Genomic DNA, 57100 nt, shown 5'->3' on the forward strand with positions numbered 1-57100 from the left:
GACATTCGGCCGTCACGCGGCGGCGGACGTCAGATGTACATCGCGGGATCGATGTAGCACGCCGGGTCGACGAGTTCCTCGTGCGACTTGCGGGGCCGGATCGTCGCCGGGATGCCGACGGCGATCGAGTCGGCGGGGACGTCGCGCGTGACGACCGCGTTCGCGCCGATCGCGACGTCGTCGCCGATCACCACCGGCCCGAGGACCTTCGCCCCCGCGCCGATGGTGACCCGATTGCCGATGGTCGGGTGCCGCTTGGTCCGTGCCAGCGACCGCCCGCCGAGCGTGACGCCGTGATAGATCATCACGTCGTCGCCGATCTCGGCGGTCTCCCCGATCACCACGCCCATGCCGTGGTCGACGAAGAATCGCCGGCCGATCGTCGCGCCGGGGTGGATCTCGATGCCCGTGAGGAAGCGGGTGAACTGCGCCAGGACGCGAGCCGGTCCCCGCAGCGCCGGTCGCGCCCACATCCGGTGTGCCAGCCTGTGCGACCAGATCGCGTGCAGGCCCGAGTACACGAGGGCGTTCTCCATGTCACCACGCGAGGCCGGATCGTGGCCCCGGGCCGCCTGCAGGTCTTCCCGGAGGGTGCGCAGAACACTCACGATTCGTTCAGTCCCGGATGTGCTCGAACAGCGGAGTGGAGATGTACCGCTCGCCGAAGTCGCAGACCACGGCGACGATGAGCTTGCCGGCGTTCTCCGGGCGCTTCGCCAGTTCCAGCGCCGCCCACACGATCGCGCCGGACGAGATGCCGCCGAGGATGCCCTCCTGCGTACCGAGATCCCGGCCCACGCGCACGGCGTCGTCGAACGAGACGTCGACGATCTCGTCGTAGACCGCGCGATCGAGTACGTCGGGCACGAAGTTCGCGCCGATGCCCTGGATCTTGTGCGGGCCCGGCTGCCCGCCGGTGAGGATCGGCGAATCGATGGGCTCGACGCCGACGATCTTCACCTCCGGCTTGTATTCCTTGAGCCTGCGGCCCGCACCGGTGATGGTGCCGCCGGTGCCGATGCCGGCGACGAAGATGTCGACCTCCCCGCCGGTGTCCTTCCAGATCTCCTCACCGGTGGTGTTGTAGTGGATCTCCGGGTTCGCCGGGTTCGCGAACTGGCGGGCGAGGATCGCGTTCTCGGTCTTCGCGACGATCTCCTCCGCCTTCGACACCGCCCCGGCCATGCCCTCGGAGCCGGGGGTCAGGACGATCTCGGCGCCGAACGCACGCAGCATCACCCGCCGCTCGGTGGACATCGTCTCGGGCATCGTCAGGATGACCTTGTAGCCGCGCGCGGCACCGACCATCGCCAGCGCGATGCCGGTGTTGCCGCTGGTGCCCTCGACGATCGTCCCCCCGGGCCGCAGCTCGCCGGACTTCTCGGCCGCGTCGATGATCGCCACGCCGATCCGGTCCTTGACGCTGTTGGCCGGGTTGTAGAACTCGAGTTTGACCGCGACCTGGGCGTCGAGCCCCTCGGTCAGCCGGTTCAGCCGCACGATCGGGGTTCGCCCGACCAGCTCGGTGACATTGTTGTAGATACCGCTCATGGGCCCGATCCTCCTCCCGGTCGCAGTGCCGACCGGATTGGTTCCGTCGTCACCTATTGCATCATTCCGCCGGATGTCCGATTCACGTGGGGAGCCGCACGGCGTGCCACGGCGAACCCGTCGCCGCGGAACGGACCGAATGTCACATGGCTTCGATCGAATCGAACCCATGTGACATTCGGTCCGTGGGCCGGGCGAACGATGTCGGAAACGTCCAATACTGCGGACGGTGACGACGCGAGACTGGTCGCATGACGCATTCCGTGAAACCGATTCCCACCGGCTACACCGCCCTCACCCCGTTCCTCGTCGTGGACGGTGCGGCCCGCGCCGTCGAGTTCTACCGCACCGTGTTCGGTGCCGAGGTCGTCGATCGCACCGACGGGCCCGACGGCACGATCGCGCACGCCGAACTGGACTTCGGCAGCGGCCGGCTCCAGCTGAGCGACCCCGCGCCGGCCATGGGCCTGCGCGCCCCGGACGGGACGAACGTCGTCGACCACTCCTACGTGCTGTACTGCACCGACGTCGACACGACGTTCACCCGCGCCGTCGAGCAAGGGGCGCAGGTCTTCGAGGAACCGTCGACATTCGTCACCGGCGACCGGTTCGGGACGATCCTCGACCCGTTCGGGCACCGGTGGGCGATCATGACGCGGGTCGAGGACGTCGCGCCCGAGGAGGCACGACGTCGCATCGACGAATGGCTCACGAGCCGGTCGTCCTGAGCAACCGGCACCCTGAAACGCCGAATGTCACATCGGATCGATCCAAGCGATCCGATGTGACATTCGGTCGAGTATTCGGTCGGTCAGGCGTCAGCCGAGGCGCTGCTTCAGGGCCTCGAACTCGTCACGGATGCCGGAGGGCACCTTCTCACCGAGGAATTCGAAGTACTCCTCGATCAGGGGCAGCTCTTCCTTCCACTCCGCCACGTCGACCTTCAGGGCCTCGTCGACGTCGTCGCGGTCGACGTCGAGGCCCTCGAGATCGAGGTCCGCGGCCGACGGCACGAAGCCGATCGGCGTGGACTGGGCGCCGGCCCGGTGCTCGATGCGGTCGACGATCCACTTGAGCACACGGGAGTTCTCCCCGAAGCCCGGCCACAGGAAACGGCCGTCGTCACCGCGACGGAACCAGTTCACGTAGAAGATCTTCGGCAGCTTGTCCGAGTCGGCGGACTTGCCGATGTTGATCCAGTGGTTCAGGTAGTCGCCGGCGTTGTAGCCGATGAACGGCAGCATCGCCATGGGGTCACGACGGACGGTGCCGACCTTGCCCTCCGCGGCGGCGGTCTGCTCGGACGACAGCGTCGCACCGAGGAAGGTGCCGTGCTGCCAGTCGAGGGACTCGCTCACCAGCGGCACGGTCGTCTTGCGGCGACCGCCGAACAGGATCGCGGAGATCGGCACGCCCTGCGGATCGTCCCACTCGGGGGCGAGGATCGGGCACTGCGACATCGGGGTGCAGTACCGCGAGTTCGGGTGCGCGGCCGGGGTGCCGGACTCGGGCGTCCAGTCGTTGCCCTTCCAGTCCGTGAGGTGCTGCGGATCGCCCTCGAGCCCCTCCCACCACACGTCGCCGTCGTCGGTCAGCGCGACGTTGGTGTACAGCGTGTTGCCGGCCTCCATCGTCTTCATGGCGTTGGGGTTGGAGCCGTGGTTGGTGCCGGGCGCGACGCCGAAGAAGCCGTACTCCGGGTTGACCGCGTACAGCCGGCCGTCCTCACCGAAGCGCATCCAGGCGATGTCGTCGCCGAGGGTCTCGGCGCGCCAGCCCGGGATGGTCGGCTGGATCATCGCGAGGTTGGTCTTGCCGCAGGCGCTGGGGAACGCGGCCGCGATGTAGTAGGCCTTGTCCTCCGGCGAGATCAGCTTGAGGATCAGCATGTGCTCGGCGAGCCAGCCCTCGTCGTGCGCCATGGCCGACGCGATCCGCAGCGAGTAGCACTTCTTGCCGAGGAGGGCGTTGCCGCCGTAGCCGGAGCCGTAGCTCCAGATCTCGCGGTCCTCCGGGAAGTGGGTGATGTACTTGGTGTCGTTGCACGGCCACGGCACGTCCTTCTGGCCGGGCTCGAGCGGCGCACCCACGGAGTGCAGGGCCTTGACGAACGGCTTGTCGGTGCCCAGCTTCTCCAGAGCCGCGGCACCCATGCGGGTCATGATCCGCATGGAGACGACGACGTACTCCGAGTCGGTGATCTCGACGCCGAGCTTCGGGTCGTCCGCGCCGAGCGGGCCCATGCAGAACGGCACCACATACAGGGTGCGTCCGCGCATGCTGCCGCGGTACAGCTCGGTCATGGTGGCCCGCATCTCGGCCGGATCCATCCAGTTGTTGGTCGGTCCGGCATCGACCTCGTTGCGCGAGCAGATGAAGGTGCGCGACTCGACGCGCGCGACGTCCGACGGGTCGGAGTTACCCAGGAAGGAATTGGGCTTCTTCTCGTCGTTGAGGCGGGTGAAGGTCCCCGCCTCGACCAGCTGGGTGGTCAGCCGGTCCCATTCCTCGTCGGACCCGTCGGCCCAGACGACCCGGTCCGGCTGAGTGAGTTCGGCGACCTCCTGGACCCATGCGAGCAGCTCGGCATGCTGGGTCGGGGGTGTGCCGTCGGTGCCGTTCAGACCGGGAATGGTCACTGAGGTCATCAAACTCTCCTGGGGTGCGCCGGAACCGGATCCCTCCCCCGACCTGCGACGAACCGTCCCAGGGACCAGCGGCGGACCCGGACTCCCCCTCTCGGCAGGGGTACCACCCGCTTCCTCCGTGGCCGAACGGACGAGGCGGGCGCCGGATGTCCTATTCATAGAGGTTAACGCCGGACTTCGGGGTGATGGCAATCGGGGCCGGTCGGAAATGTCACAGAAACGATTCAGAGGGGCGACAGCGTACCCGCATCACACCCTCCCGGCACAGGCGATTTGCCTCACTTTCCCCCGTCCAGGTGACCTTCGTCAATCCGGGTCCAGGACTCTGCCCCGTCGACGTCGCGCCGGAACTGCCACACGCCGAACCGTCCGTCGTCGCCGAGTTCGGTGACCCGGTCGAACCAGCCGTCGGCGTCGGTGTCCGAGGCGACGACGAGAGCCTCCGCGGTGGTGAACGTGACGGTCTCGGGCAACCCGTCGCCGTCGACGTCCACGGCCGGGGGCAGCGCACCCGGACCGGCCGGGTCGAGCAGCGCCGGGGCCAGTCCCGGGACGAACGCCGGACGTCCCGGGGCGGGTGGGTCGGGTTCCCCGTCGTCGATACCGATCGAACCGTCCACCATCGTGCGCTCCTCACTCCCGCGTCACACCGTCGGACGCCGTCATCGCGTTGGACGCGCCCGCCCGGCCTCCGGTTCCCGCCCGGGCGAGTACCGCGAGATCGCGCTCGCAGGCCACCAGCTTCCCGGCCCGGTCCTCGGCGCGACGTCGCAGTTCGTCGTCGACGGCGGCGATGCGCTCCCGGGCGGCGGCGATCCGGGCGGCGCGCCCGGCGGCGACGGCGGCCCCGAGCCGCGCCTCGGCGTCGACGATCCGCTCGAGCGCGACTGCCTCGAGCTCGGCCCGCACGTCGACGAGTTCCTCGAGCGCCCACCGGCGCATCCGGTCCCGTTCGGCGAGCCGGCGCCGGATCCGCACCAGCCACCACGCCGCCGCCGCGCCGAGCAGCAGGCTCAGCGGTACCGTCGCCAGCTCGAGCCCGGGCACCAGGGACAGCGGGGACACCGCGACCCGCCCCAGCCCGGCCGCCGCCGAAGCACCGATCACCACGGTGAGGCGGTCCTCCACGGAACGTCGCGGGGACGGCGGCGCGAGACGCGGGGGCGCCACCGGCGGTCCGTCCGGTCGCTGTTCGGCCGGACCGATGCGGGCCAGCCGCGCGGTGACGACCGCATCCACCCGGACGTACAGGTCGCGCACCGCGTCGCCGAGCAGGTCCGGCACGCGCGCCGGGTCCACCGACTCGAGGGCGTCGCGGACCTCGGCGGACGCCGCCCGGACGGCCGCCGAGACGGCCTGTGCGGTGTCGAGGCGGGCCCGTTGCAGTTCGGCGCGGAGACCGCCGTCGTCGGCGGGAGTGGACGCGCGCGGGCTCCACCGCGCCCGTTCGGCGCGCAGCGCCGCGGTGTCGTCGCCGGCGCGCAACTCGGCGGCCGCGCGGGCCACGAGGTGGCGGGTCTCCGCGACGACGGCGGTGCGCAGGGCCCGGTCCGTGTGCGGGCCCGCGACGAGTGCCGCTGTCAGGGCCTCGTGCAGGTCCACGATCCCGGATTCGAGCCGCAGCACCGCGCCCGCGTCGCCGCCGACGACGCGGGCGCGGGCGGCGAGCGACGTCCCGACGGGCAGCAGGGTCACCGGACCGAGCCAGGGCGCGTGCCGCTGCAGCAGCGCGACGTCCCGTTCGTGCACCTCCCGCCAGTCGGGGTGCGCGTCGATGCCGGTGAGGGCGCACACCACGCGGCCGGCGCCCCGTCCGGCGGACTCGAGGACGGCGAGTTCGGTCCGGCCGAGGTAGGCCGAGGCCTCGAACACCGTCAGCACGACGGTCGCGCGGCCGTCACGGACGTACTCCGGGGCCGCGTCGAGCGCGGAGAGTTCGTCGACGAGCGCTGCGCAACCGCAGCCGTCCACCCCGGCGACCCGGACCCGCGGCGGGCCCGACGGTGCCTGCAGCCGCGCCCATCCGTCCGGGTTCCAGCGGCGCACGACGTCGCCGACGTCGGCCGGGCCCATCACGCCGTCCCGAGGAGATCGTCGAGGGCGGCCTCGATGACGTCGCGGGCCTGCGGGCCGGCCGCGATGCCGGCCAGGTCGCGGGCGAGCGCGGCGGCACGGCGGCGGCGCGCGGATCCGAGCCGGTCGGCCACCGCCGCCGGCGCCGACCCGGGCGCGAGGACCGGCCGTCGCACCTGCGCGGCGGCACGGGCGAACGCGGCGTCGTCGTCGTCGAGTCCCTCGGTCCGATCGAGCACGACGACGAGGCGCTCGTCGTGGCCCGGGACCGGTGCCGCCGGATCCGCGGAGCGGGCGAGGGCCGCCAGATCGGCGGGGTGTGCCCGCGCGGCGAGGACGAGGAGGACGACGTCCGCGTCGAGGACCGGTTCGGGCCGGTCCGGCGAGTCGAGTTCCGCGGCTTCGACGTGCGCGGCTTCGACGTGCGCGGCTTCGACGTGCGCGGCTTCGACGTGCGCGGCTTCGACGTGCGCGACCGTCGCGACCGCCGACTCGACGGCGGTGCGGAGGGTGGGACGGACCGCACCGCCGCGGCCGGCGATCTGCACCCGCAGCGGGGCGTCGTGCCGCTCGAGGGCGCACTGGGCCTGTCGGCCGGCTCCGGCGTCGAACCGGCCGATGTCCTCGACGATCTGCCGCCACCGAGCGTGCGCGGCCCCCGCATCCCCCACCATGACCACCCCCGTGTGTCGCCGCCGATTCTGGCAGAGGAGGCCGCCGACGGCAGCGGCCCGGGGCGGGGCACCCCGAGAAAACCCGGGACACCCCGAGAAAACCCAGGGCACCCTGAGAAAACACTGTGGTCACATCAGTCCCTCCTGCCACACACTCCGTCGATACGCGACAATGGTCGGGTGAACGACGCCGATCTGGACACGACCGAGACGCTGGAGCAGGGCCCGACCCGAGGAAACCGTCTGTACCCGCGGGTGACGAGTTTCCGCTCGCGGCGGGGTGCGCTGACGCTTCCGCAACAGGAGTCGTGGGACCGCTGCTGGCCCGAGCTGGGCCGCGACGTCGGCGACGACCGGCTCGACGTCGACGCCTGGTTCGGCCGTTCGGCTCCGGTCGTGCTGGAGATCGGCTCCGGCACCGGCACCGCCGCGGTGACGATGGCCCGCGCCGAACCGCACGTGAACCTCATCGCCGTCGAGGTCTACAAGCCCGGTATCGCGCAGACCCTGCAGCAGATCGAGCGCACCTACGACACCGACACGCCGATCCGGAACCTGCGGATCCTGCGCGGCGACGCCGTCGAGGTGCTCGAGCACATGGTGGCGCCCGAGTCGCTGACCGGAGTGCGGGTGTTCTTCCCCGACCCGTGGCCCAAGGCCCGTCACCACAAGCGCCGGCTCCTGCAGCCGCCGACGTTCGCCCTGATCGCGAGCCGGCTGCAGCCGGGTGGCGTGCTGCACGTGGCGACCGACCACGCCGAGTACGCCGAAGCCATCGCCGAGGCGGGCAACGCCGAGCCGTTGCTGACGAGCCTCGACTGGGACTCCCCCATCAGCCACGAACGCCCCGTCACGAAGTTCGAGGACAAGGCGCAGCGGGTGGGCAGCAGCATCACGGAGCTCGTGTGGGGGAAGATCAGGGCATGAGCGTCCACGAAGAACTGTCCGACGTGTCCGCGGCTCCCACGGCGGACGGCACCGAGCGGCGCGAGCGGGTGCTGCTCGTGTGGGACGCCCCGAACCTGGACATGGGTCTCGGTGCCATTCTGGGTGGCCGGCCCACCGCCGCGTACCGGCCGCGGTTCGACGCGCTCGGACGGTGGCTGCTCAGCCGCACGGCCGAACTCTCCCGCACCACGACGGCCACCCTCGAACCCGAGGCGACGGTGTTCACGAACATCGCGCCGGGCAGCGCCGACGTGGTGCGCCCGTGGGTCGAGGCGTTGCGCAACGTGGGTTTCGCGGTGTTCGCCAAGCCGAAGATCGACGAGGACAGCGACGTAGACTCCGACATGTTGCGGCACATCGCGCTGCGACGCAGTGAGGGTCTGGCGGGGGTGATGGTCGCCTCCGCCGACGGACAGGCGTTCCGGGAACCGCTCGAGGAGATCGCCGCCACCGGCGTGGCGGTGCAGGTCCTCGGTTTCCGCGAGCACGCCAGCTGGGCGGTCACGTCCGAGGTGCTCGACTTCCTCGATCTCGAGGACATCCCGGGGGTGTTCCGCGAGCCGCTGCCACGCGTGAGCCTGGACTCGCTGCCCGACGAGGGCGCCTGGTTGCAGCCGTTCCGACCGCTGTCCGCCCTGCTCGTGGGCCGCAAGAGCGTGGCCGAATAGGAGAGTTTCGTGTTCGACCGCTGGGGAGAGCTCGTCCACCGCGCGCGCTTCACCGTCATCGCGGTGATGGTCGCCGGTCTGCTCGGGCTCGCCGGGTACGGCGCGGGCCTGAGCGATCATCTCAGCCAGAGCGGCTGGGACGATCCCGGCTCGGAGTCCGTCGCCGCGGCGAAGCTGGCCGACGGAACCTTCGGCCGGGACACGAACGGCGACGTCCTCGCGTTGTACACGGCGCCGGAGGGCCGGACGGTCGACGATCCGGAGTTCGCGGCGAAGGTCAAGGACAGCCTGAACTCGCTGGTCGAGGACCACTCCGAGCAGATCCTGAAGATCAACGGCGCGTACTGGCCGACCAACGGGGCGCCCGCGGTGCCCGCCCTCGCGGACGAGTCCCGGCAGCACGCGGTGGCGTCGATCGCCATCGCCGGTGACAACGACACCGAGCTGACCAACAACTTCCGCGACGTGAAGGACGAGTTCCTCATCGACGGGGTCGACGTGCAGCTCGCCGGCCTGCAACCGATCTCCGGCGCCCTCAACGACACGATGGCGCAGGACATCAAGCGCATGGAACTGCTCGCCATTCCGGCGGTCGGCATCCTGCTGTTCTTCGTCTTCGGCGGCGTGATCGCGGCCGCGATGCCGCTGATCACCGGCGGACTGACGGTCGTCGCCGCCAACGGCATCGTGCGGCTCATCACGAACTTCACCGAGGTGAACTCGTTCGTCGCCCCGGTGGTGTCCCTGATCGGCCTGGGTCTGGCGATCGACTACGGCCTGTTCATGGTGTCCCGGTTCCGGGAGGAACTCGCCGAGGGTTACGCCACGCCCGCCGCGATCCGGCGCACGGTGATGACGGCGGGACGCACCGTGGTGTTCTCCGCCACGATGGTCGTCACCAGCCTCGGCGGCCTGCTGCTGTTCCCGCAGGGATTCCTCAAGTCCGTCGCCTACGGCGCGATCGCGACGGTGTCCCTCGCGGCGATCACCTCGATCACACTGCTGCCCGCCATGCTGGCCATCCTCGGCAGGAACATCGACAAGTGGGGCTGGTCCCGGTTCGGGCAGATCCAGTCCAACGAACAGATCGAGAACAGCATCTGGGGACGCATCACCCGCTGGGTGATGCGCAACCCGCTCAAGGTCACGATTCCCACCGTGATCGGCCTGCTGCTGCTCATCGTGCCGCTGACCGGCATCAAGTTCGGCGGCATCAACGAGACCTACCTGCCGCCCGACCATCCGACACGGCTCGCCCAGGAGCAGTTCGACGACCTGTTCCCCGGCCAGCGCGCCGAGCCGGTACGCATCGTCGTCCGCGGGGCCGAGGGGGGCGACCTCAACCAGATCATCCAGACGGCCAGCTCGGCCCCCGGCCTGGTGGAGAAGTTCACCATCGAGGGCCCCGCCCGGGACGGCGTCCGCGTCGTCAAGGCCGGCCTCGAGGACCGCAACAACTCCGCGGAGACCATCGACTACCTGCATGCGGCGCAGTGGCCCGACGGCGTGGAGGTACTCGTCGGCGGGACACCGGCGATCGAGCAGGATTCGATCGCCGCCCTGATGAACACGCTGCCGCTGATGGTGACGGTGGTCGTGGTGCTCACGACCCTGCTGATGTTCCTGGCCTTCGGGTCGCTGGTGCTGCCGATCAAGGCGGCGCTGATGAGCGCCCTGGGTCTGGGCTCGACCCTGGGCATCCTCACGTGGATCTTCATCGACGGCCACGGGGCCGGCCCACTGAACTTCACCCCCGGCCCCATCATGTCGCCGGTGCTCGTGCTCATCATCGCGATCATCTACGGCCTGTCCACCGACTACGAGGTGTTCCTGCTCTCCCGCATGGTCGAAGCCCGCTCGCAGGGGGCGAGCACCACCGAGTCCATCCGGATCGGCACGGCCCACACCGGCCGCATCATCACGGCCGCAGCGCTGATCCTGATCGTCGTGACCGGTGCCTTCGGCTTCTCCGAACTGGTGATGATGAAGTACATCGCCTACGGCATGATCGCGGCCCTGATCATCGACGCCACCGTCATCCGCATGCTGCTCGTTCCGGCGACGATGAAACTGCTCGGCGACGACTGCTGGTGGGCGCCGGCGTGGATGAAACGCATCCAGGCCAAGATCGGGCTCGCCGAACCGATCCTCGACAACGAGCTCATGCCGCAGGACGTGCCGGAGCTGATCACCGTCGGCATGTTCGGCCCGGCCACCGTCGCAGCCACCGGATCGCATCGACTGCCGACCGTCGCCGGCGTCGCCCTGGACGATCCGATGACGCAGCCGCTGCCGAAGATCGCCGCACCCCGCTCGGCCGCCGAACAGCGACGCGTGCGCGACCTGCAGCCGCCCGTCCGCCGGTCGGCGCCGCCGCGCCCCTCACGCCCGGTGGAGCCCCCGGCACGGGCACCGGAGGATCGGGACCGGCCGCCCCGCCGCCCGACCGGTGCCGCCCCGGCCTCGCCGGCACGGCCGCAGCAACCGGCGGCCCAGAATCCGTCGGGCCGGATCCCGGCACCGACGCCACCCCGGCCGGCTCCCGCCCAGGACAGTCCCCGTCCGCTCGCTCAGGACAGTCCCCGTCCGCCCGCCCAGGACAGTCCCCGTCCGCCGGCACCCGAACCGCGGCCACCGCGCGCCGAGCCGACGCAGGCGCCGCAACCGCTGCCGCAACGTCCCCTGCCCCAGCGGCCCCGCCCGCAGCAGGCCCCGGATCCGCAGGCGCCGTCCCCGGCCCCGAGCGGCGAGCCGGGCGGCGTTTCCCCCGCGGGGCGGCCCGCCACGCCCCCGTTGCCCCGTCGGCAACGCGGCGACGTGCCACCCCCGGTGACGCAGACCTACGTGCGTCCACAACCGCCGCAACCGCGCTCTTCCGGCGCACCCGTCCGGGACCCGCAGGCGATCGAGAACTGGCTCTCACAGCTACGCCGGGCGAATCCGCGGACGGCGGATCAGCCGGTCACCGGCGATCGGACGCAGACGACACCGCCGGCGGAGACCGGCGCCCCCACCGACGACGCCCCGGCCCAGCGGGCGCAGGCCGACGAGCAGCACGCGCAGGGCGGCCGGCACGGCGGAGCCGAGAACAGCCAGTCGATCAGCGTGAGCGAACTGATCGCGCGGCAGCGCCGCGACTGACCCGCCGCGACTGACCCGCCGCGACTGACCGGCCGCGACTGACCCGCACGGATCAGTCCGCGTCGTGCCCCGACTCCGACGAGCCGGCTTCCCGGCCGGCGAACGCCTTGGCGTAGCGGGTGCCGACCGCGAGCAGTAGCAGGCCCACGACGATGAAGGCGACGACCCGCCACACCCCTTCGAGGGCGGCGAGGTCGAAGAGGAAGAGCTTGGCGAGGGCGGCACCGGTCAGCGACAGCCCGGCGGCCAGCGCGGCATGCGCATACTCGGTGCGGGCGAGACCGAACGCCAGCATCGCGGTCGCCGCGATCATCCAGCAGATGGTCGCGGCGGCGTGCCCGGCGACGAACCCCGCATCCGCGCCGCCCAGGAGGACGCCGGCCGTGACGAGGGCGGTGGTCACCGCGTACAGCACCACGAGCGCCGCGCCGCTCCACACCCAGGGCACGCCCCGGTCCCGGACGAGATGCAGTCGTGTCGCCGTCCACGCGAACAGCAGCGTGACCGCGGCGAGCAGGACCGACGTGACCAGCGTGGTCACGTCGAGGCGGTCCACCGCCTGCATCCGGTCGGTGAGATTCTCGATTTCGGCCCCGTCGTAGAACATCGCGCCGCCGAGCACCCAGAAGCCGAGGCCGGCGACGAACAGCAGACGTGAGCGCATCGATGCGGCCGCGCCTGCATAACCGGCGGCGACGGCGAGCAGGACGGTGGCGGCCGCGTCGGGGCTCGCACCGGTGAGGCATGCGTGCAGCAGCGCGAACGCCGCCACCGCGGCGGACGCCACCCGAAGCGGGCGCGACCGGGGGCCGGCGAGCGCGAACAGCGCGAGGTACCCGGCGGCGGCCGTGGCTTCGAGTGCGACGGCGGGCCACCGGTCCAGCCTTGTTCCGACCGTGAGCAGCGGCAGTGCCGCGACCGCCAGGCACACCGCGGCGACGACGTCGCCCGGGTCCCGGCGCAGCAGCAGCACCGCGGTGCCGGCGACGAAGACGGCCACCGCCACCGGGAATCCGACCAGCCAGGCCTGCTCGCCGCGGTCGGCTAATTCGCCCCCGCCGATCGTCGCCTGCAGGACCGCGACGATCGGCACGACCCGCGCGAGATGCAGCAGCGCCCAGTTGCGCTGCCACTGGGCCGGGAAGCTCGCGACGAGCAACACCAGCAGGAAGCCGAGCAGCGGCAGCGGGTCGCCCTCCGACAGGACCGGGGCGAGCAGTGCGGCACCGAGCACGAGCAGCACGGCCAGGATCCGGTCCGACCAGCGCACCGCGAGCGCGACGCCCGCGCCGGCGACGACGAGCGCGGCGGCCAGACCGACGACCGCCGGCACCCACCGGTAGTACGCGGTCGCGGCGAAGACCACCAGGTAGCCGCCCGCGAAACCGGTCGCGGCCAGGGCGGCCCCGCCGACGCGTCCGCCCTCGCGGCGGTGCACCCGGATCCCGGCAGCCACGAGCGCGGCCGACAGCACCGCACCGGAGACGACGCGGGGCACGGGACCGAAGATCCCGGCCTGTGCGGCGAGCACGAGCAGCATCACGACGCCGATGAGGGTGACCGCCACCCCGGCGACGGCGAGCAGGCGGCTGATCACGCCGTCGCGCTGCCACCACGGTTCCCGCGCCGGTGCCGACGGTTTCGGTGGGGCCACCGGCGGGACCGGCCGTCGGGGTGGCGGCGGGGTCCGCGTCATGGACGGCGCCGGCGGCGGGGCCGGCACCGGGCTCGGGGTCGGGGCCGGTACGGGCGCCGGTACGACAGCGAGGCGGTCGAGCTGGGCCCGTAGGTGTGCGACGTGCGCGCCGACGGCGTGCAGGTGCTGTTCGAGCGCGTAGCACTCGCCGGACAGCTGGGCGACGAGCCGCGGATCGAGACCGGGCGGAGTCGGCGTACTCATGCCTACATGGTCCGCGGCCCGGCGTCCGTGGGCATGAGTATCACTACCGCACATGCGGCTCGGGTACTGCTGCCTAGCCCAGCAGTTTGCGCAAGGTCGTCCCCAGCGGGTGCTTGACGTTGACGGAACCGAGGCGGACGGTCCCGTCGACGATCAGGTGCAGCGGACCGAACGGGGGTCCGTTGCGCACCTTCGACTGGGCACTCGCGGCGACCGTGTCGAGACCGTTGATGTCGGCCGTGGCCTCGGCGGGGACGATCAGGGTGAGGGAGCTGAGGTAGTCGTCGACCTGGATCCGCACGACCTGGGTGCGCATGACGGCCTCGGTGAAGTCGAGGGTCACCGAGGACATCAGGGTGTCGAGCCGCAGCACCGGTGGCACCTCCCACCGGCCCTTGCGGCTGAGGGTGGACATCCGGCCACGGATGGTGGGTACCTGCATGTGCGGGGACGGCGCGGGATACACCGGGCCGGACACGGGTGGGGCGGAATGCCCCGGGCCGGGCACGGGTGGCGCCGGGACGGGACCGGGCTGGGCGGGGTGCGGCAGGTATTCGGGCCGCACCTGCACGCCGGGCAGGTCGACGAGCACGGCGTTCAGTTCTCCGCGGGTCTTCGCGGCCAGCGCGGTGTCCATCCGCTCGGTGAACTCCCCCAGCGACAGCATCCCCTGCCCCACCGCCCGTTGCAGCAACGTTCCGACGTGTTCGCGCTCGGCGTCCGAAACACGCAGATCCCTCGACTCCATGATCGACAGGGTAGGCGCTGCCGCGCTTGCCGGACGATCATGAAGCGAGGAATCGTCGGGCTCAGACCGCCGAGGCGGGCCACCGCGCCGCGGACGCGAAGACCCCGGCGGGGTCGTAGGCCGCGCGGATCCCGGCGAGCCGCGCACGCTGGGCCGGGGTCCACGCCCTCGCCACCCGAGCGGCAGGGACACCGTCCGCCGCGCCGGCGAAGTTCGTCGATGCGCCCCCGGTTCCCCACGGCGCGAGTGCCTCGACGACGGACTCGAGGGCACCGGGCACCGCGTCGGCGACGGGCGGCGCCAGCACACCGACCGTGAACAGATTGAACGCGGCGTCGCGACCCCCGACCGCGTTGGTGGTCTCCGGCGGAGCGCTCAGGGCGCCACCCATCGCGCGGAGCTCGGCGAACGCGATCGGCAGCCCGCCGGCGGGACCGGCGACCGCGAGCAGGGCGTCGAGGGCGGCGTCCGGGAGTTCCCGCAACAACACGGAACGTTCCGCGGCGGGCATCGGATCGGTGGGGTCGGCATGGATCGAGCCCAGCGCCGGGTACACGATCTCGGCGACGGTGTCGAGGATCGGGGTGGCCGCCGCCCGCATCGGGGCGAGCACTTCCACCCCGTCCTCGTGGTCGTCGACGTGCGCGAACCGCACGTGCACGGCGGTGCGGCCGCGCAGCGGCTCGGGCAGGACGGGCAGGGGCGGGAAGTTGACGATCGCCAGCGAGCTGGACACGGACATCGGCGCCGCGGAGATCCAGTCCCGCCAGCGGCGCAGCACGGCCGGTGCGTCGGCGATGTCGTAGAAGAGGCCGCCGCCGTCGAGGGTCTGGATGGGGAGCAGCTCGAAGGTCATCTGGGTGACGATCCCGAACGCCGCGCCGCCGCCGAGCAGCGCCCAGAACAGGTCGGGTTCCTCGTCGGGGGTGACCCGCCGCAGCTGTCCGTCGGCGGTGACGACCTCCATCCGCAGCACCCGGTCGGCCGCGAAGCCGTGGGTGCGGGCGATCGGTCCGAGACCACCGCCGAGGGTGTACCCCACCACGCCGACGTCGGGCGACGACCCGGCCAGCGGTGCCAGCCCGTGCGGGGCGGCCGCATCGAGCACCTGCCGCCAGCGGACCCCGGCCTCGACGGTGGCGGTGCGCTCGGCCCGGTTGATGCTCACCCCGTCGAGGAGGGCGGTGTCGACGAGGATGCTGTTCTCCGGTGCGGGGGCCGCGCCGTGGCCGGTGGCCTGCACCGCGACGGTCAGTCCGCACTCGGCCGCGATCCGGACGGTGGTGGCGACGTCGGCGGCACTCGAGGCGACCACCACCGCGGCGCTGCGGTGCACGGTGGCGACGTTGAAGCCGGTGGCGGACAGGCGGTAACCCTCGTCGTCGGGGGCGTGGACCGCGCCGGCGACGGCGGTGCGGAGGCGGTCGGCGACGGACGTGGCGGCCAGGGTCGGGGACGGCTGGTGGGACATGATGCTCCTCGGTGGGGACGACTCGGGGTCCCCTCCAGGACAGCGAACGGGGCTTAGCTGCCGCTTAGCTCCGGCTGGGCACCGACGTGCCCCGTCCGGCACAGCCGGTCGAGCAGCGCGCTCACCTCCGCGCGGTCCAGGCCGGCGCCGAGACCGACGTACCGTTCGAACTCGGTCCCCCCGAGCGCATCGCGGACGACCGCCACCTCGCGCGGCCCGTCGACGGGATCCATCACCTCGGGCAGGAAGCCGATGCGGCCACCGAGGGCACGGACCGCGCCGAGCAGCATCGCGCCGACGTCGGGTGTGCCGAGCCGGGCCACCAGGGCCGCGGCGCTGTGGACGAGTACCAGCCACGACGTCACGTCACCCTCGGCCTCGAGAACCGGCTGCATCACCCGGACCGCGTCGAGCGCCGCATCCGTGTCCCCGACGTCCATCGCGGTGCGCATGAGGGTCCACGACGCCGAGCCGACCGCCCAGCCGTGGCCGCAGCGCTCGCCCGTCTCGACGGCCTCGCGCAACACCTGCTGGGCCCGCTCGGGCCGGCCGAGGAAGCGCAGGATCATGCCCTCGATGAGCAGCGCGTCGGCGCGCTGCCACACGGCACCCTCCCGGCGCAGGACGTCGGCACTCTCGTGGGCTGCGCGCAGGAACTCCTCGGACGGTCCCGTGATCGCGGAGCAGTACGCCCACCAGGAGCGCATCCATGCCTCGGTGACGGCATCGCCGGTGCGCGCCGCGGTCTCGGCGGACCGGAGCAGCGCGGCCGCCGCGGTGGCCGGGTCGCCCGCCAGGTAGGTGAGTCCGCCCAGTCCGGTCAGCGCCGACGACAGGGTCGCATCCGGGACGACGGCGGCGGACCCCTCCACCGCCCCGAGCCCCGCCGAGATCACCTCGAGGCCCTCCCGGATGTGCCCGCGCCGGTACCAGAACCAGTAGAGCGCTCCGGCGAGTTCGAGCAGGTAGACGGCGTCGCCGGCGGCTGCGGCGGACGCCGCCGCGGCGCGGTGCTCGGCGATGTCCGCCGTCAGGGCGTCGAACGTCTGCCGCGCCCGGGAGCCGCGCAGGTGCGGCGTCGCCGCGAGGGCCCGCCGCAGCACGAACCGGCGGTGCACGACGGCGGTCCGGTCCCGTTCGGACGCGTCCACGCGTTCCAGGGCGAACTCCCGGATCGTCTGCAGCATCGAGTACCGCCGCGGCGACGACGCCGGTTCCACGCGTAGCAGCGACCGTCGCACGAGGGCGGTCAGCGGCGGCAGGACGCTCAGCGGCGGCGCGCTGCCGTGCACGGCGGCGGCGCCCTCGAGATCGAAGCTGCCGGCGAACACCGCCACCTCGCGCAGCAACCGCGCCTGCTCGTCGTCGAGGAGCCGGTAGCTCCACTCGATCGCGTCGGCGAGTCCGCGTTGCCGAGGCGGAGCGGTGCGAGAGCCGCCCTGCAGCAGCGCGAACCGGTCGCTCAGCCCCTCCGCGATCTGCTGCTCGGACAGCACCCGCAGCTGTGCCGCCGCCAGCTCGATGCCCAGCGGGATCCCGTCGAGCTCGGTGCAGATGCGGCGCACGGGCTCGGTCACCGCGTCGTGGATCGTCCAGCCCGGCACCACCCCGGCGGCCCGGACGCCGAACAGCTCGACGGCCGCGTCCTCGTCCAACGGCGGCACCTCGTAGACCCATTCGCCGTCGAGGCCGAGCGGCTCCCGGCTCGTCGCCAGGATCCGCACGCCGGGGCAGCGCTCGAGCAGCGCCGTCACCAGCTCCACGACCCCGTCGAGCAGGTGCTCACAGTTGTCCAGGACGAGGACGAACTCGCGGGGGGCGAGGACCGTCGCCAGGTGATCGACGGTTCCGGGGCCGAGGATCTGCAGGGCGGCCGCCACGGTCGCGGCGACCAGCGCGTCGGCGCGCACCGCCCCCAGGTCCACGAACCACGGTCCGTCGGCGCGGCGTTCACCGCCGTGGCGGCACACCTCCACCGCCAGACGTGTCTTGCCGACCCCGCCGGGGCCGACGAGCGTGACCAACGGTTCCCGGGCCACCGCCGCACCGACCTCCGCGAGTTCACGGCCGCGGGCGACGAGGGCGGTGCGTGGGCACGGCAGAGTGGAGTTCGGGTTCCGCGGGGCCGCGGCCGCCGGCGGGATCGCCGTGCCGAGCAGCCGCGCGTCGTCCTGCCGCAGCACCGCCGTTTCGAGTTCGCGCAGTCCGGTGCCCGGTTCGATGCCGAGTTCACCGTCGAGCACGGTGCGCACGCGGCGCAGCGCCGCCAGCGCGTCCGCCTGCCGGCCCGCCCGGTAGAGGGCGACGACCAGCAGTTCCCAGGCCCGTTCGTCGAGCGGGTGCGCGGCGACGAGCCGCTCGGCGGTCTCGACGACGTCGGCGCCGCCCAGGTCCAGCCGGATCTGCAGCAGGGCCTTGCGGGTGCGCAACTCGACCGCCGTCAGCCGGGCGACTTCGGGGCGCACGAACTCGGCGTCGGCGACGTCGGCGTAGGGCGACCCGCGCCAGCACGAGAGGGCTGTCGCGTACGCCTCGGCGGCGGCCTGAGCGGCGCCCTGCTCGCGCAGCCGGTCGCCCCGCGCGACGAGGTCGGTGAACCGGACGGCATCGATCTGCTCGGCGGCGACGGCGAGCCGGTACCGCGAGCCCTCCCGGACGATCACGCCCTCGTCCCCGCGCGGCCGCTGCGGGCTGAGCCGGTCGCGCAGTTTGGAGACGGCGAAGTGCAGCGAGCTCGTCTTCGGGTCGTCGACGTCGTGCCAGACCTGCTCGAGCAGCCGCTCACCCGACACGTCGCCCGGGAACGCGACGACGAGCGCGGCAAGCAGGGCGCGCTGCCGGATGCCACCGAGGTCGACGGGTCGTCCGTCGACGCTGACGGCGAAGCCTCCGAGTACGCCGAGCGCCACGCCAGGGGTAGTCATCCGCGCTCCGCCTTTCGATCGAGCACGCCACCGCCGCAACCGGACTGCGGAAGCGGTCGAATTCTAGAGGACCGGTGACGCCCGGTGCGCTAGTCCAGTCCCTGTTCGATCGCGTACCGGGTCAGCTCGACGCGGTTGGCCAGCTGCAGCTTGCGCAGCGTGGCCTGGACGTGGTTCTCCACCGTGCGGTGGCTGAGGGTGAGCCGGGCGGCGATCTGCTTGGCCGACAGTCCCTTCGCGACGAGCCGCAGCACCTCGGTCTCGCGTTCGGTGAGGGTGGGCGGGGCGGGGGCGCGCCGGCCGGAGTCCGACGACATGCGGCGGTACTCGCCGGAGGACATGCGGCGGTACTCGCCGAGGACCAGACCGGCCAGGCCGGGCGTGAACACCGCCTGCCCGGCAGCGGTCGCCCGCACGGCCTCGGCCAGCTCGGCGGCCGACGCGCTCTTGACCAGGTACCCGCAGGCACCGGCCTTCACGGCCCCGAGGACGTCGTCCCGCTCGGAGGACGCGGACAGCACCAGCACGCGGCTGGCCGGGGAGGCCCGGAGCACGGCGACGGTGGCCTCGGTGCCGGTGCCGTCGGGCAGCGTCATGTCCATCAGCACGACGGCCGGCTGCACCGCCGCGGCCCGGCGCGCGGCCGCACCGACGCCGTCGGCGGTGGCGACGACCCGGAAGCCGGCCGCGTCGAGGTCCCGCGAGACGCCGTCGCGCCACATCGGGTGGTCGTCGACGACCATCACCGTGATCGGGCCGCTCGTCGCGCTGTCCTCACCCACCTCGTGCTCCCCTCTTCGGAATCCGGATCTCCCATTCGGTGCCCGCACCGGGCGCGCTGTCGAGCACCGCGACGCCACCGAGCCACTGCGCGCGGCCGACGATCGACTTCGACACACCCATCCGGCCCTCGGCGCGGGCCTCGGCGAGCCGCCCGTCCGCGATGCCCTTCCCGTCGTCGCGGACGCTGAGGATCACCTCGTCGCCGAGGTCCTCGACCAGCACGTACGCCTTCGCCCCGGCACCCGCGTGCAGCGTGGTGTTGGTCAGCGCCGTGGTGGCGATCGCCGCCAGTTCCGCGGCGCGGACGCGGTCGAGCAGGACCGGGTCGGCGGGCGCCGAAACGGTGACGCCGGCACCGGCCTGGCCCCGCAGCAGCGCCCGCAGGTCCACGAGTTCGTCGCCGCGGTCGAGCCGGGTGCCCTGTTCGGAGACGAGCATCCGCAGCGCGGCCTCCTGTTCCCCGGCGAGCCGGGCGAGTTCGGCGGCCTCCCCGCCGAGAGCGGTGCCCCGGCGCCGCACCAGGGCCAGGACCTGCAGCACCCCGTCGTGCACCTCGCGGGCGAGCCGGTCGCGTTCCTCGGTGGCGGCCGCCACCCGCACGGCCTGTTCGAGCTGCCGGTGCGCGCGCCGGGCGGTGGTGGTGGCGAATCCCATCGCGACGCCGACCGCGACGAGGACGGGGGCGGTCGCGTCCCGCCACAGGTCGAGGTTGATCTGGTCGCGGACCACCGCGCTGACCGAGGCCATCGCCAGCGCGGATGCCACGCCGGCGGCGGGACCGCCGAGGATCGCGGCCGAGAGCACCGCGTTGGCGACCCAGAGGGTGGTGGGCAGCGTCTGATGGGCGCTGTACCAGTCGTGGTCGGCGACGAGCCGCGTCGCGCCCATGAGTGCGACCGCGACGACCTGATCCATCCCGACCACCACGGCGCGCCGGCCGACTCCCTGCGACAGCAGCACCGCCGACACGCCGGACCACACCGCCAGCAGCGCGACGAAGAACCAGCTGAGCTGCGGGGAGGTGTAGTGGGTGACGGTGGAGAACTGGGAGCTCACGGCGTAGACGACGGTGACGAGCCGGAACACCTGCGCGGCCCGCCACAGCGGCGCGTCCGGGTCGGCGCCGATCCGGTCCCGGGCGGGTGCGGCGGGCACGGCGACGCGACGCGGCGGCCTGTCGTCGGCTCTGCGCCGGACCATGCGGACGTTCCCCTTCCCGGTCGGTCGTCGCGCCGAGGGTAACCGCCCGAAACGCCCGGATCACGACCATGGTGCGCTGTGACGGTGGGCACAGTGGTTTGATTTGATGTCGTGTTGGGGTCCTATCGAGCCGTCGCGGCGACGTTGCGTAGTCGCTGGCCGCTCTACATGGCCTCGATGGGGGCGTCGAACCTGTTCGGCGCGCTGCTGGTGTTCGCGTTCGTCCGGTACGGCATCCCGCTGTCCGAGAACGAGAACATCATCGCGGACCGGGTCCGCAACTTCGCGGTGTTCGCGGTGTATCTGGTGTTCGCCGGGATCGTGAGCCTGACGGCCGCGGCCCTGATGCTGCGGGCGGTGGTGCGTTGGCAGCTGCGCGGCGGCCCGCCGACCCGATCCGAGCAGATGTCCGCGCTGCACGCGCCGCTGCGGCAGGCGATCGTGCACCTGGTCCTGTGGATCCTCGGCGGCGTGCTGTTCGTGTTCCTCACCGCGGAGGAGATGCCGGAGCTGGCGGTGGCGGTGGCGATCACCGTCGCGATGGCCGCCACGAGCACGTTCGGGTTCACGTACATGCTCGGCGAGCGGATCCTGCGGCCGGTGGCGGCGCGGGCCCTGAGCGAGGGGGAGTTCGACCGGACCCTCGCGCCGGGTGTCGGTACGCGCCTCGCCATGACGTGGGGGCTCGGCACGCTGATGCCGGCCGGCGGCATCGCCCTGCTGTGCGTCACGCAGCTGACCACCGACGTCGAGTTCCCGGTGGACGCGATGGCCTGGGCGGTGCTGGCCCTGTCGGTGATGGCGATCGGTCTGGCGGGGGTGCTGTCGTCGCTCACCGCGGCCCAGATCTCCGACCCGGTCAAGCAGCTGCGCTGGGCCATCGAGCGGGCCCAGCGCGGCGCGACGGACGTGCAGGTCGAGGTGTTCGACGGCAGCGAGATCGGCCGCCTGCAGGTCGGCTTCAACCGGATGATGGCCGAGTCCGACGAGCGGCGGCGGCTGCGCCAGCTGTTCGGTCAGCACGTCGGCGAGGACGTGGCCCGCCGTGCCCTGCAGTACGGCACCGAGCTCGGCGGGGAGACCCGCTACGTCGCAGTGCTGTTCGTGGACATGGTGGGATCGACGGCGACGGCGGCCGAACGCCCGCCGGGCGAGGTCGTCGAGCTGCTCAACGAGTTCTTCCGGGTCGTGGTGGACGTCGTCGACCGGCACCACGGCTTCGTCAACAAGTTCATGGGCGACGCGGCGCTGGCGATCTTCGGCGCTCCGCTGGACCGGCCCGACGCGCCCACCGCCGCGCTCGCGGCGGCCCGGGAGCTGCGATTCGCGCTGGACGAGATCACCGATCTCGACATCGGCATCGGGGTCTCGGCGGGGCTGGCGGTGGCCGGCAACATCGGCGCGGCCGAACGGTTCGAGTACACCGTCATCGGCGATCCGGTGAACGAGGCGTCGCGGCTGACCGAACTGGCGAAGCTGCGGCCGAGCCGGGTGCTCGCGTCGTCGAGCGCGTTGTACTTCGCCGACGACGAGGAACGGGCCCACTGGGAGCTCGGCGACGAGGTGCAGCTGCGGGGCCGCCGCCGGGTGACGCATCTCGCCTGGCCGGTGCGGTATCCGGAATCGGGCCACGAGTGACGGACGGCCGGACGAGTCGGCGACGAAAAGGACGATCCACCCTCCGGTCCGCTTGGCTACGCTGAATCCTGTGGCGCAGCCCCGACGTGATCCGCCAGCACCCGACGCCACGCGGCGCCGGGGTCGCTTCGGGCGGGTGAAGTGGCTGCTCGCCGTGGCGCTGGTCGCCCTGCTGGTCGTCGAGGGCATCTACCTGTGGCCGACGCTGGCCGACTCCTGGCGCGCTCTGACCGAACTGCACTGGGGCTGGCTGGCCGCGTGCATCCTCGCGCAGGCCCTGTCGCTGAGCGGCTTCGCGGAAGTCCAGCGACGGCTGCTGCGCGCCGGGGAGGTCGTCGTCGGGCACGTGCGCTCGGCGTCGGTGATCTATGCGAGCACGGCGATGGCGGTGACGTTGCCGGCCGGTCCGGTGTTCTCCACCGCGTTCACCTACCAGCAGACCCGGCGCTGGGGTGCGACGCCGGTGGTGGCGTCGTGGCAACTCGCGGTCTCGGGGGTGATCGCGGCGGTGACGCTCGCAGCGGTCGGCGTGGGCGGCGCGTTCGCGGTCGGTACGCGGGTGAGCCCGGTGACGCTGGTGCTGTCGGTGGCCGGGGTGATCGCGTTGATCGTCGGCGTCCGGTACGCGTCCCGCAATCCGTCGTCCGTCGAGTCGGCCGGGGCGTGGGTTCTCGCGCGCGTCAACCGCCTGCTGCGCAAGCCGGCCGACACCGGGTTGGAGAAGTTCGAGCAGGTCCTCGGGCAGATCGAGGCGGTGCACCTGGGTCGGCGCGACGGGCTCGCCACGATCGGCTGGTCGGCCGTGCACCGGGTCTTCGACGTCGCGTGTCTGGGGTTCGCGTGCTGGGCGGTGGGCGGGGAGCCGTCGCTGCCGGGACTGCTGATCGCGTTCGCGGCCGCCAAGGCGGTGGGGAGCATTCCGCTCGCGCCCGGCGGGCTGGGTTTCGTCGACGGCACGTTGATCGCCACGCTCACCGCGGCCGGGATGAGTGCCTCGCAGGCCCTGGCGGCGGTGTTCGTGTACCGGGGCGTGAGCTTCATCCTGGTCGCGCTCGTGGGGTGGACGGTGGTGGCTTTCAAGTTCCGGACGAGCCGGCACGAGGAGGACATCGACGCCGATCTCGAACGCGAGGAACACGCCCGTTCGGTGCTCGAACGACGTCGCGGCCGGGCCGCGAGCGAGGGCACCCCCGCGCCGGAGTGAGATCCACCTCACATCAAAAGTAGTTGCGGAATCAACCATTGGATGCGATCGTTGACTGCATCGAAGGTTGAAACTTCAACCAATACTCGACCAGGAGGAGCACCCATGACCACCGCCGCCACCACCGCCACCTTCCCCGGGCTCACCGCCGGCACCTGGGTCATCGACTCGGTCCACTCCACGGTGGGCTTCACCGTCCGGCACCTCGTCGTCAGCAAGGTGCGCGGCACGTTCGACGACTTCTCGGGCGCCGTCACCGTCGCCGAGGACGGCACGGTCGCCGTCGCCGCCGAGATCCAGGTCGCGTCCATCGACACCAGGAACGCCGATCGCGACGCCCACATCCGCTCCGCCGACTTCTTCGACGCCGAGCAGTTCCCGACCGCGACCTTCCGGTCCACCGGCGTGCGCACCGCCGGGAGCGACTACGTGGTCGACGGCGAGTTCACCCTGCACGGCGTCACCAAGCCCGTCGAACTGAAGCTCGAGTTCAACGGAGTGAACCCGGGTATGGGCCAGGGCCCGGTCGCCGGCTTCGAGGCCACCACCGTCCTCAACCGCAAGGACTTCGGCATCTCCATCGACATGCCGCTCGAGGGCGGCGGCGCCGTCGTCGGCGACAAGATCACCATCAACCTCGAGATCGAGGCCGGCCTGCAGGCCTGATCCCGTCCCGCACAGCGAGCGCTCTCCCGTCCCGGAGGGCGCTCGCTGTCGTCGTCGCCCTACGCTGGACGACGTGAAGAAGTACGCACCCGCCCTGATCGACGTCGTCCTGGTCATCGTGTTCGCCGCGCTCGGACGCGCGAGTCACGACGAGGGGGTCGATCTGGTCGGACTCGCGAGCACGGCATGGCCGTTCCTGGCCGGCCTGACCGCGGGATGGATCGCGACGGCTGCGCTCTACAAGGAGAAGTTCGATCCGTGGCTGGTCGTCCCGACCGGCGTGCTCGCCTGGCTGTCCACCGTGGTCGTCGGGATGCTGTTGCGGGTCGTCACCGGCCAGGGCACCGCCGGGTCGTTCATCGTCGTCGCATCGATCGTGCTCGCGGTGTTCCTGCTCGGGTGGCGCCTGCTGGCGGGCCTCTGGGCGCGCCGACGCGTCGACGCCGCCTGACCGTTCCGCCCCGTCCGAGCCGTAGTGCGCATATCGGACAGGGTCCGGGGCGAACGCCGTCCGGGAGACCGGGGCTGTGCGAGAGTGACAGCCATGAGCGAGACCGCGCCGCCGCCCGAACGGACTCGGGAACGAACCTTCTTCGGCCAGCCCTTCGCCCTGGCCAACCTGTTCGGTGTCGAGATGTGGGAGCGATTCTCCTTCTACGGCATGCAGGGCATCCTGATCTACTACCTGTACTACTCGGCCGCCGACGGTGGACTGGGGATCAGCGAGCTGGCCGCGACGTCGATCGTCGGCGCGTACGGCGGCACGGTCTACCTGTCGACGATCCTCGGCGCCTGGATCGCGGACCGGCTGCTCGGTTCCGAACGCACGCTGTTCTACAGCGCGATCCTCATCATGCTCGGCCACATCTCGCTGGCTCTGCTGCCCGGACTCGCCGGAGTGGCGGTCGGCCTGGTGTTCGTCGCGGTCGGCAGCGGCGGCCTCAAAGCCAATGCGACGTCGCTCGTCGGTGATCTCTACGACGAGCAGGACACCCGTCGCGACGCCGGGTTCTCCATCTTCTACATGGGCATCAACATCGGGGCGCTGATCGGTCCGCTGCTCACCGGGTGGGCGCAGACCGAGCTGGGCTTCCACTACGGATTCGGCCTGGCCGCGATCGGCATGGCGCTCGGCCTGATCCAGTACACCCTCGGCCGCAAGCACCTGCGCGGGATCGGCGCCACGCCCCCGCACCCGCTGCCCGCCACCCAGCGGGTCCGCGCCGCCGGGATCGCCCTCGTCGTGCTCGCCCTGATCGCGGTGCTGTTCGCGACCGGACTGGTCACCGTCGACAACCTGTCCGACGTCGTGGTCGGCACGATCGTCGCGGCCTCCGTCGTCTACTTCGTGGTGATCCTGTCCAGTCGGCAGATCACCCCGGCCGAACGCAGCCGGGTGGTCAGTTTCATCCCGATGTTCCTGGCCAGCGCGGCCTTCTGGTCGCTGTTCCAGCAGCAGTTCACCACCGTCGCGGTCTACGCGGACAAGCGCCTCGACCGCAACCTGTTCGGCTGGGACTTCCCGCCGGCATGGGTGCAGTCGATCAACCCCGTGTTCATCATCGTGTTCGCCGGTGTGTTCGCCGCGCTGTGGACCCGGCTCGGGCCCCGGCAGCCGTCGTCGCCGGCGAAGTTCGCGATGGGCACGATGCTCATGGGCATCGCATTCCTGTGCTTCGTCCCGATGTCCGGCGGCGGCCCCAACAGTGCTCCCGTGCTCGGTCTCGCCGGCATCCTGCTGCTGTTCACGTTCGCCGAGCTGCTGCTCTCCCCCGTCGGGTTGTCCCTCGCGACGAAGCTCGCCCCACGCAACTTCCACACCCAGATGGTGGCGCTGTTCTTCCTGTCCGTCGCACTCGGCACGGCGATGGCCGGCACGCTCGCCAAGTACTACGACGAGGCGAACGAGAGGCCGTACTTCGCGTGGATCGGCTTCGGTTCGATCGCGATCGGCGTCGTGCTGGCGCTGCTGTCGCCCTGGATCCGGCGGAAGATGCAGGGGGTGCACTGACCCGGCGGTGTCACCGACCGTAGGTCGACGGTGTCACCGACCGTAGGTCGACGGTGTCACCGACCGTAGGCCGACGGTGTCACCGACCGTAGGTCGACGATGTCACCGACCGTAGGTCGACGGTGTGCACGGGCGCGGCGGGCTCACCGGAGGGCCAGCCACACCGCCAGCCCGAATCCGGCGAGTGCGACCCCCACCCGCAGCACGTCGGGCGGGATGCGCCGGACCACCGGCGGTCCGCACCACCCGCCCGCGACGGCCCCCAGCGCCATCGCCGCGGCCGCACCCCAGTGCACCGGGCCGAATGCGGCGAACCCGATCGCCGCGACGAGGTTGGCCACCCCGAGCAGGTAGCTCTTGAGGATGGTGGCGCGCCAGATGTGCTCGGAGGTGCAGATCAGGGTCACGGCGAGGAAGACGACGCCCGCCCCGGCCCCGAAGTAGCCTCCGTACACGGCGACGACGAACAGCAGCGCCGAGTACGGTCCCGGCAGGTCCCGGCCGCCGGACAGGGCGCGGATCCGCGGCTGGAGCAGCAGCGCGAGAGCCGCGAACGCCACCATGTAGGGCACCACCGCCTCGAACGACCCCGCCGGCGCCCACAGCAGCACGACGGCGCCGACGAGGCCGCCGAGCGCCGAGTACGCGGTCCACCGCCACAGCCGTGGGCCGGTGTCGACGACCTCGCGGGTCGAGTTGGCGAGTGCCCCCACGCCGACCCCCACCATCGCGACGGTGTTGGTGACGTTGGCGGCGACGGGTGGCAGCCCCGCGGCGAGCAGCGCCGGGTACGACACGATGGACGCAAGGCCGGTGACGAACCCGATGAGCCCGGCGAAGAACCCCGCGACCGCGAGCAGCAGCAGGTCGACGGGGGTCACGAGCGACAAACGTACCCGGGTCCGCTCCGACGGGACCGTCGAGGTCCGCGGCGGTCAGCCGTCGGTGGGCGGCTTGGCCAGCTCCCGCAGGAACATGTCGGCCATCTTCACCGCACGGTCGCCGCCGTCGGCGTTGGCGACGAACACCGCGAACGCCAGATCGCCGGTGTATCCGTAGAACCACCGGTCGTCGCCGCTCGCGGCCGCGATGCCGGCCAGTCCCGGGTGGCCCTTCAGGAACGATGCGGGGCCGCTGCGCACGTTCTCGGCCATCGCGGCGCGCAACGCGTCGGTCACCTGCGGTGGCAGCGGTTCGACGCTCTCGTCGACCTTCGCCGACCTGCCCTGCACGATCGCCGGCAGCGGCGCTTCCCCCCGCGCGACGGACGCGGCGAGCAGCGCGGCCCCGAACGGACTGACGAGCGCCTCGCTGCCGCCGTCCGAGCCGGAGAACTGCACCACGCCCGACCGGTTGTCCCCGATCTGCGCGGTCTCGAAGTCGAACCCCGGAACGTCGTAGTCGAGTCCGAGCCCGAGCCGGCGGGCGGTGGCGGCCAGATCGTCGGTGCTCACCGAGACCGGATCGACGCCCCGGTCGAGGCCCGCGGCCAGGCGCACCGGATCCAGTACCTGTCCGGCCGGGTACAGCCCGCGCGAGGCGACCGGTCCGAGTTCCATCGCCCAGTTGTTCACGTCCAGGGCCAGGACGCCGCCGGTGGACGGCTGGATGGCCACGATGGCCGCGGGGGTACCCACGCTGACCACGGCTTCCTTGGCGGCGAGCTGGACGTGCGAATCGAGGGTCGCCTGCAGGTCCGGCGGCGGCGGGCCCTGGAAGCCGGCGAGCTGCACGGGGTCGGCGCCGGGTTCTTCGAGGGTGACGGCCCAGCCGGCGGTGGCGTCGCGTTCGAGCTGCCAGGCCGCGCGCAACGGGTCGAGCAGGGGTGTGGAGATCCGCCGGTCCGCGCTGATCAGGGTCGGTGTCTCGACCACCACGACGCCCGGGATGGACACGATGTCGTCCTCGAGGAACTGGTAGTCCTGGTCGCGCAGCTTCACCGCGGTGATGCGCGCGCCCGGGTCGGCCGCGAGGTTGCGCTGCAGCAGGTCGGCGGTGATGACCGGGGCGACCGGTTCGAGTACCTTCGCGAGCCGTGTCGTGGTGTCGACCGGATCGGACGTGAGGGCCGGGTCGACGACGACGGCGTTGATGGTCTGTTCGGCCATGAGCAGCCGACCGGTGCGGTCGAAGATCTTCGGCGGGGCGGCGTCGGTGCGCACGTGGTGCACGGTGCGGGTCCGGTTCAGGTCGGGCACCAGCACCTGCGGGTCCCAGGAGATCCGCCAGCCGACGGCGAGGTTCTTGGCCACGCCGTCCACCTGGTAGCCCCAGTCCTTGCCGGGCCCGAAGTTCCAGTCGGCTCCGAGGGAGAAGAATCCCGTCTGCTCGTTGAGTTCGACGAACTGGGCGACGTCGAACTCGACGTCACCGTCCTTCATGCCCTCGAACATCTGGCTGATCGACGTCTCGGCGGCGTTCGGGTACGAGGTGAGGGCGGCCGCGCCGGCGGCGTCGCGTTCGTTCAGTTCCGCGACGAAGTCGTCGACGAGTCGCTGCGCGTCGCTCCGGGAGTCGTCGAACACGCAGGACGCCATGCCCGCGGCGAGAACCACGACGGAGACCAGGGCTGTCACGCGGCCGCGCATCCTGCGCCAGTCCCGAAAACCCATAACGACCAACTTTCACTTCTGTCACTTCAGCAACAAGCACGTCCTGCCTACGATGCGATCACGATTGCGCCTCGAACCGCGTATCACCCCCTCAGCAGGCGTCCCGCCACGTCCACTGCCGGCGCCGAACTGCCCGCTCCCGCAACGAAAACCGCGAATGCGAGGTCTCCCTGCGAGCCGACGAACCACCCGTGGGCACCGGTGCCATCACCGTACTCTGCCGTCCCCGTCTTACCGACGAGTTCGGGGATGTCCCGCAGCGCACTCGCGGTTCCCCCCGTGACAGTCTCCCGCATCATCGTCCGTAACGCGGCAGTGACCTCCTCCGGCGCGGCGCCGGGCGCGCGATCGGCCACCCCCGGCCGGCCCTCGACGAGCATCGGCAGCGGTGTCGACCCGTGCGCGATGGACGCCGCCACGAGTGCCATCCCGAACGGGGACGCCGTCACCCGGCCCTGGCCGATCGCGGACTCGACGCGCTCCGCCGGCGTCCGCGCCTCGGGCACGTTGCCGGTGACCGTGACCAGTCCGGGCGTGACGTAGTCCACCCCGAGCCCGAACTGTGCGGCCGCGTCGGTGAGCGCGGTCGCCGGCAGTCCCACGGCGAGCCGGCCCATCGTGGTGTTGCACGAGAAGGCGAAGGCGGTGTGCAACGGGACGGAGCCGAGGTCGAAGCTGTCGTCGTTGGGGATGACGCGGCCCTCGATGTTCGCGGTCCCGGGGCACGGCACCACCGTGTCGGGGGTCGTGGCCCCGGCCTGCAGCGCGGCCGAGGTGGTGACGGTCTTGAACGTCGAGCCGGGCGGATACAGCCCGGTCAGGGCGAGCGGCCCCTCGGCGTCGGCGGCGGCGTTCTGCGCCACCGCCCGCACCGCCCCGGTGGACGGCTCGATCGCGACGATCACCGCCGGTTGCTGCATCGGCGCCAGGACCGCCTCGGCGCGCGTCTGCAGGTCCAGGTCGAGCGTGGTCTGCAGGTCCGGCGCCGGTGGACCGTCGGCCCCGGCGACGCGGCGCGCGCTGCCGTCCCCGGACACGAGCCGCACGGCCCAACCGGCGGACGCGTCCTGCCCCTCCTGCCACAGCTCGCCCAGCCCGGACAGCACCGGCGAGGCCAGGGTTCGGTCGACCGTCAGCAACCGGGTCTGCCGGACGAGGGTCACCCCGGGCAGCGCGGCGAGCTGCGCTTCGATCGGCGCGAGGTCGGTCTCCCGGAGGGTCACCGCCGTCACGGGCTTGCCCGCCGCGGCGGCGACGTCGGCGGCAAGCGACTGCGCGGTGATCGTGGGCGCGGCCGTCGCCAGCAGGGGCGCGACGGCCGCCGGGTCGGCGGTGGCATCGAGGCTCACCAGCGTCACGACCTGTTGTTCGAGGATCGGCTGCCCGCGGCGGTCGAGCACCGACGGCGCCGGACCCACCGTGGTCGTGTAGCTCAGGGTGGTGCCGGCGGTCAGGTCCGGGGCGAGCAGCGCCGGATCCCACTCGATGCGCCAGCCCTGCGGGTCGAGGTCCACCGCACTGCCGGACGTGCGGTACGCCCAGTCCCGCCCGGCGCCGAAGGTCCACGCGACGTCGAGGTCGAACGTGCCCGCGTCCCCCGTGCCGGCGAGGTTCACGTCGGGGCGGACCGTGCCGGACCCGTCGACGCCGAGACCGTCGAACACGTCGCCGATCGTCGTGGCCGCCGCCGCGGGGTCGGTGGTGAGGTCCGCCGCGGCCTGCACGTCGCCGGCCTCGAGCGCCGCCGCGAACTCGCCCACGACGGTCTCGGGCTGGTCGGGCCCGAAGGAGCACCCGGCGGCCGCGAGCGCGGCGACTACGGTCGTCAGGAGCGGAACCGGTCGGCGTCGAAGGATGGGCACGACCACGATCATGCCCGAATTCGGACGGTGCCGTCGGGCACGACCCGGGAGGGCGTGCCGTACAGGCGGCACGTTGTGACGCGGGTCGCGGTCGCGCAGAAAACCGGTTGCCGCTCCGCGATCACCGATCTACCGTGGATTCTCGTCACGTTCCCGCCGATCGGAGAAGGCCGTTGCTCCTGTAGAGGTTTCGCCCGCCGCGCCGCACCCTGCGCGCGGTACGTCGTCACCTACTGCCGGGAGCAGCCATGTCACACCCTTCCCCGATTCTCTCGGACCTCGCGTTCACCTGGCCGGACGGCACCGTGGTGTTCGACGGTCTCGACACCACCCTCCCCACCGGCCGCACCGGACTCGTCGGGCGCAACGGGTCCGGCAAATCGACTCTGCTGCACATCATGTCGGGCGATCTGCCCCCGACCCGCGGTTCCGTCACGATACGTGGCCGGGTCTCGCTGCTGCCGCAGGACATCGTCCTCGACCGGCACCGCACCGTCGACGCCGTCCTCGGCATCGACGGCGTGCGTGCGGCACTGCGGCGCATCGAGGCCGGCTCGACCGCCGCCCGCGACTTCGACACCGTCGGCGAGCGCTGGGACGTCGAGGAGCGCGCCCTGGCCACCCTGCACCACCTCGGCCTCGACCGAATCGTCCGATCCCCCAGCGACTTCGATCGCACCGTCGGCACCCTCTCCGGCGGCGAGACCGTCCTGCTGGCCCTCACGGCCCGTCTGCTCGACGAGCCCGACGTCCTGCTGCTCGACGAACCGACGAACAACCTGGATCCGGCGGCCCGCACGCGTCTGTACGACGTGCTGCGGGAGTTCCCCGGGACCCTCGTCGTCGCGACCCACGACCGCGACCTGCTCGAACGGGTCGACACCGTCGCCGAGGTACGGGACGGAGACCTGCGGCTGTTCGGCGGCAACTACAGCGAGTACGAACGCATCGTCGCGGCCGAGCAGGAGGCCGCGCTGGCCGCGGTGCGCGACGCCCGCGCGGACGTGCGCCGGCAGGCGCGCGAACTGCGCGACTCGCACGTCAAGCTCGCCCGGCGAGAGCGCTACGGCCGCAAGATGTTCGAGAACAAGCGGGAGCCGAAGATCGTGATGGGCGCCCGCAAGCGGCAGGCCCAGGAGTCGGCGGGCCGGCTGCGGCGCGAACACGAGGGCAAGCTCGCCGGCGCGCGTGAGACCCTCGAGCAGGCCCAGGACACCGTGCGCGACGACCGGGAGATCCGGGTGGACCTGCCGGAGACGGAGGTGCACGCCGGGGCGCGCGTCGCCGAGGGGCCGCTCGAGATCGTCGGCCCGGAGCGGATCGCGCTGCGCGGACCCAACGGTTCGGGCAAGACGACGTTGCTGCACGCCGTCGTCGCGGCCGGCCCCCGGGTGCCGTTCGCGGTGCTGCCGCAGCGGCTGGACATCTTCGACGGGACGCTGTCGGTGGCGGACAACGTCGCGCTGCGTGCCCCGCACCTGTCGGCGCAGCAGGTCCGGGCGTTGCTCGCCCGGTTCCTGTTCCGCGGTGCCGACGCGGACGTGCCGGCGGCCGCCCTCTCGGGCGGCGAGCGCCTGCGGGCGGCGCTGGCGACCCTGCTGGCGGCGGACCCGGCGCCGCGACTGCTGCTCCTCGACGAACCGACCAACAACCTGGACCTGCCCGGCCTCACACACCTGGTGCAGGCGCTGCGTGCCTACCGGGGCGCCCTCGTGGTGGTCAGCCACGACGAGCGGTTCCTGGCCGACATCGGCGTGACCCGGTCGGTCAGACTGGAGCGGTGAGCCATGCGATCAACCCTGTCGACGGAACCCGCATCGCCTTCTCGGTGATCGACTCCGACGCCGGCGCCGGCAGCCCGTCGCTGCTGCTCGCGCACGGCAGCGCCCTCTCGTCCGCCATCTGGCGGGGATTCGGGTACGTGCGTCCCCTGCGGGAGCGGTACCGGCTCATCCTGCCCGACCTGCGCGGACACGGCCGCAGCGACAAGCCCCACGTCCCGGACGCCTACGCGATGGACCTGATCGTCGACGACGTGCTGGCGGTACTGGACGCCGCCGGCACCGACCGCGTCCACTACCTCGGATACTCGTTCGGAGCCCGGGTCGGCCTGTCGCTGGCGGTGCGGGACACCGGGCGGCTACGGACGCTCACCGTGGGCGGTGGCAGCGCCCGTGCGCAGGCCGGGACGTTCGACCGGTTGTTCTTCCCGGGATGCGCCGACGTGCTCGGTCACTACGGCATCGACGGGTTCCTCGAGGCATGGGCGGAACACCTCGGTGCACCCGTCGACGCGGCGACACAGGCCGCGTTCCGGGCGAACGACGCAACCGCCCTCGCCGCGTACATGCGGCGGTCGGATCGCGAACCCGGCATCGACGACGCCGCCCTCGCCGCGCTGGACGTACCGACGCTGGCATTCGTCGGTTCGGAGGACGGCGAACGGATCGACGACACCCGAGAGCTGTCGCGGACGATCCCCGGGGCCCTGCTCGCCGTCATCCGGGGGTACGACCACGCGACGACGATCGCGGCGGCGCCGGAGGTACTGTCCGTGATCGAACCGTTCCTCGCGGCGCACGCCGACGACTCGTCCGGCTAACTCGCCGAGGACGGCTCGTCCACCCACTGCACGAGCTGGTAGACGATGCCGTTCGGGTCGCGCATCTGGAAGTACCGCTCGCCCCACGGCTCGGTCTCGATCGGGGTGACGATCGGTACTCCTTCGGCCTGCAGGCGTTCGTACTCGTCGTCGATCGTGTCGACGACGAAGGCGACGAGCGTCCCCTGCCCGGCGTCGCCCGCGATGCTCGCGGGCTTGAAGCTGCCGAGCCCGGTCCGCAGGAAGACGAGGTTGAAGCCGGCGTCCTCACGGGTGAGGGAGACGAACCCGTCCTCGGCCATCGCTTCGGTGAACCCGAGGTGGCGGGTTGCGAAGTCGGCCGACGCGGCCACGTCGGGAACGTTGAGGGACAGGGCACTGGCGGTGATCTGCACGGTGAACTCCTTCCGGTTGCACGACTCCGAACGTCCGGCGGACGCATCTGGTTCCCGCACCCCGCTGCGTGGGGGTGGCCGAATGTCACATCGCTTCGATCTGATCGACGGGATGTCACATTCGGCCCCCAAGGGGGTGTTGTCCGCCGCCCGGAGTCGGAGGACTCTCGGAATCACCCCTGTCCCCTCCGGAAGGCCCCACCGTGACGCACACCGTCTCCCCCGTCGACACCGCTGCTCAGCGCGTCCTCGACTCCGCGCTCGGCGCCGTCGATCTGATCGCGATCTACCTCGGCGACCGGCTCGGCTGGTACCGCAGCCTCGTCACCGACGGCCCCGCCACCGCCGACGAACTCGCGACGCGCACCGGAACCGACCCGCGCTACGCCCGCGAGTGGCTCGAGCAGCAGGCGGTGACCGGTCTGCTCGAGGTCGACGACGACGATCCGCCGCGCTTCACGCTCCCGCCCGCGGTGGCCGAGGTCCTCACCGACGAGCAGAGTCTCAACTACCTCGGGCCGCTGGCCCGCATGTTCGCCGGGGTGTCCGTGCAACTCCCGGCTCTGCTCGACGCCTACCGCACCGGCGGCGGCGTGAGCTGGGCGCAGCTCGGCACCGATGCGCGCGAGAGCCAGGCGGACATGAACCGGCCGTGGTACGAGAAGGCGCTTCCGGGTGCCCTGGCGTCCGTGCCGGACCTGGACGCCCTGCTACGCCGGCCGGGGGCCGTGATCGCCGACATCGGCTGTGGCGGAGCATGGTCCACGATCGCGCTGGCCCGCGCGTACCCGCAGGCCCGGTTGTTCGCCGTCGACATAGATCCGGCGACGGTCGCCCTGGCCCGGACGAACGTCGCGGCGTGCCCCGACGTCGCCGACCGGGTCACCGTCGTCGAGGCCGACGCGGCCGGCCTGCCCCACGAACGCTTCACCGCCGCGTTCGCCTTCGAGTGCGTCCACGACATGCCGCGCCCCGTCGAGGTGCTCTCCGCGGTGCGGGGTGCACTCGCGCCCGACGGTGTCATGGTCGTCATGGACGAGGCCGTCGCCGACCGGTTCACCGCGCCCGGCGACGAGGTCGAGCGGCTGATGTACGGGTTCAGCATCGTGTGCTGCCTGCCGGACGGCATGAGCCATCCGCCGAGCGCGGGAACCGGCACGGTGATGCGCGCGGACACCCTGCGCCGGTATGCGCTCGACGCGGGCTTCTCGGACGTGTCGGTGCTGCCGATCGAGGACTTCGGGTTCTGGCGGTTCTACCGGCTGGCCCCCTGACCGGTCTCAGCACGACGCCGGCCGGCGTGCCTCCGACGGGTGTGCCTCCGACAGTGCCGGCGGGCCGGCCTCGGACAGTGCCGGCGAGCGGGCCTCGGACAGTGCCGGCGGGCGGGCCTCGGACAGTGCCGGCGAGCCGGCCTCGGACAACAGCGCGGTGACGGTGTGCTTCATCAGCTCGGTGGCTTCGGCGACCGGCAGGCCGAGCACGTCGCGCAGCGCCACCCACGATCCCCAGGTGCTCGCCACCGCCACGGACCGCACCAGCCGGCCCCGGTGCGACGGGTCGAGCGCGGTCAGCTCCGCCGCGAACAGCGCGTCGACCTCTTCGACCACCCGGGCGATGTGCCGCAACTTGTTTCGCCGGATCCGTTCGGACTGCGGCGCTCTCATCGCGGACGAGCGCGCGAACGGCGCCATCAGTTCGAGCAGTTCGGCGCGCTGCCGGCAGAACGCGTCGATCCGCTCGCCGAGCGGCAGGTCGACGGGGACCGGGGCGAACGCGGAGTCCTGTCGCCGCAGCAACTCCGCCCCGGTCTCCGCGAACAGCGTCTCCAGATCGTTGAAGTTCGCCCACAGCGCCCGGAGCGAGACCCCGGCCCGGGCGGCGATCTGCGCCCCCGTCGGTTTCAGCTCCCCGGCCTCGATCAGGGCGATGTGTGCCTCTATCACTGCGTGGCGGGTCCGTTCGGCCCGCGCGACGCGTCCGTCGGTGACGGTCACGTGTCTCTCCTCCCGTGTCGCCGACCGGCTCCTCCCAACCGGTGCGGCGAACCCAATTGTGCCAGGGCCTGTGTCACCGAGGAGCGCGGCGCCGCGCGGGGGGGCGGTTCAGTCGGGATCGAGAACGGGGGTGCGGGCCGTGGCCCGGACGATCGCGTCGCACAGCGCGCGAGTGGCACGGGCGCCGGCATCCCGGGCGAGGAGGGATCCGGGGAACGCGCCGCGGTGGCAGTGCAGTTCGACGGGCACGCCGGCCTGCAGGAGCCGTCGGGCGTAGTCGGTTGCCGCGTCCCGGAAGGGGCCGTGCTCGTCGACGGCGAGGTAGGTCGACGGCAGTCCGGTCAGGTCGATCCGGTGCGCGGGCCCGGACTGCTCGGTGGCCTCCCGGCCGCCGAGGTGGTGCCGCCGGTCCCGGGTGGCGTCGAGGTCGTCCCGTCCGGCGGCACCGTCGCGCACGGAGCCGGTCCGGTCGTCGAGTCCGGGTTCGAGCAGGGCCTGCAGCGCGATGTGCGGGCCGTCCTCGTCCCGTGCCCGCAGGGCGACGGCCGCGGCGAGGGCGCCGCCTGCGGCGTCGCCGAGGACGACGATGCGGTCCGGATCCATGTCCAGGCAGGCCGCGCCGGAGGCAACCCACTCGAGGACCGCGTAGCAGTCGTCCGCCGCAGCGGGAGGGTCCTCGGGCACGAGCCGGTAGTCGACGGAGACGACGATCGCGCCGGTCGCGCGGGCGACGGCGGCGGCGAAGGCCTCGTCGGGGGCGGCGCTGCCGGGGCCCGATCCGCGGCCGGGGATCTCGAGCACGACGGGCCGCGCCGCGGGGTTGCCGTCCGGGCAGGTGTCGGGCGTGTGTATCCGCACGGGCACCTCGGGGTCGCCGAGCGCGCCGGGAACGAGCCATTCCTCGACGGTGACACCGGTGGTGTGGGGGGCCGCGAGGACCGGGTCGGGGAAGGGTGTCGCGTCGGCCGGTACGGGGTCGACGTCGGGCGAGTCCGGCATGAGCTCGGGCATGGCGACACGATAGTGGAACCTGCAGCCCGAGTGCAGATACCTGTCCCGGGTACCGGGACCGCACGGCGCGGCCCGGACCGCGGTCACCCGGAGAGCAGACCCTTGGCGATGTGCGTCACCTGGATCTCGTTGCTGCCCGCGTAGATCATCAGCGACTTCGCGTCCCGCGCGAGCTGCTCGACGCGGTACTCGGCCATGTAGCCGTTGCCGCCGAAGAGCTGCACCGCCTCCATCGCGACCTCGGTGGCCGCACGCGAGGAGTACAGCTTCATCGCCGACGCCTCGGCGAGAGCGACGGGCTTACCGGCCTCGGCACGCTCGATGGCGCTGAACACCATGTTGCGGACGTTGATGCGGGCGATCTCCATCTCGGCGAGCTTGAGCTGGATCAGCTGGAACTGCGCGATCTCGCGGCCCCACAGGGTGCGGCTGCGCGCGTAGTCCTTGCACAGGCGCAGGCACTCCTCGATGATGCCGAGGGCCAGGTAGGCGATGCCGATCCGCTCGGCGGCGAACGACTCCCGCGCGCTCTCCTTGCCGTCGCTGCGGCCACCCTCCTCGGTCTCACCGAGCAGCCGGTCGCGCGTGAGGCGCACGTTGTCGAAGAACAGCTCGCCGGTGGGTGAGGAGTTCATGCCCATCTTCTTGAACGGCGGACTCTGGGTGAGCCCCTCCATGCCCTTCTCGAGCACGAAGGCCAGCACCTTGCGGTCGCGCCGGTCGACGCTCGGGTCACCCTCGTCGAGCTTGGCGTACACGACGACGACGTCGGCGTAGGGACCGTTGGTGATGAACGTCTTCTGCCCGTTGAGGATGTAGTCCTCGCCGTCGCGCCGGACCGTGGACTTCATCCCCCCGAAGGCGTCCGACCCGGAGTCGGGTTCGGTGATGGCCCAGGCGCCGACCTTCTCGAACGTCACGAGTTCGGGCAGCCACCGCTTCTTCTGGGCGAGGGTGCCGCGGCTGCGGATGGTGCCGGCGGTGAGACCGAGGCTGACCCCCATCGAGGCGACGAGCCCGAGGCTGACGCCGGCGATCTCGCTGTTGAGCAGGGCCGCCATGCCGCCCGAGCCCATGCCGCCACCCGACTTTGCCGACGGCACCTCACCGGCCTCCTCCCGGGCGAGGGCCTTGTTCAGGCCGTCGCGGGCGAGCTCGTCGATGCCGAAGGCGGCGAACAGCTTGCGGATGATGTCGTAGGGCGGCAGCTCACCGCTCTCGAGCCGATCCACGTGCGGGCGGATCTCCTTTTCGATGAATCCGCGCAGGGCGTCACGGAACATGAGATCGGTGTCGGACCACGCGTACATGAACGAAATATAGAACACGTTCTCGAAAAGGTACACAGGCCGGCGCGGCGTGAGCGTGACGTCGGACATATTTAGCCTGCTATTAGTTAACGCACTATCTAAATGTCTAGACTCCGAGGTGCCACTCCCGCACGAAAGGCCCGAGAGAATGCACACCCGCCCCGGACCGTTCCAATGGCTCGCCTACGCCTTCGGCCGTCCCCTCCCGGCCTCGATGCGCGAATGGGTGCGCAACGACCTGGTCGGCGACCACGCCGTCGCCCGCCACATGATCCGCAGCCAGATCCCGTTCCTCCCGCTGTACGCCGCCTTCCTGCTGCTACCCGGCCCGGTGTGGCTGCGCCTGTCGACGATGGGGCTCGGCGTCGCGCTCGCCCTGTTCTTCTCCGCCGCCTACATGGCACAGAACCGTCGTCGCCGGCTCGAGCGCAACGGCCTGCCGGGCGACCTCGAGAACCCCCGGCGCGTCCGGCAGCGCGACGCCGAGAAGGCCGCCTACGAGGCGATGCATTCCGCGATGCGCGCCGGCTGACGGCCCCGACGCACGGCCGTCCGGGTACCGGGCTGCAGGAGCCGTTCCGGATCTGCTCGCCGATCCGGAATCCGCTCGCGCCGCGGCGGGGGCGAATTCCGGTTCGGCGCAGGAATTTCCGTGGACCCCGAGGGCGGTGAGTCCCTCAGTCCTTCGGTGTCAACAGGTAGACCGGGATCTCCCGCTCGGTGCGCCGGGCGTACAGCTCGTAATTGGGCCACACCTGCACCAGCACCTCCCAGTGCACGTCGCGCTCGACGCCGCGCGCGCGGCGCGGCACGACCACGGTGTCCTCCCCCCGGTAGGTCACCAGTGCCTCGTCGGCGGCCTCGAGGTTGTGCGCCCAGCCCGGCAGTTCGGGCATCCCCCAGTTGCTTCCGGCGACGAGCCAGCCGTCGTCGCGCGGAGCGCACAGCAGGGGGGTGCGGCGCTCCACCCCGCTCTTGCGGCCGCGGACCGTGAGCACCAGTTCCGGCAGCCCGGCGAGCGTCAACAGCGTGACCCGGCCGGACGTCACCCGCTGGAGGGTGTGGTCGACGGTGACGATCTGCGGGGTGAACCGCGGCAGCCACGGTTGCCGGCCGAGCTGCACCGCGACGGGACGCAGCGGGTTCACGGCGCCGCCCATCCGGCCAGGACCGTCCGCACGGCGGTCACCACCGCGAGCGGCTGGTCGATCATCGGATGGTGCCCCGCGGCGGGCAGTTCGGCCACGAGCACACCCGGACCGAACTGCGGCCGCATGCGACCGAGCAGATCGAGGGCGACGATCCCGTTCTCGGAACGGAAATACGCGACGCGGCACTTCGCCTCGAAGCTCTCGAGGCTGGTGCGCCGGTCCTTGGTCATCCGCAGGGCATCGAACTTCCAGCTCCAGCCGCCGGGCACCTGCCGCATGGACTGACGGGCGATGTGCTCGAGCACGTACGGCTCGGCGGTGTCCTGCGGCGGGACGAGCCGGAAACGGGCCATCGCCTCCTCCGCCGTCGGATACACCTTCGTGCCGCTGCGCTCGCGGGCCACCTGAGCGCGCATCTCGATCTCCTCGGGCGTCAGGTCCCGGATCGGCGAGTCGAGGATCATCACCCCGTCCAGCCGGTCGCCGTACAGGTGAGAGGCCACGAAGGACACGATCCCGCCCATGCTGTGCCCGACCAGGACCGGAGCTCCGGCGATCCCACCCGCCTGCGCCGCCGCGAGGACCTCGCGCGCCCACGTCTCGAGGGAGTAGTGCTCGCGGTGGTCGCTGTCCCCGTGCCCGCTCATGTCCAGCGCGACGACGCGCCGGTCCTCGGCGAGCTGGGGTGCGACGTGATCCCACCAGCGCGAGTGCGCCATCCCGCCGTGCACCAGCACGATGCCGGGGCGGCCCTCCTCACCCCACGCGCGATACGCGATCGAGGCGCCGTCGACCTCGACGCTGCCCGTTTCCACCGGCGTGGACAGGGCCTCGACGAACCACTTCGGCGCCGAATCGTTGTCGATGCTCATTACCTGAATCTACTGCGTGGCGTGGCCCCGGTCACCAGGCGGGCCATCAGTTCGAGGCGCGGTTCCTCCTGCTCGGGTTGCGGGTGCACGACCGCCGCGACGGCCTCCCCGTCGAGCAGGTGCACCAGCGTGAACAGCAGCGTGTCGAACTCCGCCGGTTCGAATCGCGAGGCGATCGGCAGAGTGCGCCCGAATTCGGCGATCCGGCCGTGGTATCGCTGTGCCATGGGGGCCAGGCGTTCGCGCAGCGCGGGGTCGGTGCGCGCCGCGCCGAGCAGTTCGTACCAGGCGGCGTTGATCGGGGCACGGCACGCGGCCCGCAGCAGGCGCAGGCACTCGCGGACCGATTCGGGGCTTTCGTCGGGCCCGCCGAGTTGCGTCAACCCCAGCCGGAAGTTCGCGAACTGCCGTTCGCGGACGGCGTCGGCGGCCGCGATCATCAGGTCGAGCCGGGTCGGGAAGTGCCGGAACACCCCTCCGGAGGACACCCCCGAGCGGCGGCACACCTCCCCGATGGTGGTGGCCGTGTAACCCAGCTCGCCCAGCGACGCGACGGTCGCGTCGAGGATCCGTTCGATCGTCGCCGTGCGCCGCTGCTGCTGGGTGCGGCGCGACGGTGCCGCGGTCCCGGTCACGGCGCCGCGCTGCCGGCCGGGGCGGTGGCGGGCGGAACGGTGGCGGGCGGAACGGCGGCGGGCGGAGCGGGGCGTCGCGCCGGCACGGGTCCGCGCGCGTCGGTGCCCGCGCGCAGGAACCGGCCGGTGCCGACGGTGGCGCCGTACCCGGGGACGAACTCGCCCGCGCGGAACACCACGCGACCGGCCACCGCGGTCGCGGTGACGGCGGCGTCGTTGCGGTTGACCATGCGGCTCAGCCCGCCGAACTCGGGCATGGGCGCCTCGTGGTAGGCGTCGGTGTCCTGGTTCAGCCCGGCCGGGTCGACGACCACGAGGTCCGCCCGGTCGCCGACGCGCAGGTGCCCGGCGTCGATGCCGTAGAAGTCGCCGAGTTCGCCGGTGAGCTTGTGGATCGCCGATTCCAAGGGCATGACGGGCTTGCCGCGCCGTGCGTACTCGTGGATGCGGCGCAGCATGCAGATGCCGTAGTTGTAGAACGCCATGTTGCGCAGGTGCGCACCGGCGTCGGAGAAGCCGACGGTCACGCCGGGCTGCCGGAGCAGCCGGTTGGCCACCTCGGGCCGGTCGTTCGCGATCACCGTGTGCCAGCGGAACTTCCGTCCGTGCTCGACGACGAGGTCCAGGAAGGTGTCCACCGGATGCACGGCGCGGTCGCGGGCCACGTCGCCGATCGAGCGACCGACGAGCGACGCGTCGGGGCACTCGACGATAGTGGTGTCGTCGAAGTCGCGGTGCCACACGCGCGGCGAGAACTTCTTGTCGAAGTCCTGCCGGAACCAGCGCCGGTACGCCTCGTCGCGCAGCAGTTCGTTGCGGGCGACCTCCTCCTTCAGGTGCAGCGCGGCGCGCCCCGAACCGAACTCCTCGAACACGACGAGGTCGATCCCGTCGGAGTACACCTCGAACGTGGTGGGCAGGTGCTGCCAGCGGAACGCGCCGCGCCCGATCCGGTTGGCGGCGAAGGCGATCGGACCGAAGATGCGGTGCACCCAGCGCTCGGCCTTGGTGTCGGCGGCGGCGAGCACGGCCGCCTTCATCGGCTTGCGGCCCACACCCGTGGTGGCGAGGGCGAAGAAGGCCACGTCGTACTTGGTGTTGAGGTTCGGCACGGCCTGCAGGACGCGGCCGCGGCGGCGCAGGATGCGGTGGATCCGGCGGAACTCGGACCACGACGCGTGGGTCGAGGGCAGGGTGCGGGAGCGGTAGCGATCGCCGTCGAGCTTGTCCCAGGGATTCGTCATGGTGGACACGCCCAGGAAGCCGGCGTCGAGGGCGTCCTCGACGCCGGCCTCGATCGCGGCGAGTTCGGCCCGGCTCGGCCGGCTCGAGGGATCGGTGGAGCGGCCCAGGCCCAGGACGGCCGCCCGCACGTCGGAGTGCCCGATGAACGCGGCGACGTTCGGGCCGAGCGGCAGGGCGTCCAGCGCGGCGACGTACTCCCGGGGCGACGACCAGGTCCGGCCCTGTTCGAGTGCCGTCAGGACGTGCTCGCGGGGCAGCGCCTCGACCCGGCTGAACAGGTCCGCGGCGTCGAGCGGCGGCACGAACACCGTCGAGAGCGAGCAGTTGCCCATGAGGACGGTGGTGACGCCGTGCCGCACCGATTCCGGCAGGCCGGGCGAGACGAGCACCTCGGCGTCGTAGTGCGTGTGCGGGTCCACGAAGCCGGGCATCACCCAGCGGCCGGCCGCCTCGATCACCTCGGTGCCCGGTCCGACGGGCAGTGGGTCGGCGCTCGCCGTCGCCACCACCCCGTCCTTGATGCCCAGGTCGCGGACCACGCCGGGGGCGCCGGTGCCGTCGAACCACAGTCCGCCGCGGACGACCAGGTCGAACTCGGTGGGCGCCGGTGTCGTGTTCATGTGATCTCCCTCACGTCGATGCACGAAGCATAGCCAGAAAGAGGACGACCGCTCTCTATTTTCGGGCAACCCGGGGTGCGGACCGTCGCGGGACAGCGCCGCGAATAGAGTGCGGCCATGCCCGCGTTCCCGGCGGTTCCCGCCACCCCCGCCCTCCTCGTCGACCGTGACGTCCTCGACCGCAACATCGCGCGGATGGCCGACGCGGCACGTACCCGCGGGGTGGCCCTGCGCCCCCACGCGAAGACCCACAAGTGCGTCGAGATCGCCCGGCGTCAGCTCGCCGCCGGCGCCGTCGGGCTCACCGTCGCGACGGTCTCCGAGGCCGAGGTCTTCGCCGATGCCGGCTTCCGTGACCTGTTCGTCGCGTATCCGCTGTGGACGGATGCCGCGCGCGGTGCCCGGCTGCGCGCGCTCGCCGCGGAGGTCCGGCTGACCGTGGGCGTGGACTCGGCGGAGGGCGCGCGGGCCCTCGCCGAGCACGCCCGGCCGGGCCTGACCGTGCTCGTCGAGGTCGACAGCGGTCATCACCGCACCGGCGTCGCGCCGGAGCGGGCCGGGTCGGTCGCCGTCGCGGCGGCGTCCGTCGGGCTCGAGGTGCGCGGCGTGTTCACCTTTCCGGGGCACTCGTACGGCCCGGGACGGCCGGCGGTCGCGGCGACGGACGAGGCGGCAGCGCTGAGCCGGGCGGTGGCGGCCCTGGAGGCCACCGGGCACGACGCCGAGGTGATCAGCGGCGGCTCGACCCCCACCGCTCACCTCGACGTGCCGGCCGCCACCGAACTGCGCCCGGGCGTGTACGTCTTCGGCGACGCCCAGCAGCTCGAACTGGGCACGATCGACGAGGACGCGATCGCGCTGACCGCGTTGGCGACGGTGGTGTCGGCGCGTGACGACACCGTCGTGCTGGACGCCGGCAGCAAGGTGCTCGGCGCCGACCGCGCCCCGTGGGCGACGGGCTACGGCCGCATCCTCGGCGCCCCGGACGCGCGCATCGTCGCGCTGTCCGAACACCACGCCACCGTGCTGTGGCCGGACGACTCCGACCGCCCCACCCTCGGCACACGCCTCCGGGTGATCCCCAACCACGTGTGCTCCACGGTCAACCTCGCCGACGACCTGACTGTCGTCGCCGGGGACACGGCGGTCGACCGGTGGGCAGTCGCCGCGCGGGGCCGCAACACGTAGCACGCAGGCGGCTCCGCCGCCGGTGTGCCTTTTGGGCTGCTAGGGCAACCCAAAGGGCACACCGCCGGGTAGGGCGGCTCCGATCGCGTCGGCGGCGGCCGCCGCCCGCGATTCCGGCAACCGCGCATACCCGCACACCAGGCCGCTCGGACCACCGGGGCCGGCGCTGTACCTGCTGAGGGGCGTGGTCTCCACGCCGAGCCGTCGCGCTGCGGCGGCGATCGCGACGTCGTCGACACCCTCCGGAAACCGGAGCACCACATGCAGACCCGCTTCGATGCCGGTCACCGACACCCCGGACCGTTCGAGACCATGAAGCGCACCGACGAACGCCGCCCGACGGGCGCGGTAGGTGCGGGACGCACGCGCCAGATGCCGAGACAGCGCCCCCGACTCGATCAGCCGGGCCAGCGCGGACGCGGCGACCGAGCCGGCCACCTCCCCGCTCTCGGCCACGGCCGCCGCGATGCGCGAGCGCAACGGGGCCGGTGGGATCAGCCACGCGAGCCGCAGATCCGGCGACAGGATCTTCGAGGCCGTCCCCACGTAGGCGACGCACTCGCGGCCGCCGTCGATGCTGCGCAGCGCCGGCAGGGCCGACACGTCGTACCGGAACTCCCCGTCGTAGTCGTCCTCGACGACGATCGTTCCGCTCTCGGCGGCACGGGCAACGAGCCGGGCGCGGTGGGACACGGGCATGCGCGCCCCCAACGGATACTGATGTGCGGGCGTGCAGTACACCGCGGCGTCCGTGTCCCGCAGCAGGTCGGGATCCAGACCGTCCTCCCCCACCGGGACCGGACGCGGCCGGGCGCCCTCACCGACGAGCGCCCGTCGCGCACGGAGGTATCCCGGATCCTCGAACGCGACGTCGCGGTCTCGCAGCCGCGCCGCGATTGCGAGGACCCGCACCGCGGCGGCGACGCCCGGCAGCACGACGATCTCGTCCGCCCCGCAGGCGAGGCCCCGCGTCCGCCGGAGATGGTCGGCCAGCGCCCGGCGCAGATCCGGATGAGCCTCCGGATCCGCGACGCCGAGGGCCCGCGGCGCCGCGGCGGCCGCCCGCCACGCGCGACGCCACTCCGGTTCCGAGATCAGCGCCGGATCCGGGATCCCCGGCCGCAGGTCCAGTGCGGGCGCGCGCCGCACCGGATCCGGCTCCGTCGCCGCCGCGGGCACGACGGGATGGGATGCGGCGTGCGCCCGCGCCGCGACGTCGGCACCGGGCGCGACGCGCGTGCCCGAACCCGCCCGCGCCACAGCGAATCCCGAGGCACACAGCTCGTCGTAGGCGTCGACGACGCACCCGCGGGACACCCCGAGCTCGGCGGCCAGCACGCGGGTCGACGGCAGCGGATCGCCGACCCGGATGCGGCCGTACCGGATCTGGTCGACGACGGCCTCGGCGAGGCGCTGCCGGAGGGGCGCGTCGGTGTCGGGCAGTTCGAAGGCCGGATGGACCGGGGGCGCGACACGGGGCACGGCGCCACGATACTGGTCCTGGACTGTGCGCGCTTTGTGGACCTGTTCAGTGGACCGGATAACCGACAGACTCACCGGCATGGAGAACATCAGGCGCTATCCCGAACGGGCCCGCACCCGACGGGCCGACCTCGACGCGGTGCTGGACGCGGCCGTCACCTGCACCTTCGCGACCGTCGTCGACGGCCTGCCGTGGGTGGTACCGATGCTGTACGCGCGCGACGGCGACCGGATCCTGCTGCACGGCTCCACCGGCGCGGGCGCACTGCGCCTGGCCGCATCCGGTGCGCCGGTGGCCGTGTGCGTCTCGCTCCTCGACGGTGTCGTCGTCGCGCAGGATCTGTTCCACTCGTCCGCGAACTACCGATCCGCCGTCGTCCGGGGCGAGGTCACGGCCCTGCCCGCGGAGGAGTCCGCCGCCGCCCTGGATGCCCTGTCGGACGGCCTCATTCCGGGGCGCAGCACCGAGACCCGGGCACACACCAGGAAGGAACTGGCGGCCACCGCCACCCTGGTCCTGCCCATCCGCGCCGGACAGTGGACGGTCAAGATCCGCGACGCACCCCCGTCCGCGCCCGACGTGAGCGACGGCTCGTGGGCGGGTGTGGTCCCGTTGCGGACGGTCGCGGACCGTCCGGTCGCCGCGCCGTGGGTCGCGGACGACGTACCGGTTCCCGAGTCCGTCCGCAGGCTGGTGGACCGTTACGCCACGAGCACGGCAATGGTCTCGGCGACGAGCGCCGGCTTCTCGGCGCCCTCGGCCTCGACGGCGTAGGTGACGGTGAGGTTCGCGCCCTTCGCGGTGCGCTGGAGCGAGGTGAATTTCGCGGTCGCCCGCACCTTCGATCCCACCGGAACCGGCGACGGGAATCGAACCTTGTTGGCACCGTAGTTGATCCGCATCTTCAGTCCCTCGGCGGCGAAGATCTGCGATCCGAGGACGGGCAGGAGCGAGAGGGTGAGGTAGCCGTGGGCGATGGTCGTGCCGAACGGTCCGTCCTTCGCGCGCTCGGGGTCGACGTGGATCCACTGGTGGTCCCCCGTCGCCTCGGCGAACAGGTTCACCCGCTCCTGGGTGATCTCGAGCCACTCGCTGTGGCCGAGATCCTCGCCGACGGCCGCCTCGATCTCGTCGATTCCGTGGAAGGTGCGCATGATTCGTTTCTCCTGGGTCAGGGCCGCTGCGGACGGTGTCCGGCGCGACGGAGGGTGACGCGATACGTGTAGTGCTCGGGCAGAAAGTAACTGACGGACAGCTCGGCGGGTTCGCCCAGATCGTTCGAGTACAGCCGGTCCACCCGCAGCAGGGGATGCCCCGCGGTGCAGTTCAGCTCGCGCGCAACCTCGTCCGTGGCCCGCGCGACGGTGATCGTCTGTGCCGCCTCGACGATGGGATGCTCGAGGTGCGGTTCGAGCAGACCCATCACAGTGTTCCGGCTCGACGCCCCGGCCGCGAGCTCCGGGGCATCGAGCACGTGCGCGGCCACGTGATCGGGCAGGTACACGGTGGTCAGCGCGAACGGGATCCCGTCGTGCACGCGGCGCAGCGCCACCGAATGCACCAGATCGGTGTCCAGTCGCAGCCGGCTCGCGGCCTCGATGTGCACGCCGCGTCTCAGTGGCGCGACGATCTCCATCGTGGTGTCGGCGGCGAGGTCGAGCAGGTCCTCGATGGAGCCGAGCTGGCGCCGGTAGCGCCGCCCGCCCTCGTCGGCGAATGTGCCGCGGCCGGGCACCCGGTAGACGACGCCGTCGGCGACGAGGTCCTGGAACGCCCGCCGCACCGTCTGCCGGCTCAGTCCGTAGCGCTGCGCGAGTTCGGCCTCGGTGGGCAGCCGCACGCCGCCGCGGTACTCGCCGGCGTCGACGGCCTCGCGCAGCCGTCGCGACAGCTGCGCGTACGCCGGTTCCGTGTCGCGTTCGCCCATGACGATCACGGATCCTAGTGACGGGCGGTCACAGGCCGCCGCGGGCCACCAGTTGGGACGCGATGACGCCCTTCTGGATCTCGTTGGTGCCCTCGCCGACGATCATCAGCGGGGCGTCGCGGAAGTAGCGTTCGACGTCGTACTCGGTGGAGTAGCCGTAGCCGCCGTGGATGCGCACCGCGTTCAGCGCGATCTCCATCGCGATCTCCGAGCAGTACAGCTTGGCCATGCCGGCCTCCATGTCGCACCGCTCGCCACTGTCGAAGCGCTCGGCCGCGTAGCGGGTCAGCTGCCGTGCCGCGGTGAGCTTGGTGGCCATCTCCGCCAGGTAGTTGCCGATCGACTGGTGCTTCCAGATGGGCTGGCCGAAGCTCTCGCGCTGCTGCGCGTAGGCCAGGGAGTCCTCGAGCGCGGCCGCGGCGACGCCGAGGGCGCGGCACGCGACCTGGATGCGGCCGGTCTCGAGGCCCTTCATCATCTGCCCGAAACCCCGGCCGGGCTCGCTGCCGAGGATCGCCGTCGCCGGGGCGCGGTAGCCGTCGAAGCTCAGCTCACAGGACTCGACGCCCTTGTAGCCGAGCTTGGGCAGATCCCGCGAGACGGTCAGGCCGGGCCCGTGCTCGACCAGGACGATGGAGATGCCCTTGTGCCGGGGGGTGGCGGCCGGGTCGGTCTTGCACAGCAGCGCGATCAGCCCGGCGCGACGGGCGTTGGTGATCCACGTCTTGGCGCCAGTGATCACCAGGTCGTCGCCGTCCCGGCGGGCGGTGGTGGTCATCGCCTGCAGGTCCGAGCCGCCGCCCGGCTCGGTCAGCGCCATCGTCGCGCGCACCTCACCGGTCGCGAGCTTCGGCAGCCAACGCTGCTTCTGCTCCTCGGTGCCGAACAGCACCAGCAGCTTGGCGACGACGGTGTGCCCGCCCATCGCCCCGGCCAGACTCATCCAGCCGCGGGCGAGTTCCTCGGTGACCTGCGCGTAGCACGGCATCGACACCGGCATCCCGCCGTACTCCTCCGGCACGGCCAGCCCGTAGATCCCGATCTGCTTCATCTGCTCGATCCACTTCTCGGGGTACTCGCCTGAGTGCTCGACCTCCTGCACCGACGGCTTGACCTCCCGGTCGATGAACTCGCGCACCGTCTTGACCAGGTAGGTCTCTTCGTCGCTCAGGTAGCTCACGGAAAAATCCTCGAATCGACACGGGACCTGCGATCCCACCCGTCATTTGTACGGCCATTTTTCGTGGCGCACCCGGCCGTGTCAACACCATCCGGTCGCACGACACCCCTCGAACCGCCTATACGTCGACCCTGCCGTCGCCTATAGGTCCGCTCCGGGTAGCGCCGGACCGGACAATGGCCGTACATTTAGCGCGTTCCCGACCGCCCCACAGCAGAGGTTGATCCGTGACTCTCGCCCAGCCCCGCCGCCGGCGAGCCGTGCTCGTCGCCCCCGGCTCCGACGACCGCAAGGCCGGCAAGGCTCTGGCCTCCCCGGCCGACGAGGTGGTTCTCGACCTCGAGGACGCCGTCGCCACCGGCCACAAGGACACCGCCCGCGACCTCGTCGCCGACCTGGTGTCCGCGCACGGCACCGGTCGCACGATCGCGGTGCGTGTCAACGGTCCCGGCACGCCGTGGTTCGCCGACGACCTGCGCGCCTGCGCCGCCCTCGGATCGGCCCTGTCGTCGGTGGTGGTGCCCAAGGTCGAGGGCCCGGCCGACCTCGCCGAGACCGACCGGATCCTCACGGCGGCAGGCGATACCGACCTGGCCGTGCAGGCGCTGATCGAGACGCCGGCCGGGGTGACCCGCCTCGACGAGATCGTCACCGGCCCGCGACTGGCCGCGGTGATCCTCGGTTACGCCGACCTCGGCGCCGCGCTCGGCCGCACCCGCACCGCCGCCCCCGAGCACTGGCTGTACGTGCAGGACCGGATCCTGCACGCCGCCCGCGCCGCGGGCGTGCAGGCGATCGACGGCCCGTTCCTCGGCATCACCGACGACGATCGGTTCCGTCACGCCGCCCGCTGGACCGCCGACCTCGGCTTCGACGGCAAATGGGTCATCCACCCTGCCCAGATCGACTCGGCCGCAGCGGCCTTCACCCCGAACGACGAGCAGGCCGAGCAGGCGCGGCGGGTGCTGGCCGCCCTGGCCGAGGCCGAGGCCCGCGGCGCGGGCGCCGCCCAGCTCGACGGACAGATGCTCGACGAGGCGGTCGCCGTCGCCGCCCGCCGCACCCTCGCCCTGATCGGAGAGAACTGAGATGACCACCGCGAACGCCGCCACCGAGGTCGGCGGCCCCTACTTCGACGAGCTGACCGTCGGCCAGGTCTTCGACACCGCCCCCGCGGTCACGATCACCGACGGCCTCGCCGCCGCCCACCAGGCGATCCTCGGCGACCGGCTGCGCCTGCCCCTCGATGCGCACCTGTCGGCGGCCGTCGCCGGTGGGCCCGTCGCGCACGCCGGGCTCGTCACCGATCTCGCGATCGGCCAGTCCACCCTGGTCACCCACCACGTCAAGGCCAACCTGTTCTACCGCGGCCTGCGCTTCCACCGCTTCCCGCACCTCGGTGACACGCTCTACACGACCACCGAAGTGGTTGGTCTGAAGGAGAATTCGGTCAAGCCCGGCCGCAAACCCACCGGCCTGGCGGCGCTGCGGATGAACACCGTCGACCAGAACGGACGGACCGTCCTCGACTTCTACCGGTGCGCGATGCTGCCGCTGAGCGAAAACCCCGATCCCGAACGCGTCGTGGCCGCCGACGACCTGTCCGCGATCGGCCCGCAGGAGCCGCCGCGGTGGTCCGCGCCCGCCGACTGGGATCTCGCCGCCTACCGGACACGGGTTCCAGGAACGCATTTCGATCCGTCGCTGGCCGGTGCGGTGCTGCGGTCGAGCGGCGACGTCGTGACCAGCGCACCCGAGCTGGCGCGGCTGACCCTCAACATCGCCGCCACCCATCACGACGAACGTGTCGGTGCCGCAGGGCGACTGGTGTACGGGGGTCACACCATCGGTCTCGCCCTGGCCCAGGCCACCCGCGCCCTGCCGAACCTCGTCACCGTCCTCGGCTGGCACTCGTGCGACCACACCGGTCCGGTCCACGAGGGCGACACCCTCACCAGCGACCTGCACATCGACTCCGCCCACCCCCTCGACAGCGGAGGGGGCGTCCTCGAACTGCGCTCGATCGTCCACGCCCACCGCGGCACCGACGCGCCGGCAGCCGTGCTGGACTGGCGCTTCACCGCACTCATGGCCTGACCCCGGAACCGACATGACTTCTCCTGCCCCGGCACCGGACCCCATCGTCGCCCCCGACGCACCCGACTGGCGTCTGCACGCCCGCTGCCGGTTCATCGGACCGGACACCTTCTACGCCCCCGAGGGCGAGACCCTGGGCGAGCGGCAACGCCGGGAACGAGCGGCCCGGGACATCTGCGCACCCTGCCCCGTTCGTATCGCGTGCCGCGACCATGCCGTGAAGAACAAGGAACAGCACGGAATCTGGGGCGGACTCACCGAGAGGGAACGCCGCGGACTGCGGTACGTCCGCTGGCTGCCGGACCGTGCTACGTCGGCGGCCGGCTGACCCTACCCGCGGTCGCTCACTCCCCCCGGCGTGGCGATCTCGTCGCAGGTCCCATTCGAGCGCCCACGGCGTGTGCGTCCGCGCTGCATGACGAGGTCGTTCAGGTAGGGCGCGATCTTCGCCTCCTGCGCCTTCTCTCGACTACACAGTCGAGCGATCTGTTCGACCGACGACGACCTTCCAGTCCCGTGGACGGTCAGTCCGATCGCGGGTATGAACCATCCGGGCAGCGCACCGCCCAGGTGGGCAGGCTCAACGCGCGACCGACGCGCGCAACCGGCGCGCGATGCCGGGCAGGAGCGTCACCGTCGCCCACAGCGCGACCGCGGCGACAACGGCAGTGGCCGTGTCGCCGAACGTGGCGGTGCCGAGCTCGTATCCGCGCAGGGCATCGGTGGCGTGGGCGACCGGGTTGAGCGTCGCGGCGGCCTGCATCCAACCCGGCATGGTCTCGAGCGGGGCGAACGCGCTCGAGACGAACATCAGCGGCATCATCACCATCATCCCGGCGAACTGCACCACATCGGGACGGCGGAGCCGGTCACCGATGAGCCCGAACAGGGCACTCATCGCCGCGGCCAGCACGGCGAGCACGACGATGCCGGCCAGGGCGTCGACGACGGTGCCATGGAATTCGAACCCGAGTACGACGGCGGCGACACCGAGGAGCGCGGCCCGGGCGAGTGTGAACGCGGCTTCGTTGAGCGTGCGCGCCACACCGGGCAGCGCCGCCCGCATGGGAAGCGCGGCGAAGCGGTCGTGCAGGCCGTTGGTGTGATCGATCGCCGCGGACACCCCCGCGTTGGTGCCGGCCATCACGGTGGAGACTGCCAGCATGGCGGGGGTGAGGAAGTCGATGTAGCTGACCCCGGGAGGGAAACCGGGTCCGGCCGCCACACTGCGGAACACCTGACTGAACAGGACCAACATCGCCATCGGCATCGTCAGCGAGAACATCAGCAACTGCGGGACGCGGGCACTGGTGCGCAGATTGCGGACCACAAGGGCCGCGAGCTGGTCTGCGGCGGGTGACCGCCCGGATCGGGTGGTGAGCATGGCGTTCATGGGGTGGCTCCGTCGTGGGTGAGGTGGGTGAAGACGTCGTCGAGGCTGGGCGAGGCGACATCGAGGTCGCTGACGTCGACGCGGTCCCGGGCGAGCTGGGCGACGAGTTCGGCAGCGGTCATCGCGTCGCCGACGGTGAGCGAGACACGGACCCGACCGCCGTCGACGGGATTCTCGGTCTCGGGCCCGAACGGCAGGCCGCCGAGCTGGTGCGTGGGAATCGTGGCGGTCACCACCTTGCCGCCGACAATCCGCTTCAGCTCGGCGGGCGTACCGCGGGCGGCGACCCGCCCCCGGTTGAGCACGACAATGTGGTCGGCAAGCCGGTCGGCCTCTTCGAGGTACTGGGTCGTGAGCACGACGGTGGTGCCGTTGGTGGTGAGTTCGTCGACGACGTCCCACAGCGCGCTGCGGGCGATGGGATCCAGGCCGGTGGTCGGCTCGTCGAGGAACAGTACCGACGGAGATCCGACCAGGCTGGCGGCCAGGTCGACCCGACGTCGTGACCCACCGGAGAGTTCACCGACCCGCCGCGACGCGAGGTCGAGCAACCCGAGCCGGTCGATCAGAGTGTCGGCCCGAGCCCGTGCCCGGCCGCGCAGACCGGCGAGGCGGCCTATCAGTTCCAAATTCTCTCGGGCAGTGAGGAACTCGTCGAGTCCGGCATACTGGCCGGTGACTCCGATCCGGCGGCGCACGTCCATCGCGTCGGTGACGACGTCGAGGCCCTCGACCAGCGCCCGGCCGACGGTCGGCCGCACCAGCGTGGTGAGCACGCGAATCAAGGTCGTCTTACCGGCGCCGTTGTGGCCGAGCACGCCGAGCGTCGTGCCCGCCCGCACCTCGAGGTCGAGGCCGTCGAGCGCCCACGTCTTGTCGTAGGCGACATGGAGATCGTCCACTACTACTGCAGGGGCGTTCATCTCACGCCTCCGAACCGGTGCCGGGCACGTGCACTGCCGGCGCGCTCCGGCGTCGCCGGCCCGAACGTCGGGGCACCCCCGCAGGGAGGGGCGGTGCGTCGGTGTCGTCGGCGTCGAGCGCGATGTGGACACGGATGGTCGTCATCTGAGGGTCCTTCCGAGACGGCGCTCCCCTGGGTTGGGAAGTCGACATCTCTGACGAGCGACCCGCGATTTGGACGCATCACACCGACAGCGACCGCTCGAGCGCGGCCCGGAAGAACCGAACGAGTGGACGTGAGGGGAGCCCGTCGGCCAACCACACACGACGCATCTCCCAGCGCAGCCACTGGCGCGGAACTACCTTTGAAGACCTCGGAGCCGCCGCCGGATTCGCCTGAGAGCCGACGAGAGGACCGGCCGCGCCCGGCTCAGGCGCCGAGACCGTGCGCGAGCCGCTGCACCTTCGCACGCGCCGCGTCCAGGCTTGCCGTGGAGCGCTCGGTCATCGGCTCCAGTGCCGGAATACGTCCCGCCAGGGTGTATTCGGCGGTCACGACCGTGACGTCCATGCCCAGCGACGTGCCGAGCACCTGCTGCAGCGGCGGCACGGTGTGGTCGAGGCCCTCGTCCGGATCGCCGGGACCGTAGGCCAGCCCGCGGCTCGAGATCACGACGACGGGCGTGCCCGCGAACGGCTGGTCCGGGGTGTCGAACGGCACGGTGGTGCCGAGTACGTGGATGTGGTCGATCCACGCCTTCAGCGTCGACGGGAGCGACCAGTTGTACATCGGGGCACCGATCACGACGGCATCGGCGCTCCGGACCTCGGCGATCAGCTCCGTCTGCAAGGCCTCCGCCGCGGGATCGACGGAGGCGCCGGGTGCCCGCAGGCGTGGCGCGTAGTGCAGTTCCGCGTCCCCGAGATGCGGGACCGGGTCTCGGTGCAGGTCCCGTTGGATCACGGTGTGGCCGGGTCCGCGCCGGCGCCACGTGTCGGCGAAGAGACGGGTCAGCTCGCGGGAGACGGACATCTCGAGGTTCGCGGACGAATCGAGCTGCAACAGCTGGGGCACGTCGGGCTCCTTCGGGTTCGAGTACTGCACCTGTGGATCACTGCGCCGGTGGATCACTGCGCCGGGTCGATGACCGTGCCGGGTCGGCTACCGGCTATTGCACGATGCCGGCGGCACGCAGCCCGGCGATCTGCTCGTCGGTGAGGCCGAGATCGGTGAGCACCGCGTCGGTGTGCTGGCCCAGCGCCGGGACCGCCCCCATGCGCATCTCCACGTCGGAGAACGTCATGGGCGGCAGCACGGCCCGCACCGGGCCCGCCTCGGTGCCCACCTCCCGCCAGCGGTTCCGTTCCTCGAGCTGCGGGTGCTCGATCAGATCCTTCATCTCGTTCAGCCGGGCGGCGGGTACCCCCGCGGCGGCGAGCCGTTTGTCGAGTTCGGCGGTCTCGAAGCGGCGCGTGTGCTCGGCGACGACCGCGTCGGTCTCGGCGCGGTGCTGCACCCGCAGGATGTTCGTCGCGAACTTCGGGTGCCCGGCGAGATCCGGGCGGCCGAACACCTCGGTGACCAGCGCCCGCCAGCCGCGGTCGTTCTGCACGCCGATGAGGATCTTCCCGTCGACGGTCGGGTACGCGTCGTAGGGCGCGATCGACGCGTGGCTCAGACCCATCCGCTGGACCTGCGTGTCCTGATACATCTGCAGGTACATCGGGTGGCCGAGCCACTCGACGGTCGCATCGAACATCGACACGTCGATCGTCGCACCCGCTCCGGTGCGCTCGCGCCGGAACAGCGCCGCCTGGATCGACGTGAGCGCGTACATGCCGGCGGCGATGTCGGAGGTCGGGATGCCGGTCTTCGTGGCGGTCTCCGGGGTGCCGGTGATCGAGCACAGCCCGGTCTCGGCCTGGACCAGCATGTCGTAGGCCTTGCGCTCGCGCAGCGGGCCCTCGGTGCCGTAACCGGTCATGTTCACCACGATCAGCTCGGGCCGCGCGCGCCGCAGCTCGTCGGCGCCGAGCCCGAGCCGCGCCGCCGCGCCGGGCGCGAAGTTCTGGAGCACCACGTCGGCGTCGTCGACGAGGCGACGCACCGTGGCGAGGCCCTCGGCGGCCTTGAGGTCGATGCAGATCGACTCCTTGCCGCGGTTGAGCCACACGAAGTGCGACGCCAGCCCGTGGACGGCGGCGTCGTAGTTGCGGGCGAAGTCGCCCTCCCCGATGCGTTCGATCTTGATGACGCGGGCGCCGAGATCGGCGAGGTGGCGGGTCGCGATGGGGGCGGCGACCGCCTGCTCGAGGCTGACGACGGTGATGCCCGCCAGCGGCAGGCCCGTCGATGCCTCGCTTCCCGGCTCGCTGTGCTCGCTCATCGCGTGTGCGCCTTCCTGTCTTCGTATGCCGTCGCGGCCTCTCCCCGGGCACGGCAGCGCCACCGTCGCACATCGTCCTCCGGCGCGCCGTGGTCGATCAGCCACGCCTCCGGCCCGCCGGGATGCGCGACGAGGCGTTCCACGATCGGAGTGATCGCCTCGGCGGGCGCGCGGAACAGTTCCGACGGTACCGCCCGGCCACCGCCCGGGGACGAGCCGCCCACGCGCAGGCCGACGGCCTCCCAGCGACGGTACAGACGGGGCATGTTCGTGTCGGTGGCCACGTAGTCGTCGACGACGGCCTGCGGTTCCACCCCCGCCGCGAGCAGCAGGACGGCGACGGCGAGGCCGGTGCGGTCCTTGCCGGCGGTGCAGTGCACGAGGACCGGGCCCGCGGCCCGCGCGACGACCGGCACGAGCCCGGCGAACAGCGGTGCGGCCACGTCGACCACGCGGCCGTAGAGTTCGGCGAGGCCGGTGCGCCCGCCCGGCGCGGCGTCCGCGTGCAGCGACAGCCGGTGCACGTGCGTGCCGTCCGGCCAGGTGTAGGTGCGGTGGCCGCGCTCGGCGTCGGAGCGCAGGTCGACGACCGTCGTGGGTGGCCGCTCGGCGAGGAGTCCGCGAACCACGTCGCCGGTGTAGCAGGCATCGCCGCGGTACAGCACACCGGCGGCGGTGCGGCCGCCGTCGGTCAGCGGCAGCCCACCGAGGTCCCGCAGGTTCACCGGCCCGGGTCCGGACTGCTCTTCGTCCTGCACGTGCGCCCCTTCTCGTTCGCCCGGGACCCCGTGCCCCGTCGCCCCACAGTCGATACCCGACCGGCGGTCCCTGTCCAGCGGGGTCCCGGTACGGACTACTCCGGCCGGCCGTCGGTGATCAGCGGCCAGAGCCCCCGGGAACCGGCCTCGACGGCCGCCGCGGTGAGCCTGTCGTCCCAGAACCGGACGGAGCCGAATTCCCGGCGCCACGACAGCAGCCGGTTCGCGTGCCGGTGCAGCTCGTGCTCCATGGTGAAGCCGATCGCGCCGAGACTCTGGTGGGCGTTGCGCACCACCGCCGACGCGGCGTGCCCCGCACAGGACTTCGCGGCGGCGATCGCGAATCCCGCTTCGTCGCTGCCGAATCCGGAATCCTCGGCGATCGTCACGGCGGCCTGCGCGGCGGCGCGGGCGAGCGCCCCCTCGGCGGCGATGTCCGACACCAGGTGCTGCACCGCCTGGAACTTGGCGAGCGGACGGCCGAACTGGACGCGGGCGGTGGTGTGGCCGACCACCAGGTCGAGCACCCGCTCCATCGCGCCGCTCATCGCCAGCGCCCGGGCGAGCGCGCCCCGGCGCAGGAACTCCTCCGCGGTGCCGTCCGGCACCTCGGCACCGGAGAGCGCGGCGACGTCGACGCGGATGTGGTCGCGCGGCTCGGACGCGACGTCGACCGCCTCGGTGACCTCGACGTCGGCGCGGGCGACGTCGGCGACCCGCCACGTGCCGTCCGTCTCCCACAGCACGACGACGGCGTCGACGTCGCGGGCCCACGGCACGTGCCGGGCCGAGCCGTCGGCGGTCAGCACGGCGGCGGTGCGTGCCGCCGCCGGATCGGTCACCGCGCGCTCGCAGCCGGACAGCTGCAGCAGCCAGCCGGCGAGGAGGTCGTTCTCGGCAACCGGCACCGCCGCGGCACCGGCGCCCGCGGCGCCGAGCAGGTAGGCGGCTTCTGCCCAGCCCGCCTCACTGCCCCCGTCCGCCTCCGGACCGGTGAGCCGGGCGAGACCGAGTTCGGCCAGGGTCGACCACAGTTCGCGGTCGAGACGCAGCGGCCCGTCGAGGCGGTGATCGTCGCCGCGGCGCTCACCGAAGAGCTGTTCGAGCATCTGCGCGAGTTCGCGCATCTCGACGTCGTTGCCAGTAGTCGCGTTACTCATCAGCGCATCCCCAATCCCCGCGCGATGACCCCGCGCAGAATCTCACTCGTGCCGCCTCGGAGGG

53 protein-coding genes (1 of these 53 cut by a window edge) are annotated in these 57100 nt (G+C 72.0%); 19 read left to right on the forward strand and 34 right to left on the reverse strand.

Annotation, left to right across the window (positions count from 1 at the left end):
* Positions 1-29 precede the first annotated feature (29 nt).
* Both epsC and cysK read right to left on the reverse strand, forming a co-directional pair.
* A complete protein-coding gene (gene epsC / locus RR3_RS17135; RefSeq protein WP_010593533.1) occupies positions 30-608 on the reverse strand; it encodes a serine O-acetyltransferase EpsC in 579 nt (192 codons plus the stop codon).
* Between the two features lie 7 nt (positions 609-615).
* On the reverse strand, positions 616-1551 hold the full coding sequence (cysK, locus tag RR3_RS17140) for a cysteine synthase A (RefSeq protein ID WP_003939081.1): 936 nt from the start codon (positions 1549-1551) through the stop codon (positions 616-618).
* 251 nt (positions 1552-1802) lie between these two features.
* Between cysK and RR3_RS17145 the strand changes: the two genes are divergently transcribed.
* Positions 1803-2279, forward strand: coding sequence for a VOC family protein (locus RR3_RS17145; protein WP_064066765.1), 477 nt, complete (start codon positions 1803-1805; stop codon positions 2277-2279).
* A 90-nt stretch (positions 2280-2369) separates the two neighbouring features.
* Here the strand turns inward: RR3_RS17145 and RR3_RS17150 are convergent, their stop codons facing one another.
* From RR3_RS17150 to RR3_RS17160, 3 genes are all read right to left on the reverse strand, one after another.
* A complete protein-coding gene (locus RR3_RS17150) occupies positions 2370-4199 on the reverse strand; it encodes a phosphoenolpyruvate carboxykinase (GTP) (protein ID WP_010593535.1) in 1830 nt (609 codons plus the stop codon).
* Between the two features lie 278 nt (positions 4200-4477).
* The gene (locus RR3_RS17155) at positions 4478-4822 is read right to left on the reverse strand and encodes a DUF6802 family protein (protein WP_010593536.1); all 345 of its coding nucleotides are present in this window, start codon (positions 4820-4822) and stop codon (positions 4478-4480) included.
* 10 nt (positions 4823-4832) lie between these two features.
* A complete protein-coding gene (locus RR3_RS17160) occupies positions 4833-6272 on the reverse strand; it encodes a coiled-coil domain-containing protein (RefSeq protein ID WP_064066764.1) in 1440 nt (479 codons plus the stop codon).
* Positions 6273-6591: 319 nt separating this feature from the next.
* Between RR3_RS17160 and RR3_RS25325 the strand changes: the two genes are divergently transcribed.
* The 4 genes from RR3_RS25325 (at position 6592) to RR3_RS17180 (ending at position 11703) form a co-directional block, all read left to right on the forward strand.
* Positions 6592-6948: a pentapeptide repeat-containing protein gene (locus RR3_RS25325; protein ID WP_371851041.1), complete on the forward strand. Its 357-nt coding sequence runs from the start codon at positions 6592-6594 to the stop codon at positions 6946-6948.
* Positions 6949-7090: 142 nt separating this feature from the next.
* Complete coding sequence (gene trmB, locus RR3_RS17170; RefSeq protein ID WP_172603663.1) at positions 7091-7873, forward strand: tRNA (guanosine(46)-N7)-methyltransferase TrmB; 783 nt, start codon at positions 7091-7093, stop codon at positions 7871-7873.
* On the forward strand, positions 7870-8562 hold the full coding sequence (locus RR3_RS17175) for an NYN domain-containing protein (RefSeq protein ID WP_010593540.1): 693 nt from the start codon (positions 7870-7872) through the stop codon (positions 8560-8562). The genes trmB and RR3_RS17175 overlap by 4 nt, the downstream gene beginning before the upstream one ends.
* A 9-nt stretch (positions 8563-8571) precedes the next feature.
* Positions 8572-11703: an MMPL family transporter gene (locus tag RR3_RS17180; RefSeq protein WP_010593541.1), complete on the forward strand. Its 3132-nt coding sequence runs from the start codon at positions 8572-8574 to the stop codon at positions 11701-11703.
* A 52-nt stretch (positions 11704-11755) separates the two neighbouring features.
* Here the strand turns inward: RR3_RS17180 and RR3_RS17185 are convergent, their stop codons facing one another.
* From RR3_RS17185 to macS, 6 genes are all read right to left on the reverse strand, one after another.
* Positions 11756-13603, reverse strand: coding sequence for a DUF2339 domain-containing protein (locus RR3_RS17185; RefSeq protein WP_064066271.1), 1848 nt, complete (start codon positions 13601-13603; stop codon positions 11756-11758).
* Between the two features lie 73 nt (positions 13604-13676).
* Positions 13677-14351 carry a DUF1707 SHOCT-like domain-containing protein gene (locus RR3_RS17190; RefSeq protein ID WP_017681937.1) on the reverse strand — a complete coding sequence of 225 codons (675 nt, stop codon included), beginning with the start codon at positions 14349-14351 and terminating at the stop codon, positions 13677-13679.
* Between the two features lie 61 nt (positions 14352-14412).
* Entirely contained in the window at positions 14413-15822 is a 1410-nt protein-coding gene (locus RR3_RS17195) for an FAD-binding oxidoreductase (RefSeq protein WP_064066270.1), read from the reverse strand.
* Between the two features lie 53 nt (positions 15823-15875).
* Positions 15876-18746, reverse strand: coding sequence for an AfsR/SARP family transcriptional regulator (locus tag RR3_RS17200; RefSeq protein ID WP_225223223.1), 2871 nt, complete (start codon positions 18744-18746; stop codon positions 15876-15878).
* Between the two features lie 89 nt (positions 18747-18835).
* Entirely contained in the window at positions 18836-19489 is a 654-nt protein-coding gene (locus RR3_RS17205) for a LuxR C-terminal-related transcriptional regulator (RefSeq protein WP_225223230.1), read from the reverse strand.
* A gap of 31 nt (positions 19490-19520) precedes the next feature.
* The gene (gene macS / locus RR3_RS17210) at positions 19521-20729 is read right to left on the reverse strand and encodes a MacS family sensor histidine kinase (RefSeq protein WP_010593547.1); all 1209 of its coding nucleotides are present in this window, start codon (positions 20727-20729) and stop codon (positions 19521-19523) included.
* Positions 20730-20897: 168 nt separating this feature from the next.
* On the opposite strand from macS, the gene RR3_RS17215 reads away from it, so the two are divergent.
* From RR3_RS17215 to RR3_RS17235, 5 genes are all read left to right on the forward strand, one after another.
* Positions 20898-22367, forward strand: a complete 1470-nt coding sequence (locus RR3_RS17215) for an adenylate/guanylate cyclase domain-containing protein (RefSeq protein WP_064066269.1) — start codon at positions 20898-20900, stop codon at positions 22365-22367.
* A 70-nt stretch (positions 22368-22437) separates the two neighbouring features.
* Positions 22438-23571 carry a lysylphosphatidylglycerol synthase transmembrane domain-containing protein gene (locus RR3_RS17220; RefSeq protein WP_040274897.1) on the forward strand — a complete coding sequence of 378 codons (1134 nt, stop codon included), beginning with the start codon at positions 22438-22440 and terminating at the stop codon, positions 23569-23571.
* A 105-nt stretch (positions 23572-23676) separates the two neighbouring features.
* The gene (locus RR3_RS17225) at positions 23677-24237 is read left to right on the forward strand and encodes a YceI family protein (RefSeq protein WP_010593550.1); all 561 of its coding nucleotides are present in this window, start codon (positions 23677-23679) and stop codon (positions 24235-24237) included.
* Between the two features lie 73 nt (positions 24238-24310).
* A complete protein-coding gene (locus RR3_RS17230; RefSeq protein WP_010593551.1) occupies positions 24311-24688 on the forward strand; it encodes a DUF3054 domain-containing protein in 378 nt (125 codons plus the stop codon).
* 93 nt (positions 24689-24781) lie between these two features.
* On the forward strand, positions 24782-26248 hold the full coding sequence (locus tag RR3_RS17235) for a peptide MFS transporter (RefSeq protein WP_064066268.1): 1467 nt from the start codon (positions 24782-24784) through the stop codon (positions 26246-26248).
* Between the two features lie 143 nt (positions 26249-26391).
* Here RR3_RS17235 and RR3_RS17240 read toward each other — a convergent pair whose 3' ends face one another.
* From RR3_RS17240 to RR3_RS17250, 3 genes are all read right to left on the reverse strand, one after another.
* Entirely contained in the window at positions 26392-27129 is a 738-nt protein-coding gene (locus RR3_RS17240; protein ID WP_040274960.1) for a sulfite exporter TauE/SafE family protein, read from the reverse strand.
* Positions 27130-27183: 54 nt separating this feature from the next.
* Complete coding sequence (locus RR3_RS17245) at positions 27184-28860, reverse strand: NTF2-like N-terminal transpeptidase domain-containing protein (protein WP_064066267.1); 1677 nt, start codon at positions 28858-28860, stop codon at positions 27184-27186.
* Positions 28861-28943: 83 nt separating this feature from the next.
* Complete coding sequence (locus RR3_RS17250; protein WP_010593555.1) at positions 28944-30734, reverse strand: penicillin-binding transpeptidase domain-containing protein; 1791 nt, start codon at positions 30732-30734, stop codon at positions 28944-28946.
* 236 nt (positions 30735-30970) lie between these two features.
* Between RR3_RS17250 and RR3_RS17255 the strand changes: the two genes are divergently transcribed.
* Positions 30971-32506, forward strand: coding sequence for an ABC-F family ATP-binding cassette domain-containing protein (locus tag RR3_RS17255; RefSeq protein WP_010593556.1), 1536 nt, complete (start codon positions 30971-30973; stop codon positions 32504-32506).
* Positions 32503-33324: an alpha/beta fold hydrolase gene (locus RR3_RS17260; RefSeq protein WP_010593557.1), complete on the forward strand. Its 822-nt coding sequence runs from the start codon at positions 32503-32505 to the stop codon at positions 33322-33324. Before RR3_RS17255 ends, RR3_RS17260 begins: the two co-directional genes overlap by 4 nt.
* On the opposite strand, the gene RR3_RS17265 is transcribed toward RR3_RS17260, so the two are convergent.
* On the reverse strand, positions 33321-33719 hold the full coding sequence (locus RR3_RS17265; protein WP_010593558.1) for a VOC family protein: 399 nt from the start codon (positions 33717-33719) through the stop codon (positions 33321-33323). The two genes, RR3_RS17260 and RR3_RS17265, sit on opposite strands and share 4 nt — an antisense overlap.
* 203 nt (positions 33720-33922) lie before the next feature.
* Between RR3_RS17265 and RR3_RS17270 the strand changes: the two genes are divergently transcribed.
* The gene (locus RR3_RS17270) at positions 33923-34993 is read left to right on the forward strand and encodes a class I SAM-dependent methyltransferase (RefSeq protein WP_064066266.1); all 1071 of its coding nucleotides are present in this window, start codon (positions 33923-33925) and stop codon (positions 34991-34993) included.
* Between the two features lie 6 nt (positions 34994-34999).
* On the opposite strand, the gene RR3_RS25275 is transcribed toward RR3_RS17270, so the two are convergent.
* The 3 genes from RR3_RS25275 to RR3_RS17285 all read right to left on the reverse strand — a co-directional run bounded on the left by RR3_RS25275 (position 35000) and on the right by RR3_RS17285 (position 38037).
* Positions 35000-35716, reverse strand: coding sequence for a TetR/AcrR family transcriptional regulator (locus RR3_RS25275; RefSeq protein ID WP_064066265.1), 717 nt, complete (start codon positions 35714-35716; stop codon positions 35000-35002).
* A gap of 108 nt (positions 35717-35824) precedes the next feature.
* Complete coding sequence (locus RR3_RS17280; protein ID WP_064066264.1) at positions 35825-36727, reverse strand: alpha/beta hydrolase fold domain-containing protein; 903 nt, start codon at positions 36725-36727, stop codon at positions 35825-35827.
* An 83-nt stretch (positions 36728-36810) separates the two neighbouring features.
* Positions 36811-38037: an acyl-CoA dehydrogenase family protein gene (locus tag RR3_RS17285; RefSeq protein ID WP_026138044.1), complete on the reverse strand. Its 1227-nt coding sequence runs from the start codon at positions 38035-38037 to the stop codon at positions 36811-36813.
* A 148-nt stretch (positions 38038-38185) separates the two neighbouring features.
* Here RR3_RS17285 and RR3_RS17290 point away from each other — a divergent pair, with 148 nt between their 5' ends.
* On the forward strand, positions 38186-38569 hold the full coding sequence (locus tag RR3_RS17290; protein WP_010593563.1) for a DUF5313 family protein: 384 nt from the start codon (positions 38186-38188) through the stop codon (positions 38567-38569).
* 145 nt (positions 38570-38714) lie between these two features.
* On the opposite strand, the gene RR3_RS17295 is transcribed toward RR3_RS17290, so the two are convergent.
* Genes RR3_RS17295 through RR3_RS17310 form a run of 4 tightly spaced genes read right to left on the reverse strand, consistent with a single transcriptional unit; the run spans position 38715 to position 42560 of the window.
* Positions 38715-39197 (reverse strand): nitroreductase/quinone reductase family protein, encoded by a 483-nt coding sequence (locus RR3_RS17295; protein ID WP_040274889.1) that lies wholly within the window; start codon positions 39195-39197, stop codon positions 38715-38717.
* Positions 39182-40060, reverse strand: coding sequence for an alpha/beta fold hydrolase (locus tag RR3_RS17300; RefSeq protein ID WP_064066193.1), 879 nt, complete (start codon positions 40058-40060; stop codon positions 39182-39184). Before RR3_RS17300 ends, RR3_RS17295 begins: the two co-directional genes overlap by 16 nt.
* Positions 40060-40695 (reverse strand): TetR/AcrR family transcriptional regulator, encoded by a 636-nt coding sequence (locus tag RR3_RS17305; RefSeq protein WP_010593566.1) that lies wholly within the window; start codon positions 40693-40695, stop codon positions 40060-40062. The genes RR3_RS17300 and RR3_RS17305 overlap by 1 nt, the downstream gene beginning before the upstream one ends.
* On the reverse strand, positions 40692-42560 hold the full coding sequence (locus tag RR3_RS17310; protein ID WP_072786492.1) for an N-acyl-D-amino-acid deacylase family protein: 1869 nt from the start codon (positions 42558-42560) through the stop codon (positions 40692-40694). Before RR3_RS17310 ends, RR3_RS17305 begins: the two co-directional genes overlap by 4 nt.
* 117 nt (positions 42561-42677) lie before the next feature.
* Between RR3_RS17310 and RR3_RS17315 the strand changes: the two genes are divergently transcribed.
* Positions 42678-43748, forward strand: a complete 1071-nt coding sequence (locus RR3_RS17315) for an alanine racemase (protein ID WP_010593568.1) — start codon at positions 42678-42680, stop codon at positions 43746-43748.
* Between the two features lie 39 nt (positions 43749-43787).
* On the opposite strand, the gene pdxR is transcribed toward RR3_RS17315, so the two are convergent.
* Entirely contained in the window at positions 43788-45230 is a 1443-nt protein-coding gene (gene pdxR, locus RR3_RS17320) for a MocR-like pyridoxine biosynthesis transcription factor PdxR (protein ID WP_017682373.1), read from the reverse strand.
* A gap of 79 nt (positions 45231-45309) precedes the next feature.
* Between pdxR and RR3_RS17325 the strand changes: the two genes are divergently transcribed.
* The gene (locus RR3_RS17325; protein WP_017682374.1) at positions 45310-46005 is read left to right on the forward strand and encodes a pyridoxamine 5'-phosphate oxidase family protein; all 696 of its coding nucleotides are present in this window, start codon (positions 45310-45312) and stop codon (positions 46003-46005) included.
* Here RR3_RS17325 and RR3_RS17330 read toward each other — a convergent pair.
* From RR3_RS17330 to RR3_RS17340, 3 genes are read right to left on the reverse strand one after another with little or no spacing between them, the layout of a single operon-like run.
* Positions 45933-46385, reverse strand: a complete 453-nt coding sequence (locus RR3_RS17330) for a MaoC family dehydratase (protein WP_064065889.1) — start codon at positions 46383-46385, stop codon at positions 45933-45935. The genes RR3_RS17325 and RR3_RS17330 overlap by 73 nt on opposite strands.
* A 17-nt stretch (positions 46386-46402) precedes the next feature.
* Positions 46403-47158 (reverse strand): GntR family transcriptional regulator, encoded by a 756-nt coding sequence (locus RR3_RS17335; protein ID WP_040274957.1) that lies wholly within the window; start codon positions 47156-47158, stop codon positions 46403-46405.
* Between the two features lie 28 nt (positions 47159-47186).
* Positions 47187-48338, reverse strand: coding sequence for an acyl-CoA dehydrogenase family protein (locus tag RR3_RS17340; protein ID WP_010593573.1), 1152 nt, complete (start codon positions 48336-48338; stop codon positions 47187-47189).
* Between the two features lie 260 nt (positions 48339-48598).
* On the opposite strand from RR3_RS17340, the gene RR3_RS17345 reads away from it, so the two are divergent.
* The 3 genes from RR3_RS17345 to RR3_RS17355 are packed head-to-tail and all read left to right on the forward strand — an operon-like array spanning position 48599 to position 50763.
* The gene (locus RR3_RS17345) at positions 48599-49426 is read left to right on the forward strand and encodes an HpcH/HpaI aldolase/citrate lyase family protein (protein ID WP_017681950.1); all 828 of its coding nucleotides are present in this window, start codon (positions 48599-48601) and stop codon (positions 49424-49426) included.
* A 1-nt stretch (position 49427) separates the two neighbouring features.
* Entirely contained in the window at positions 49428-50435 is a 1008-nt protein-coding gene (locus RR3_RS17350) for a MaoC family dehydratase (RefSeq protein WP_017681951.1), read from the forward strand.
* Positions 50436-50448: 13 nt separating this feature from the next.
* Positions 50449-50763, forward strand: coding sequence for a WhiB family transcriptional regulator (locus tag RR3_RS17355; protein WP_010593576.1), 315 nt, complete (start codon positions 50449-50451; stop codon positions 50761-50763).
* Positions 50764-51015: 252 nt separating this feature from the next.
* Here RR3_RS17355 and RR3_RS17360 read toward each other — a convergent pair whose 3' ends face one another.
* The 8 genes from RR3_RS17360 to RR3_RS17390 form a co-directional block, all read right to left on the reverse strand.
* Entirely contained in the window at positions 51016-51828 is an 813-nt protein-coding gene (locus RR3_RS17360) for an ABC transporter permease (protein ID WP_010593577.1), read from the reverse strand.
* Complete coding sequence (locus RR3_RS17365) at positions 51825-52751, reverse strand: ATP-binding cassette domain-containing protein (protein WP_040274877.1); 927 nt, start codon at positions 52749-52751, stop codon at positions 51825-51827. The genes RR3_RS17360 and RR3_RS17365 overlap by 4 nt, the downstream gene beginning before the upstream one ends.
* Before the next feature lies 1 nt (position 52752).
* Positions 52753-52896: a hypothetical protein gene (locus RR3_RS24955; protein WP_162919339.1), complete on the reverse strand. Its 144-nt coding sequence runs from the start codon at positions 52894-52896 to the stop codon at positions 52753-52755.
* A 265-nt stretch (positions 52897-53161) separates the two neighbouring features.
* On the reverse strand, positions 53162-53806 hold the full coding sequence (locus RR3_RS17370; RefSeq protein ID WP_064065891.1) for an FMN-dependent NADH-azoreductase: 645 nt from the start codon (positions 53804-53806) through the stop codon (positions 53162-53164).
* A gap of 94 nt (positions 53807-53900) precedes the next feature.
* Positions 53901-55118 (reverse strand): CaiB/BaiF CoA transferase family protein, encoded by a 1218-nt coding sequence (locus tag RR3_RS17375; protein ID WP_064065888.1) that lies wholly within the window; start codon positions 55116-55118, stop codon positions 53901-53903.
* On the reverse strand, positions 55115-55876 hold the full coding sequence (locus tag RR3_RS17380; RefSeq protein ID WP_064065887.1) for a tyrosine-protein phosphatase: 762 nt from the start codon (positions 55874-55876) through the stop codon (positions 55115-55117). The genes RR3_RS17375 and RR3_RS17380 overlap by 4 nt, the downstream gene beginning before the upstream one ends.
* 95 nt (positions 55877-55971) lie before the next feature.
* Positions 55972-57036 (reverse strand): acyl-CoA dehydrogenase family protein, encoded by a 1065-nt coding sequence (locus tag RR3_RS17385; protein WP_064065886.1) that lies wholly within the window; start codon positions 57034-57036, stop codon positions 55972-55974.
* Positions 57036-57100: the 3' portion of an acyl-CoA dehydrogenase family protein gene (locus RR3_RS17390; protein ID WP_026138049.1), read on the reverse strand. It continues 1084 nt past the right edge of the window; 65 of the gene's 1149 nt are visible here — the last part of the coding sequence; its start codon lies off the right edge, out of view — the gene reads right to left on this strand; it ends in the stop codon at positions 57036-57038. Before RR3_RS17390 ends, RR3_RS17385 begins: the two co-directional genes overlap by 1 nt.

This window comes from Rhodococcus ruber NBRC 15591, from assembly GCF_001894945.1.
Taxonomy (GTDB): domain Bacteria; phylum Actinomycetota; class Actinomycetes; order Mycobacteriales; family Mycobacteriaceae; genus Rhodococcus; species Rhodococcus ruber.

Excerpts from the sequence above, each read along its gene's own strand:
- cysK (WP_003939081.1), bottom strand. The coding sequence starts at position 1,551 with ATGAGCGGTATCTACAACAATGTCACCGAGCTGGTCGGGCGAACCCCG.
- RR3_RS17145 (WP_064066765.1), top strand. The coding sequence starts at position 1,803 with ATGACGCATTCCGTGAAACCGATTCCCACCGGCTACACCGCCCTCACC.
- RR3_RS17150 (WP_010593535.1), bottom strand. The coding sequence starts at position 4,199 with ATGACCTCAGTGACCATTCCCGGTCTGAACGGCACCGACGGCACACCC.
- RR3_RS17155 (WP_010593536.1), bottom strand. The coding sequence starts at position 4,822 with ATGGTGGACGGTTCGATCGGTATCGACGACGGGGAACCCGACCCACCC.
- RR3_RS17160 (WP_064066764.1), bottom strand. The coding sequence starts at position 6,272 with ATGGGCCCGGCCGACGTCGGCGACGTCGTGCGCCGCTGGAACCCGGAC.
- RR3_RS17175 (WP_010593540.1), top strand. The coding sequence starts at position 7,870 with ATGAGCGTCCACGAAGAACTGTCCGACGTGTCCGCGGCTCCCACGGCG.
- RR3_RS17185 (WP_064066271.1), bottom strand. The coding sequence starts at position 13,603 with ATGAGTACGCCGACTCCGCCCGGTCTCGATCCGCGGCTCGTCGCCCAG.
- RR3_RS17190 (WP_017681937.1), bottom strand. The coding sequence starts at position 14,351 with ATGGAGTCGAGGGATCTGCGTGTTTCGGACGCCGAGCGCGAACACGTC.
- RR3_RS17195 (WP_064066270.1), bottom strand. The coding sequence starts at position 15,822 with ATGTCCCACCAGCCGTCCCCGACCCTGGCCGCCACGTCCGTCGCCGAC.
- RR3_RS17200 (WP_225223223.1), bottom strand. The coding sequence starts at position 18,746 with ATGACTACCCCTGGCGTGGCGCTCGGCGTACTCGGAGGCTTCGCCGTC.
- RR3_RS17205 (WP_225223230.1), bottom strand. The coding sequence starts at position 19,489 with ATGGTCGTCGACGACCACCCGATGTGGCGCGACGGCGTCTCGCGGGAC.
- macS (WP_010593547.1), bottom strand. The coding sequence starts at position 20,729 with ATGGTCCGGCGCAGAGCCGACGACAGGCCGCCGCGTCGCGTCGCCGTG.
- RR3_RS17215 (WP_064066269.1), top strand. The coding sequence starts at position 20,898 with ATGGCCTCGATGGGGGCGTCGAACCTGTTCGGCGCGCTGCTGGTGTTC.
- RR3_RS17225 (WP_010593550.1), top strand. The coding sequence starts at position 23,677 with ATGACCACCGCCGCCACCACCGCCACCTTCCCCGGGCTCACCGCCGGC.
- RR3_RS17235 (WP_064066268.1), top strand. The coding sequence starts at position 24,782 with ATGAGCGAGACCGCGCCGCCGCCCGAACGGACTCGGGAACGAACCTTC.
- RR3_RS17245 (WP_064066267.1), bottom strand. The coding sequence starts at position 28,860 with ATGGGTTTTCGGGACTGGCGCAGGATGCGCGGCCGCGTGACAGCCCTG.
- RR3_RS17250 (WP_010593555.1), bottom strand. The coding sequence starts at position 30,734 with ATGATCGTGGTCGTGCCCATCCTTCGACGCCGACCGGTTCCGCTCCTG.
- RR3_RS17255 (WP_010593556.1), top strand. The coding sequence starts at position 30,971 with ATGTCACACCCTTCCCCGATTCTCTCGGACCTCGCGTTCACCTGGCCG.
- RR3_RS17280 (WP_064066264.1), bottom strand. The coding sequence starts at position 36,727 with ATGCCCGAGCTCATGCCGGACTCGCCCGACGTCGACCCCGTACCGGCC.
- RR3_RS17285 (WP_026138044.1), bottom strand. The coding sequence starts at position 38,037 with ATGTACGCGTGGTCCGACACCGATCTCATGTTCCGTGACGCCCTGCGC.
- RR3_RS17290 (WP_010593563.1), top strand. The coding sequence starts at position 38,186 with ATGCACACCCGCCCCGGACCGTTCCAATGGCTCGCCTACGCCTTCGGC.
- RR3_RS17295 (WP_040274889.1), bottom strand. The coding sequence starts at position 39,197 with ATGGGCGGCGCCGTGAACCCGCTGCGTCCCGTCGCGGTGCAGCTCGGC.
- RR3_RS17300 (WP_064066193.1), bottom strand. The coding sequence starts at position 40,060 with ATGAGCATCGACAACGATTCGGCGCCGAAGTGGTTCGTCGAGGCCCTG.
- RR3_RS17310 (WP_072786492.1), bottom strand. The coding sequence starts at position 42,560 with ATGAACACGACACCGGCGCCCACCGAGTTCGACCTGGTCGTCCGCGGC.
- RR3_RS17315 (WP_010593568.1), top strand. The coding sequence starts at position 42,678 with ATGCCCGCGTTCCCGGCGGTTCCCGCCACCCCCGCCCTCCTCGTCGAC.
- RR3_RS17325 (WP_017682374.1), top strand. The coding sequence starts at position 45,310 with ATGGAGAACATCAGGCGCTATCCCGAACGGGCCCGCACCCGACGGGCC.
- RR3_RS17330 (WP_064065889.1), bottom strand. The coding sequence starts at position 46,385 with ATGCGCACCTTCCACGGAATCGACGAGATCGAGGCGGCCGTCGGCGAG.
- RR3_RS17335 (WP_040274957.1), bottom strand. The coding sequence starts at position 47,158 with ATGGGCGAACGCGACACGGAACCGGCGTACGCGCAGCTGTCGCGACGG.
- RR3_RS17350 (WP_017681951.1), top strand. The coding sequence starts at position 49,428 with ATGACCACCGCGAACGCCGCCACCGAGGTCGGCGGCCCCTACTTCGAC.
- RR3_RS17355 (WP_010593576.1), top strand. The coding sequence starts at position 50,449 with ATGACTTCTCCTGCCCCGGCACCGGACCCCATCGTCGCCCCCGACGCA.
- RR3_RS17360 (WP_010593577.1), bottom strand. The coding sequence starts at position 51,828 with ATGAACGCCATGCTCACCACCCGATCCGGGCGGTCACCCGCCGCAGAC.
- RR3_RS17365 (WP_040274877.1), bottom strand. The coding sequence starts at position 52,751 with ATGAACGCCCCTGCAGTAGTAGTGGACGATCTCCATGTCGCCTACGAC.
- RR3_RS24955 (WP_162919339.1), bottom strand. The coding sequence starts at position 52,896 with ATGACGACCATCCGTGTCCACATCGCGCTCGACGCCGACGACACCGAC.
- RR3_RS17375 (WP_064065888.1), bottom strand. The coding sequence starts at position 55,118 with ATGAGCGAGCACAGCGAGCCGGGAAGCGAGGCATCGACGGGCCTGCCG.
- RR3_RS17385 (WP_064065886.1), bottom strand. The coding sequence starts at position 57,036 with ATGAGTAACGCGACTACTGGCAACGACGTCGAGATGCGCGAACTCGCG.